This window comes from Zwartia vadi, assembly GCF_030410375.1.
Taxonomy (GTDB): domain Bacteria; phylum Pseudomonadota; class Gammaproteobacteria; order Burkholderiales; family Burkholderiaceae_B; genus Zwartia; species Zwartia vadi.
Map to the genome: position 1 here is coordinate 1 of NZ_JAUHHE010000007.1, position 55,531 is coordinate 55,531.

Annotated in this window: 60 protein-coding genes (1 of these 60 cut by a window edge); 44 read left to right on the forward strand and 16 right to left on the reverse strand. The window is 52.3% G+C overall.

From position 1 onward, the window contains the following. Positions 1-151: 151 nt before the first annotated feature. The 18 genes from rfbA (at position 152) to QWY27_RS07445 (ending at position 18,624) form a co-directional block, all read left to right on the forward strand. A complete protein-coding gene (gene rfbA, locus QWY27_RS07360; RefSeq protein ID WP_290196245.1) occupies positions 152-1,045 on the forward strand; it encodes a glucose-1-phosphate thymidylyltransferase RfbA in 894 nt (297 codons plus the stop codon). Between the two features lie 79 nt (positions 1,046-1,124). Further along, positions 1,125-1,862: an ABC transporter permease gene (locus QWY27_RS07365; RefSeq protein ID WP_290196247.1), complete on the forward strand. Its 738-nt coding sequence runs from the start codon at positions 1,125-1,127 to the stop codon at positions 1,860-1,862. A gap of 2 nt (positions 1,863-1,864) precedes the next feature. Further along, positions 1,865-2,590 (forward strand): ABC transporter ATP-binding protein, encoded by a 726-nt coding sequence (locus tag QWY27_RS07370; protein WP_290196249.1) that lies wholly within the window; start codon positions 1,865-1,867, stop codon positions 2,588-2,590. Between the two features lie 12 nt (positions 2,591-2,602). Next, positions 2,603-4,096: a glycosyltransferase family 61 protein gene (locus QWY27_RS07375; protein WP_290196251.1), complete on the forward strand. Its 1,494-nt coding sequence runs from the start codon at positions 2,603-2,605 to the stop codon at positions 4,094-4,096. Beyond that, entirely contained in the window at positions 4,093-4,842 is a 750-nt protein-coding gene (locus QWY27_RS07380) for a class I SAM-dependent methyltransferase (RefSeq protein WP_290196253.1), read from the forward strand. Before QWY27_RS07375 ends, QWY27_RS07380 begins: the two co-directional genes overlap by 4 nt. Before the next feature lie 49 nt (positions 4,843-4,891). Beyond that, positions 4,892-5,824, forward strand: a complete 933-nt coding sequence (locus QWY27_RS07385) for a hypothetical protein (RefSeq protein ID WP_290196255.1) — start codon at positions 4,892-4,894, stop codon at positions 5,822-5,824. Between the two features lie 15 nt (positions 5,825-5,839). Continuing rightward, positions 5,840-6,910, forward strand: a complete 1,071-nt coding sequence (locus QWY27_RS07390) for an ATP-grasp domain-containing protein (RefSeq protein WP_290196257.1) — start codon at positions 5,840-5,842, stop codon at positions 6,908-6,910. Positions 6,911-6,943: 33 nt separating this feature from the next. Further along, positions 6,944-8,620, forward strand: a complete 1,677-nt coding sequence (locus QWY27_RS07395; RefSeq protein WP_290196259.1) for a thiamine pyrophosphate-binding protein — start codon at positions 6,944-6,946, stop codon at positions 8,618-8,620. Continuing rightward, on the forward strand, positions 8,613-9,242 hold the full coding sequence (locus tag QWY27_RS07400) for an HAD family hydrolase (protein WP_290196260.1): 630 nt from the start codon (positions 8,613-8,615) through the stop codon (positions 9,240-9,242). The genes QWY27_RS07395 and QWY27_RS07400 overlap by 8 nt, the downstream gene beginning before the upstream one ends. A gap of 1 nt (position 9,243) precedes the next feature. Beyond that, positions 9,244-10,206, forward strand: a complete 963-nt coding sequence (locus QWY27_RS07405) for a GNAT family N-acetyltransferase (RefSeq protein ID WP_290196262.1) — start codon at positions 9,244-9,246, stop codon at positions 10,204-10,206. Beyond that, complete coding sequence (locus QWY27_RS07410; protein WP_290196264.1) at positions 10,206-10,622, forward strand: sugar 3,4-ketoisomerase; 417 nt, start codon at positions 10,206-10,208, stop codon at positions 10,620-10,622. The genes QWY27_RS07405 and QWY27_RS07410 overlap by 1 nt, the downstream gene beginning before the upstream one ends. Then, entirely contained in the window at positions 10,619-11,710 is a 1,092-nt protein-coding gene (locus QWY27_RS07415; RefSeq protein WP_290196266.1) for a DegT/DnrJ/EryC1/StrS family aminotransferase, read from the forward strand. Before QWY27_RS07410 ends, QWY27_RS07415 begins: the two co-directional genes overlap by 4 nt. A 92-nt stretch (positions 11,711-11,802) precedes the next feature. Beyond that, positions 11,803-13,179, forward strand: coding sequence for a hypothetical protein (locus QWY27_RS07420; RefSeq protein ID WP_290196267.1), 1,377 nt, complete (start codon positions 11,803-11,805; stop codon positions 13,177-13,179). 208 nt (positions 13,180-13,387) lie between these two features. Continuing rightward, a complete protein-coding gene (locus QWY27_RS07425; protein ID WP_290196269.1) occupies positions 13,388-13,546 on the forward strand; it encodes a hypothetical protein in 159 nt (52 codons plus the stop codon). Between the two features lie 80 nt (positions 13,547-13,626). Beyond that, a complete protein-coding gene (locus tag QWY27_RS07430) occupies positions 13,627-14,511 on the forward strand; it encodes a glycosyltransferase family 2 protein (protein ID WP_290196272.1) in 885 nt (294 codons plus the stop codon). Position 14,512: 1 nt separating this feature from the next. Then, positions 14,513-15,370 carry an NAD-dependent epimerase/dehydratase family protein gene (locus QWY27_RS07435; protein WP_290196274.1) on the forward strand — a complete coding sequence of 286 codons (858 nt, stop codon included), beginning with the start codon at positions 14,513-14,515 and terminating at the stop codon, positions 15,368-15,370. Further along, positions 15,367-16,413 carry an MraY family glycosyltransferase gene (locus QWY27_RS07440; protein ID WP_290196276.1) on the forward strand — a complete coding sequence of 349 codons (1,047 nt, stop codon included), beginning with the start codon at positions 15,367-15,369 and terminating at the stop codon, positions 16,411-16,413. Before QWY27_RS07435 ends, QWY27_RS07440 begins: the two co-directional genes overlap by 4 nt. Positions 16,414-16,755: 342 nt before the next feature. Next, complete coding sequence (locus tag QWY27_RS07445) at positions 16,756-18,624, forward strand: polysaccharide biosynthesis protein (protein ID WP_290196278.1); 1,869 nt, start codon at positions 16,756-16,758, stop codon at positions 18,622-18,624. A 42-nt stretch (positions 18,625-18,666) separates the two neighbouring features. Here the strand turns inward: QWY27_RS07445 and QWY27_RS07450 are convergent, their stop codons facing one another. Genes QWY27_RS07450 through rfbB form a run of 3 tightly spaced genes read right to left on the reverse strand, consistent with a single transcriptional unit; the run spans position 18,667 to position 22,112 of the window. Continuing rightward, positions 18,667-19,704, reverse strand: coding sequence for an NAD-dependent epimerase/dehydratase family protein (locus QWY27_RS07450; RefSeq protein WP_290196280.1), 1,038 nt, complete (start codon positions 19,702-19,704; stop codon positions 18,667-18,669). Positions 19,705-19,708: 4 nt separating this feature from the next. After that, complete coding sequence (gene tviB / locus QWY27_RS07455; protein ID WP_435433458.1) at positions 19,709-20,986, reverse strand: Vi polysaccharide biosynthesis UDP-N-acetylglucosamine C-6 dehydrogenase TviB; 1,278 nt, start codon at positions 20,984-20,986, stop codon at positions 19,709-19,711. A gap of 46 nt (positions 20,987-21,032) precedes the next feature. Next, positions 21,033-22,112, reverse strand: coding sequence for a dTDP-glucose 4,6-dehydratase (gene rfbB, locus QWY27_RS07460; RefSeq protein ID WP_290196282.1), 1,080 nt, complete (start codon positions 22,110-22,112; stop codon positions 21,033-21,035). Positions 22,113-22,265: 153 nt separating this feature from the next. On the opposite strand from rfbB, the gene QWY27_RS07465 reads away from it, so the two are divergent. From QWY27_RS07465 to QWY27_RS07495, 7 genes are all read left to right on the forward strand, one after another. Then, positions 22,266-23,633 carry a leucine-rich repeat-containing protein kinase family protein gene (locus tag QWY27_RS07465; protein WP_290196542.1) on the forward strand — a complete coding sequence of 456 codons (1,368 nt, stop codon included), beginning with the start codon at positions 22,266-22,268 and terminating at the stop codon, positions 23,631-23,633. Positions 23,634-23,676: 43 nt separating this feature from the next. Further along, positions 23,677-24,855, forward strand: a complete 1,179-nt coding sequence (locus QWY27_RS07470) for a CaiB/BaiF CoA transferase family protein (protein ID WP_290196284.1) — start codon at positions 23,677-23,679, stop codon at positions 24,853-24,855. A gap of 1 nt (position 24,856) precedes the next feature. After that, on the forward strand, positions 24,857-25,678 hold the full coding sequence (locus QWY27_RS07475) for a FadR/GntR family transcriptional regulator (protein WP_290196285.1): 822 nt from the start codon (positions 24,857-24,859) through the stop codon (positions 25,676-25,678). 2 nt (positions 25,679-25,680) lie between these two features. Continuing rightward, positions 25,681-26,496 (forward strand): enoyl-CoA hydratase, encoded by an 816-nt coding sequence (locus QWY27_RS07480; RefSeq protein WP_290196288.1) that lies wholly within the window; start codon positions 25,681-25,683, stop codon positions 26,494-26,496. A 100-nt stretch (positions 26,497-26,596) separates the two neighbouring features. Beyond that, entirely contained in the window at positions 26,597-27,526 is a 930-nt protein-coding gene (gene rfbD / locus QWY27_RS07485) for a dTDP-4-dehydrorhamnose reductase (protein ID WP_290196290.1), read from the forward strand. Between the two features lie 5 nt (positions 27,527-27,531). Beyond that, positions 27,532-28,497 carry a lipopolysaccharide heptosyltransferase I gene (waaC, locus tag QWY27_RS07490; protein ID WP_290196292.1) on the forward strand — a complete coding sequence of 322 codons (966 nt, stop codon included), beginning with the start codon at positions 27,532-27,534 and terminating at the stop codon, positions 28,495-28,497. A 9-nt stretch (positions 28,498-28,506) separates the two neighbouring features. After that, positions 28,507-29,985: a 3-deoxy-D-manno-octulosonic acid transferase gene (locus QWY27_RS07495; RefSeq protein ID WP_290196294.1), complete on the forward strand. Its 1,479-nt coding sequence runs from the start codon at positions 28,507-28,509 to the stop codon at positions 29,983-29,985. On the opposite strand, the gene QWY27_RS07500 is transcribed toward QWY27_RS07495, so the two are convergent. Genes QWY27_RS07500 through QWY27_RS07510 form a run of 3 tightly spaced genes read right to left on the reverse strand, consistent with a single transcriptional unit; the run spans position 29,936 to position 31,861 of the window. Next, the gene (locus QWY27_RS07500) at positions 29,936-30,109 is read right to left on the reverse strand and encodes a hypothetical protein (protein WP_290196296.1); all 174 of its coding nucleotides are present in this window, start codon (positions 30,107-30,109) and stop codon (positions 29,936-29,938) included. The two genes, QWY27_RS07495 and QWY27_RS07500, sit on opposite strands and share 50 nt — an antisense overlap. A gap of 31 nt (positions 30,110-30,140) precedes the next feature. Continuing rightward, positions 30,141-30,914 carry a type III pantothenate kinase gene (locus QWY27_RS07505; RefSeq protein ID WP_290196297.1) on the reverse strand — a complete coding sequence of 258 codons (774 nt, stop codon included), beginning with the start codon at positions 30,912-30,914 and terminating at the stop codon, positions 30,141-30,143. Continuing rightward, positions 30,911-31,861, reverse strand: a complete 951-nt coding sequence (locus QWY27_RS07510) for a biotin--[acetyl-CoA-carboxylase] ligase (RefSeq protein ID WP_290196299.1) — start codon at positions 31,859-31,861, stop codon at positions 30,911-30,913. The genes QWY27_RS07505 and QWY27_RS07510 overlap by 4 nt, the downstream gene beginning before the upstream one ends. 80 nt (positions 31,862-31,941) lie before the next feature. Here QWY27_RS07510 and QWY27_RS07515 point away from each other — a divergent pair, with 80 nt between their 5' ends. The 16 genes from QWY27_RS07515 to QWY27_RS07590 all read left to right on the forward strand — a co-directional run bounded on the left by QWY27_RS07515 (position 31,942) and on the right by QWY27_RS07590 (position 44,421). Next, positions 31,942-33,108, forward strand: a complete 1,167-nt coding sequence (locus QWY27_RS07515) for an MlaE family ABC transporter permease (RefSeq protein WP_290196544.1) — start codon at positions 31,942-31,944, stop codon at positions 33,106-33,108. Positions 33,109-33,110: 2 nt separating this feature from the next. Next, entirely contained in the window at positions 33,111-33,911 is an 801-nt protein-coding gene (locus QWY27_RS07520; RefSeq protein ID WP_290196301.1) for an ABC transporter ATP-binding protein, read from the forward strand. Beyond that, on the forward strand, positions 33,898-34,854 hold the full coding sequence (locus tag QWY27_RS07525; RefSeq protein ID WP_290196303.1) for an MlaD family protein: 957 nt from the start codon (positions 33,898-33,900) through the stop codon (positions 34,852-34,854). Before QWY27_RS07520 ends, QWY27_RS07525 begins: the two co-directional genes overlap by 14 nt. Positions 34,855-34,864: 10 nt before the next feature. Next, entirely contained in the window at positions 34,865-35,578 is a 714-nt protein-coding gene (locus tag QWY27_RS07530; protein ID WP_290196304.1) for an ABC-type transport auxiliary lipoprotein family protein, read from the forward strand. A 40-nt stretch (positions 35,579-35,618) separates the two neighbouring features. After that, positions 35,619-36,266, forward strand: a complete 648-nt coding sequence (locus QWY27_RS07535) for an alpha/beta hydrolase (RefSeq protein WP_290196306.1) — start codon at positions 35,619-35,621, stop codon at positions 36,264-36,266. A 151-nt stretch (positions 36,267-36,417) separates the two neighbouring features. Then, entirely contained in the window at positions 36,418-37,743 is a 1,326-nt protein-coding gene (locus tag QWY27_RS07540; RefSeq protein ID WP_290196307.1) for a D-alanyl-D-alanine carboxypeptidase family protein, read from the forward strand. Positions 37,744-37,831: 88 nt separating this feature from the next. Beyond that, a complete protein-coding gene (locus QWY27_RS07545) occupies positions 37,832-38,704 on the forward strand; it encodes a D-amino acid aminotransferase (protein WP_290196309.1) in 873 nt (290 codons plus the stop codon). Positions 38,705-38,728: 24 nt separating this feature from the next. Further along, complete coding sequence (locus QWY27_RS07550; RefSeq protein WP_435433459.1) at positions 38,729-39,001, forward strand: DUF493 family protein; 273 nt, start codon at positions 38,729-38,731, stop codon at positions 38,999-39,001. A 1-nt stretch (position 39,002) separates the two neighbouring features. Further along, on the forward strand, positions 39,003-39,662 hold the full coding sequence (lipB, locus tag QWY27_RS07555; RefSeq protein WP_290196311.1) for a lipoyl(octanoyl) transferase LipB: 660 nt from the start codon (positions 39,003-39,005) through the stop codon (positions 39,660-39,662). A 54-nt stretch (positions 39,663-39,716) separates the two neighbouring features. Further along, positions 39,717-40,730 carry a lipoyl synthase gene (gene lipA, locus QWY27_RS07560; protein ID WP_290196313.1) on the forward strand — a complete coding sequence of 338 codons (1,014 nt, stop codon included), beginning with the start codon at positions 39,717-39,719 and terminating at the stop codon, positions 40,728-40,730. Between the two features lie 101 nt (positions 40,731-40,831). Then, the gene (locus QWY27_RS07565) at positions 40,832-41,299 is read left to right on the forward strand and encodes a helix-turn-helix domain-containing protein (RefSeq protein ID WP_290196314.1); all 468 of its coding nucleotides are present in this window, start codon (positions 40,832-40,834) and stop codon (positions 41,297-41,299) included. Between the two features lie 129 nt (positions 41,300-41,428). Further along, complete coding sequence (locus tag QWY27_RS07570; protein ID WP_290196316.1) at positions 41,429-41,617, forward strand: hypothetical protein; 189 nt, start codon at positions 41,429-41,431, stop codon at positions 41,615-41,617. Between the two features lie 17 nt (positions 41,618-41,634). Beyond that, a complete protein-coding gene (locus QWY27_RS07575; RefSeq protein WP_290196318.1) occupies positions 41,635-41,859 on the forward strand; it encodes a ParD-like family protein in 225 nt (74 codons plus the stop codon). Next, positions 41,859-42,140 (forward strand): type II toxin-antitoxin system RelE/ParE family toxin, encoded by a 282-nt coding sequence (locus tag QWY27_RS07580; RefSeq protein WP_290196320.1) that lies wholly within the window; start codon positions 41,859-41,861, stop codon positions 42,138-42,140. Before QWY27_RS07575 ends, QWY27_RS07580 begins: the two co-directional genes overlap by 1 nt. Before the next feature lie 34 nt (positions 42,141-42,174). Then, entirely contained in the window at positions 42,175-43,353 is a 1,179-nt protein-coding gene (locus QWY27_RS07585; RefSeq protein ID WP_290196323.1) for a CaiB/BaiF CoA transferase family protein, read from the forward strand. Between the two features lie 123 nt (positions 43,354-43,476). Beyond that, a complete protein-coding gene (locus QWY27_RS07590) occupies positions 43,477-44,421 on the forward strand; it encodes a hydroxymethylglutaryl-CoA lyase (protein WP_290196325.1) in 945 nt (314 codons plus the stop codon). A gap of 34 nt (positions 44,422-44,455) precedes the next feature. Here QWY27_RS07590 and QWY27_RS07595 read toward each other — a convergent pair whose 3' ends face one another. Next, the gene (locus QWY27_RS07595; protein ID WP_290196327.1) at positions 44,456-45,937 is read right to left on the reverse strand and encodes an aldehyde dehydrogenase; all 1,482 of its coding nucleotides are present in this window, start codon (positions 45,935-45,937) and stop codon (positions 44,456-44,458) included. A gap of 175 nt (positions 45,938-46,112) precedes the next feature. On the opposite strand from QWY27_RS07595, the gene QWY27_RS07600 reads away from it, so the two are divergent. After that, positions 46,113-46,661, forward strand: coding sequence for a zinc ribbon domain-containing protein (locus QWY27_RS07600; protein ID WP_290196329.1), 549 nt, complete (start codon positions 46,113-46,115; stop codon positions 46,659-46,661). On the opposite strand, the gene QWY27_RS07605 is transcribed toward QWY27_RS07600, so the two are convergent. After that, positions 46,662-47,264: a LysE family translocator gene (locus tag QWY27_RS07605; protein ID WP_290196331.1), complete on the reverse strand. Its 603-nt coding sequence runs from the start codon at positions 47,262-47,264 to the stop codon at positions 46,662-46,664. Continuing rightward, complete coding sequence (locus tag QWY27_RS07610) at positions 47,261-48,286, reverse strand: 4-hydroxythreonine-4-phosphate dehydrogenase PdxA (RefSeq protein WP_290196332.1); 1,026 nt, start codon at positions 48,284-48,286, stop codon at positions 47,261-47,263. The genes QWY27_RS07605 and QWY27_RS07610 overlap by 4 nt, the downstream gene beginning before the upstream one ends. A 121-nt stretch (positions 48,287-48,407) precedes the next feature. Here QWY27_RS07610 and QWY27_RS07615 point away from each other — a divergent pair, with 121 nt between their 5' ends. Next, complete coding sequence (locus QWY27_RS07615; RefSeq protein WP_290196334.1) at positions 48,408-49,340, forward strand: LysR family transcriptional regulator; 933 nt, start codon at positions 48,408-48,410, stop codon at positions 49,338-49,340. 15 nt (positions 49,341-49,355) lie between these two features. Here QWY27_RS07615 and QWY27_RS07620 read toward each other — a convergent pair whose 3' ends face one another. The 3 genes from QWY27_RS07620 to QWY27_RS07630 are packed head-to-tail and all read right to left on the reverse strand — an operon-like array spanning position 49,356 to position 52,432. Next, positions 49,356-50,291, reverse strand: coding sequence for a dihydrodipicolinate synthase family protein (locus tag QWY27_RS07620; RefSeq protein WP_290196336.1), 936 nt, complete (start codon positions 50,289-50,291; stop codon positions 49,356-49,358). Positions 50,292-50,294: 3 nt separating this feature from the next. Then, positions 50,295-51,467 carry an L-rhamnonate dehydratase gene (locus tag QWY27_RS07625; RefSeq protein WP_290196337.1) on the reverse strand — a complete coding sequence of 391 codons (1,173 nt, stop codon included), beginning with the start codon at positions 51,465-51,467 and terminating at the stop codon, positions 50,295-50,297. Positions 51,468-51,496: 29 nt separating this feature from the next. Further along, positions 51,497-52,432: a Bug family tripartite tricarboxylate transporter substrate binding protein gene (locus tag QWY27_RS07630; protein ID WP_290196548.1), complete on the reverse strand. Its 936-nt coding sequence runs from the start codon at positions 52,430-52,432 to the stop codon at positions 51,497-51,499. A 133-nt stretch (positions 52,433-52,565) separates the two neighbouring features. On the opposite strand from QWY27_RS07630, the gene QWY27_RS07635 reads away from it, so the two are divergent. After that, positions 52,566-52,772 (forward strand): type II toxin-antitoxin system PrlF family antitoxin, encoded by a 207-nt coding sequence (locus QWY27_RS07635; protein WP_290196339.1) that lies wholly within the window; start codon positions 52,566-52,568, stop codon positions 52,770-52,772. 57 nt (positions 52,773-52,829) lie between these two features. Here QWY27_RS07635 and QWY27_RS07640 read toward each other — a convergent pair whose 3' ends face one another. The 4 genes from QWY27_RS07640 to dksA all read right to left on the reverse strand — a co-directional run. Beyond that, positions 52,830-53,372: a cob(I)yrinic acid a,c-diamide adenosyltransferase gene (locus QWY27_RS07640; RefSeq protein ID WP_290196341.1), complete on the reverse strand. Its 543-nt coding sequence runs from the start codon at positions 53,370-53,372 to the stop codon at positions 52,830-52,832. A 45-nt stretch (positions 53,373-53,417) separates the two neighbouring features. Beyond that, positions 53,418-54,749, reverse strand: a complete 1,332-nt coding sequence (gene hslU, locus QWY27_RS07645; RefSeq protein ID WP_290196344.1) for an ATP-dependent protease ATPase subunit HslU — start codon at positions 54,747-54,749, stop codon at positions 53,418-53,420. 2 nt (positions 54,750-54,751) lie between these two features. Further along, on the reverse strand, positions 54,752-55,288 hold the full coding sequence (gene hslV, locus QWY27_RS07650) for an ATP-dependent protease subunit HslV (RefSeq protein ID WP_290196346.1): 537 nt from the start codon (positions 55,286-55,288) through the stop codon (positions 54,752-54,754). A 140-nt stretch (positions 55,289-55,428) separates the two neighbouring features. After that, positions 55,429-55,531 carry the 3' portion of an RNA polymerase-binding protein DksA gene (dksA, locus tag QWY27_RS07655; RefSeq protein WP_290196550.1) on the reverse strand. Its footprint extends 317 nt past the window's final position, so the window shows 103 of its 420 coding nt (coding positions 318-420); the start codon falls outside the window, past its right edge — the gene reads right to left on this strand; its stop codon occupies positions 55,429-55,431.

The window sequence follows — 55,531 nt, forward strand, 5'->3', positions numbered from 1 at the left end:
GCAGCATTCAACTCTCGGATATTTATCGCCAAACAATTACCTGCACCGTTGGCTTAGTCAGCAACCAAAAGAAAAGCTGGTAGCATGAACCTATCCCTTTGGTAGACGAAACACAGAGGGAACCTCACTCACAAACCCTTGAAGACAAAAAATGACTCAGCGTAAAGGCATCATCCTCGCGGGCGGATCCGGCACACGGCTCTACCCCGTTACCAAAGCAGTCTCCAAGCAACTGCTGCCGATTTACGACAAGCCGATGATCTACTACCCGCTTAGCACCCTGATGCTGGCGGGAATTCGCGACATACTTATCATTTCCACGCCGCAAGACACCCCGCGTTTTGAGCAACTGCTGGGCGACGGTAGTAACTGGGGCCTCAATCTGCAATACGCCATACAGCCCAGTCCAGATGGTTTGGCGCAAGCCTTTGTTATCGGCAAAGATTTCATCGGTAACTCCCCCAGCACTCTAGTGCTTGGGGACAACATTTTTTATGGCCACGATATCCACGCTTTACTTGGAAAAGCCATGATGCGCAATCAAGGCGCAACCGTTTTTGCCTACCACGTGCAAGATCCCGAGCGTTATGGCGTTGTGGCTTTCGATGCCCAAGGCCGCGCTACAAGCCTGGAAGAAAAACCTGCGAGCCCCAAGAGTCGTTTTGCAGTCACTGGCCTGTACTTCTACGACAACCAGGTCGTAAATCTAGCCAAATCTCTCAAACCTTCTGTGCGCGGTGAGCTTGAGATTACCGATCTCAATCGGCTTTATCTCGACCAAGGCCAGCTCGGCGTGGAAATCATGGGCCGTGGCTACGCTTGGCTGGATACTGGTACCCATGAATCTTTGCTTGATGCCAGTCAGTTCATTGCGACGCTGGAAAAGCGGCAAGGATTGAAAGTTGCATGTCCTGAGGAGATTGCTTATCGACAAGGCTGGATTGATTCGGCACAAATGACCCAGCTCGCGCAACCTTTAATAAAAAATGGTTATGGCCGCTATCTGCTAAGCGTGTTGTCTGATGTTTCACGCGGCAAAGAGTGAGAGCATTTTTAAATAACTATTTATTATTTTTTGCGAGGATATGTTGAAATATATTAATGAAATTAAACGGCACCGGTATATGCTGGAACAGCTTGTGCGTCAGCAAATCACATTAAGGTATCGCCGAACCTTTTTTGGGTATCTTTGGACGCTATTCAATCCCTTGCTAATGATGTCGGTTACCGCCGTCGTGTTTGCGGCGATATTTAAGATGGATTTGAAAACTTATGCAGTATTTTTATTTTCGGGAGTAATCGCGTTCAATCTTTTTGGTACGATTGTGACCCAATGCGGAAAATCGTTGGTTGACAATGAGCAGCTGATCAAGAAAATCTATGTGCCTAAAATTTTTTTCCCTTTGTCTGTATCGATAACGTTGTTGATTGATAGCTTATTAATGTTTATATCGCTATTTTTTATCATTCTCATTATTGGTGGAAATTATTCCATTTCTATCATCGGATTAATTCCTGCTTTTATCCTGCTTTATCTCTTCGCATTTGGCATAGGTTTGATTACCTCAGTAGTTTCTGTTTACTTCAGAGACTTATTACAAATTATCACTATACTGATGCAGGCGCTGGTTTTCCTTAGCCCGGTTTACTATAAGCCTGATAACTTAGGTGCCAAAGTGCAATGGCTGATGGAGCTCAATCCACTCACCCAGTTTATCGAGCTATTTAGAAGTCCGATTTTTAGCGCTACTTTTCCAGCAATTGGGTTTTATATTCAGACTGCCATATATGCGGCGCTATCAATTTCCGCCGGAATCTGGTTTTTTAACAAGCACGAAAATCGCATCGCGTTCAGGATGTAATTATGAAAAAGATTATAGTTGATAATGTTTCGCTTCAATTTCGGATGTACCACGATGGAGCTTCATCAATCAAAGAGTATTTTGCTAACATCTTCGGCAAGAAGAAAAAGAAGTACACCGATTTTCTCGCGTTGCAAGGAGTCTCTTTTTCGGTGAATGATGGCGAACGGTTAGGCATTGTCGGTCGTAATGGAGCTGGGAAAAGCACGCTTTTGCGCACAATTTCCCGAATTTACGAACCTACGTTGGGGCACATTGAGGCCCATGGCAGAGTGGCTCCATTGCTGGATATTGGTGCCGGGTTTCATCCAGAGTTCACTGGGCGAGAAAATATCTATTACAACGGCGCCTTTCTTGGATATCGAAAAGAGCAGCTGCGTGAGATTGAGAATGAAGTAATTGAGTTTGCTGAATTAGAAGAGTTCATCGATACTCCCGTTAAGTACTACTCAACGGGGATGTATATGAGGCTTGCTTTTTCTCTGGCAACCACAGTGCATCCGGATATTTTGATTCTTGATGAGCTGTTTGTTGGCGGAGATGCCTCGTTTGTTCAACGAGGCAAGGAGCGCATGAATAAGATGATTGATAGATCGAGTGTCATGATTCTTGTATCTCATGACCCGAACTTGTTGCGCTCGGTCTGTGACCGGTACATTTGGCTCGACCATGGCAAGATAATCGCAGATGGGGATGTTAGTGTACTTGATAAATATTGCGCCTCGTAATCGATTTACGCCATGAGTCAGCTGCACGATATTCACTATATTAGGCGATTTTATAGATCGTATCTTGCACGCTATAAATTGGCGGTATGGCTTAAAATCTTGTATCTAGATTTAAGATCATTCTTTATTTCGCTGAGGAATATTTTTATTTGGCAAGTGATCTGCGTCCGTAACGCGATGATTTGGCACAGCAGAAACTTCGCTCGCCGGAAATTAGAGTTAGCCAGTTATGGCCTCACCCAACGGCGTAACGCGGTGATTAGGCATAGCGGAAACATCTTTTTCTGGCTTGGGGGGGCAGTGGCGAATCGCCTTTACCTAGGCTGCCAGCGTTTGCTTGGTAACAATGTTAACGTTTACTTAATGACTGGATTTTCCGAATATTCTGGTGCTTCAGATACCAATCGTCAGGAATTGGTTCCCCGGCGCGAACTTCCACTAAAGATGCCAGACGTTTATCCAGAGGAGTTCAGGAAATTCTTCTATGATGGTTCATGGTCGTTAAGGGTGCCGGCAATCTACGCATTTGAGGTTTCCAAAGCGCAAGTCATGGGAAAAAGCGATTTATTGTTCCTTAAAGATCAATGCCTGCATCACGAGCTATATCGCTTTGACCAAGACCTTATGTTTGAGGAAGTGCATGACATTGTCAGCATCTTTGCTGCAAACCAAACATTGGTTCGCTTTAAAGGTCAGCAAGTTGGCTCGATCCCTTCCGGTATTTCCCTGGTGGGCAGTGCTACAGCCAATTATGTTCATTGGCTTACTGAAACGCTTCCTAAGCTCGCTCTGATTGATGGCGTCGAAGCCTATCGGGACTTGCCCTACATCATCGACGCAGAATTGCATCCAAATATTCTGATGTCATTGCACCATCTCAATTCAAATGGTCGTAACGTAATTCAGCTCGGGCGAGGCGAAATGCTTGCCGTCGAAAAGCTGGTAGCAATTTCCCCGGTAGCTTATGTCCCATTTGATTTCAAGCCAAGCATTAAGCCTAATGAGCTTGATATCAATCCTGGCTCCACTTTGTATTCGCCCGACGGGTTGCAACAGGTGCGCCAATCGATGGTGACCTTCCTAGGTGAAACTGAAGGCGCACCTAAACGGCGGCTTTTTTTACGTCGCACCGGGAAGTCGCGGCCCATGAATAACTCGATCGAAGTCGAGGTGATATTACGGGAGCATGGTTTTGAAGTTATCGAACCGGAAACGCTTAGTTTCACTGATCAGGTGCGTTTATTCAGTAGTGCTGAGTTGATCGTTAGCCAGGGTGGTGCCGCGCTTGGCAACATTATCTTCGCGCCATCTGGCTGCCATGTAATTGTGCTTACAACCTGGTCCCCGTACACAATTCACTACTACTTCGCAAACTTGGCTGCGCTCTTGGGGCAACGCTGTACTTTGATCATGTGCGAGCCTGTTCAAAGTGACCTTGGTTCGCACCGTGCGCATATGGGTGTAAATGTTTCGATATCAACATTAATAAAGGCCATCCAACAATGACAAGCAAAGTTAACTTTGACGATCTAACTTTTGAAAAATTTCGTGAGCTGGCGTTGACCGATGGGTTGAGTCATCACGAAAAAGTTGGATTCCCCAATGAATATCGAGAAGGCAAGGAGAGTGACATCTTTGCCGACATGTTACTGAAAGTGCGTTCGCTCGACCGCAATAATTTAGTCGCACTTGAAATTGGTCCAGGGTGCAGTCAACTACCAGTCATGCTGGCCGATCTGTGCGCCAATAAGCAGGGCGCAGTTCATTTCGTTGATAGCCAGGAAATGCTGCAGCAGCTTCCTGATGCGCCGCACATTCACAAATGGCCAGGTCGTTATCCTGAGACGCCTGCCTTGTTCGAGGCGTTAACCGGCAAGGTGGATTCCATAATTGCCTATAGCGTCATCCAGTATGTATTCGCGGAAGGGAACCTGTGGGACTTTATTGATCGTTGTCTTATGCTACTGAAGGATGGCGGTGAAGTTTTCATTGGGGATATCCCGAATATTACGATGCGTAAGCGTTTCTTCTCGGGTAACGAAGGGGTAAAGCTGCACAAGCAATTTATAGGTCGGGATGAGTTGCCAAATGTCCAATTCAATCAGCTGGAAACTGGACGGATAGACGATTCGGTGGTACTTGCGATCCTGGCAAGAGCTAGATCAGAGGGCTACCATGCCTGGGTAATCCCGCAAGGATCTGAATTGCCGATGGCCAATCGCCGCGAAGACATTCTGATTCGCAAGCCCTGAGTTACCGAGCACTCTGTCACCCACTCCATCATTAAATGAGCATCCAAACATGAAATGGCAGAAGAAGGGTTTTATTTGCAGCAGCGAAACATTAGACTTGCCTTGGTACAAAAAAAACACCATGGTTCCGCTGCCATATCTGAAAGATACGGAACGCTTGCGAATATTCGTCACAATGTGCGATGCGAAAAATGTAGGGCGTATTGGCTATATTGATGTCGACCCCAATAATCCTTCATCTATTATTGACTATAGCAAACAGCCGATATTAGACATTGGAGAACCTGGAAGTTTTTCTGATAATGGAGTTCTCACATCGTCTTTATTGGAGTTGGATGAAAAACTTTATCTTTACTATTCAGCCTACCAATCCTGCGAGAAAATCCCCTACCTGATTTTCTCAGGCGTAGCCATCAGCGAAGATAGAGGAAATACTTTTACTAATTTGTCGAGGGCGCCAATTCTCGACAGAGTAAATGGCGAGATTTTCGTTCGTAGCTCTCCGTCGGTACTAAAGGCGCCCGATGGTTTTAAAGTGTGGTATTCCTCTGATAGTGGGCAAGGCTGGTTCGACGGCGGGTCAAATGCTCGACCATGTTATGACATGAAGCACATCGTCACTTCGTCGCCTACTGATTGGCCTCGAGTACGAGGAACCATATCCATCGCGTTGCAAAACGAAGACGAATATGGCATTACCAAGGCCACGTTCTGGAGAGAAAATGGCCTATATAAGACAATCTATGCGATACGTTCGTTATCTAAAGGTTATCGCTTGGGTTATGCTGAATCGTTCGATGGTGTTCAGTTTGAGCGTAAAGACGACCAGATTGGAATAGATGTTTCCGATGCAGGCTGGGATAGTGAAATGATCACTTTTCCCGAGCGTTATTCATATCAGGGGCGGACATTTCTGTTTTATTGCGGAAACCACTACGGAATGGCGGGCATGGGCTATGCCGAACTAATCAAAAAAGACTAAAGTATAGAGATAAAAATGAAAATCGTGATAACAGGTGCCGGCAGTGCACAGTCCAATGCAACCATCAATTGCTTACTGATGGCCAATGACGGTGAAGAAATCATCGGCCCGGGAGCCGACCCAGTCGACCTGATGTTTTGCCACGCTCACAAGCGCTATCTGGTACCGCATGCCAAGCAGGATGGACACAAGGAAGCACTCCTGAAACTGCTTGAAATCGAAAAGCCAGACATGATCCATTTTCAGCATGACCTGGAAGTATGGAAAGCGCTGCAGTTCCGCGATGAAATCGAATCGCTCGGTGTCAAGATGTTAGTCCCAGATTTCGACACTGTAGATACCTGCGTACACAAATACAAGTCGTGGCTCAAGTTCAAGGAAGCCGGTGTTACCGTGCCGGAAAACATCGTCATCAATGACCGCAGTGACCTGCGCCGCGCCTTGAGCGAACTCGGTGATGAAAACGGTAAAGTGTGGCTACGCGCAAAATCAATAGGGAATGGTGGCAAAGGCTCCCTTCCTGTAAGCGACTATGAAGAAGCTGAAAAATGGATTGATCGCAATGACGGCTGGGGCGAGTTTGTTGCAGCAGAATTACTTACTGAACGCACTATCACCTGGCTGTCAATCTGGGTAAATGGGAAACTAATTGTTGCTCAGGGGCGTCGTCGCCATTCATGGGCATACAGTGCGATGAGTCCCTCCGGTGTAACCGGGATCACCAAAGTTTGCGAGACAGTCAGTGACCCTGTGGTGGATGACATCGCAATCAAATCCATTAAGGCAATTACGTCAGTTCCCAACGGCATTTTTGGTGTGGATATGACTTACGATCGCAATGGAATTCCGAACCCGACAGAAATCAATATATCTCGGTTTTTCACCACTATTCAATTCTTCGCCGAAGCGGGTTTGAATATGCCAAAGATCGTCAAGGATATTGTGCTGTACAACAAATTCCCCAATCTTGACAAACCACTAAATCCTCTGCCAGATGGATTGCTCTGGTTGCGTGCATTGGATGCGCTTCCGATTCTGACCACTCAACGTGAGATGGATGCTGCGTTGCTCAAGATTAAGATTTAACAGGACTTACATCCACCAATTGGGAAGAACTTTATGAATGTTGCTCAGTATGTTGCCAATTTCTTGATCGAAAAGGGAGTTAGGCACGTTTTTGGATACCAAGGAGGTGCAATCCTTAAATTGGTAGATGAGTTTGTAGCAACTGGAAAAATTGAATTTATTCAGAACTACCACGAGCAAGGATCCGCTTTTTGCGCCGATGCTTATTCGCGTGTTACGGGAAACCTCGGAGTTGCCTTGGCGACATCTGGACCTGGCGCTACTAACCTCATAACCGGGATTGTAAATGCCAATCTGGACTCGATTCCGACGCTATTTATTACAGGCCAAGACTACAAGGTAAATATAACAAACAGTAGCGGCGCTCGACAGAACGGATTCCAAGATTTAGACATTGTCAGTATCGTAAAGCCCGCCACTAAATATGCATCGTTAGTCATCGATCCCGCAAGGATCCGCTATGAACTGGAGCAGGCCTATTTCTGTGCCACGCAGGGACGACCGGGTGCCGTTCTGTTGGATATTCCGATTGATATTCAGTTCGCCGAAATCGATCCGCAGACGCTGGAAGGATTTGTTTCGCCAGCTGCTCCCACTGCTTTAGTCACTAATATCAGTGAAGTGATTCGTACTATAAAGGCTGCAAAACGGCCCCTAATCCTAGTCGGTGGCGGAATTCGTTTGGGTGGAGCACATGAGATACTTTGCGAATTTGTGCAGGCGACAAATATCCCAGTCATTTCAACTCTCAATGGTCTGGATGTGTACGAGGGGAATTATGGTTTTGCCGGTTTGTATGGTAATACTGCGGCCAACCTCGCTGCTCAGAATGCTGACTTGATGATTGTTCTCGGCGCGCGCCTAGGACAACGACAAGTTGGTAAGACGCCGGAGAGCTATACAAAGGCACGGATCATCCACGTCGACATTGATGACATAGAACTTAAGCGTGTCTTTGCAGATGAATTGGCTATCAACACGCACATAGCGACATTCTTGGCGCAAATGCTTCCCGTCTTGCGCGAAGTTGACTTGCCTGATTACTCCTCTTGGCATCAGACGATCTGCAATTGGCAAAAAAAATATCACATAAATACGTTACTCAATGATCGCGGGCTTGATCCGGTTCGAGTGGTCGAGGAAATGTTGCAGCTACTATCGACAGATGCCATTTTGACCAACGATGTTGGACAAAACCAGATGTGGGTGGCTCAGGCTTTTAACGTGAAAAAAGGGCAAAGGTTACTTAACTCAGTCGGTCTGGGTAGCATGGGCTTCTCTCTGCCAGCTGCGATAGGTGCAAAATTTGCTGCGAATGACCGTCAAGTGGTGTCGTTTATGGGGGACGGTGGTCTTCAGATCAATATTCAGGAATTGATGTTGGTTGGTATGCGCCAGTTGAGTCTTAAGTGCGTGGTGTTCAACAATAAAACTCTGGGCATGATCCGTGAAGTTCAGATTCGCTATTATAAGGCCAACTATCATGGAGCCAATCCGCAAGAGTTCGGGTGTGTCGATCTAAAAATGCTGGCGCAGACCTATGGTCTCGGTTATCGCTTGATTGAGAGTATGGAAGACATCGCTACGCTGGGCCATGTGTTTTCGGACGATCTGCCGTACATCATTGAGGTGCCGCTTGACTTGGATACCAAGCTGACGAATCGCTACGACGAAGGTCACTGTTTCGAAGCGGAGCGTATTCATGATTAGGCGTCTGTTTATCGATTTTGACGGCACACTTGTCGACTCCAGGCTGCGTCAATATGAGCTCTTTGTCGAACTAGTCGGCAAGACAACGATCAGTTTCACCGAATATTGGAGCGCCAAGCGTGCCGGGATAAATCAAAGTAACATGCTCGCAAAATATGCCATTTGCACGCAAGATCAGACGCTTGCCTTTAAAGGCAAATGGATGGAAGCGATAGAGGATCCACAACGCTTGCAAACGGATGTCTTGATTGCAGGTGTGACAGCGTTTCTTGGTGAAGCTGCAAAGCACTTCCAACTCTATTTGGTGACGGGGCGACAGCACCGTGAGCGGCTGATCGATCAGATGCAGCAACTGTGCATCGAGAGCTATTTCACTAGCATACTTAATACGGCACAACGCATACCTAAAGCACATCTTGTACAAGCTAATGTCGAGGTAGGTGCTGGTGACGTATTCATTGGTGATAGCGGAGAGGACATCTTGGCTGGAAAGGAACTCGGCATATTCACCGTTGGAGTAACCTCTGGCGCAAGTGTCGACGAAAGGCTTGAGAAATATGCGCCAAATTTAATTGTAGGTTCTGTCGCAGAGCTGGTGCCTCATACCTTGGGATTGAGTTGATATGTCGCTTAGCGTTCGACCTTATCTAGAAGAAAATTCGCAAGAGTGGGACGATTTTTGTACCCGAGCAGACCAGGCGACGTTTTTGCATACACGCCGCTTTTTGAGTTACCACGGCAAACGCTTTGTTGATCGCTCACTGCTTATTGAAGAAGATGGACGTCTTCTCGGTCTGTTCCCGGCTGCAGAGCATCCGAAGCAGCACGATCATATCGTCAGTCATCCTGGTATCACTTATGGTGGAGTGCTACATGCTGGCTTTCTCCGTGGCACTCGCATGATTGATGCAATGGTTGCCATTAGTCGGCACTTCAGTAAGCTAAAGTATCAACAGTTAGTTTACAAGGCAGTTCCAACATTTTATCAGCGTCGTCCGGCCCAGGATGACTTGTATGCTTTGTTTCGCTTGGGCGCATTGCGTACGCGCTGTGATCTGAGCAGCACGATTGATCTGGGCAATCGTGCTGCATTGAGCGAACGCCGCCGTCGCAGCCTCAAGAAAGCGCTAAAGGCTGGCGTGACCATGACCTCAGGAGTCGAATGTCTGGCTGCAATATGGGAGGTGCTTACAGAAAACCTTGCCCGCAAGCACGGTGTTACACCGGTGCATACTCTGACTGAAATTACTTTTTTGATGGAGCAATTTCCAGATAATATCGGCTGTTATTGTTGTATGTTGGATGGTGATGTTATAGCCGGCGCGATCGTGTTCAGCACTCCTATGGCCGACCATGCTCAATACATTGCGTCGAGTGAAAAAGGCCACGAAGTCTCGGCACTAGATGCTGTTTTTGAGCATTGCATTACGAAGTCAAGCCAGACAGGCAAACGCTGGTTTGACTTCGGTATCAGTACAGAGGCGAGTGGCAAAAAGCTTAACGACAGTCTTTATAGATTCAAAACGGAATTTGGTTCCGGTGGTTTTGTACACGAATTCTATGAAATAAAGCTGGAGAATTTTTAATGTCTATTCATGACAGCAGATTAATTGAGCTTCCCAAAATCCACGATCAACGAGGTAACTTGACGTTTATCGAGAACTCTCGGCATATCCCATTTGATATTAAGAGGGTTTATTACTTATACGATGTACCTGGAGGAGCGGCACGTGCTGCACACGGTCACAAAGCTTTGCATCAACTAATGATCGCAATGTCTGGAAGCTTCGATGTCATCCTGGACGATGGTGCTGAAAAGAAAAAGTATCACCTCAATCGCTCGTATTATGGTGTCTATATCCCTCCCATGGTGTGGCGAGATCTAGATAACTTTTCGTCGGGTGCCGTTTGTATGGTTTTGGCGTCGGACTATTTTGAAGAATCAGATTACTATCGCAATTACGATGATTTCGTTAAAGCCGTCGGAGTTAGAGCCAAATGAAAGTCCCGTTTCTTGACCTGAGTCATTCTCACCTTGAAGTAGGGACCGAACTGAACGATGCCTTCAAGAGGGTCTTGGGGTCAGGCTCCTTCATCATGGGTAGTGAGCTTGAATGTTTTGAATCCGAGTTCGCTCAGTACTGTGAAGTACCTTACTGCATCGGCGTAGGAAATGGTTTAGATGCACTACACCTGACTTTGCGGGCGTATGGTGTGGGCCCGGGCTGTGAGGTGATCGTTCCAGCAAACACATTCATAGCTACTTGGCTAGCAGTAACCCAGACGGGGGCGACTCCAGTTCCTGTGGAGCCAATTATTGGCACACATAATATCGATCCACAGCGGTTAGAAGCAGCAATTTCCAAGAGTACGAGCGCAATCATCCCGGTTCATCTATATGGGCAACCCGCTGACATGGATTCAATCAACGAAATCGCTAAAAAAAATGGTTTGGTGGTAATCGAAGATGCGGCGCAGGCTCAGGGAGCTCGATACAAGGGAAAGCGTGTGGGCTCGCTTGGGCACGCAGCAGCAACGAGTTTTTATCCAGGAAAAAATTTGGGTTGCTTGGGTGATGGCGGTGCGGTCCTAACGTCCGACCCTGCCATCGCTCATAAAGTGCGCCAGCTTCGAAATTATGGCTCAAGCATTAAGTACCACCACGAAGTTTTGGGCTACAACTCTCGGCTTGATGAACTTCAGGCTGCAATGCTGAGGGTAAAGCTGAAGCGACTGGACGATTGGAATGAGGCCCGTCGCTCGATAGCGCAGTCTTATTCGGAGAGGCTTCGAAACTTAGACTTAATACTTCCAGAGGTTCCCGACTTCACAGAACCTGTCTGGCACCTTTACGTCGTTCGCACAATTCAGAGAGCCCAGAAACAAGCGTTTCTTTCGAGCAAAGGAATTGGAACTATCGTGCATTATCCCATCCCCCCGCATCGTCAGCTTTGTTACGCCGATCAAAAATGGGGTGATCTGCCGATCAGTGAGATGCTCGCCAATGAGGTGCTCAGCCTCCCTGTTTATCCGGGCATGAATGAAGAAGCAGTGGACTCCGTTGTGCACGCACTGAATACTTTAACCTAATCACGGAGAACGTTATTCTTCCTCCAGCGATTGACAGCTTGCAGTGCGCCGACCAAGACGCAGGTCGGTGTCTGGAGCAGATAGAAGTGTTCGTGGATTATCTGCTGTGCGAACCTTTGACTGTCGGACGTGTCTTCGGTTCGCACGAGCTTGATGATTTGTGCCAGCGAATAGGGCGCCGGAACCTCGACGCTCTAGGAATTGATGCGCCGTCCCAAGCCACTTCTGATGTAGCAGTTTATATCGCCAGCAAGCTACAGTCGTCAGGTGGACACACAGCTGCATTGCTGGATGTGATACGACTGTCTCCAAAACGCCGGTCAATTATTATAATCACTGGTGTCTGCGGAGAGTCAGATTACATGGCTGTACATCGACGTCTTAGCAAAGCTCCGAATGTCGAATTGGTCAATGTGCCACCAGGTGGACATTTGCAGAGGCTGTCCTGGATTCAAACATTTTTGCATGAGCAAGCTCCTTCGATTGTTTGGCTATTTAACCATCATCAGGATAGTGTAGCTGTTGCAGCAGTCCAGCCCGATCGTGGATACGACCTCAATTTTTATCATCATGGGGATGACAGGTTATGTTTAGGCGTTTGCCTGAGCTTTGGTACTCATTTTGATATTTCTCCCGTCCTTTTCCATAAGTGTAGAAATGAGGTTGGGGTGAAAGGTAATAAGTACTTGCCACTTACCGCTAACGATTTGCTTAGTGGCAGCCTAAAAAATAAACATGCATCTGCAGGTCTGGTGACCTGCACTGCTGCTGGTTTCAATAAGGTTGAGGTAAGCTACTTTATCCAGTATGTAGACGTTATACCGCGTCTTTTGCATGTTACTGGCGGGTACCATATACACATAGGTCGCCTCTCGAAATTCGCGCGCTGGCGCATACTTAGGCAGATGAAGCACCTTGGAGTGCCCAGAGAGTCGTTCGTATACATACCTTTCGTAGACAGTGTTTGGCAGGCATTACATGAATATAAAGTTGATCTTTATATCGCGTCTTTTCCGTATGGTGGCGGAAAGACAATGGTCGAGGTTATGGGTGCCAGCGTACCTATAATAATCCACAGAAACGTTGCAGACAGGATGATAGGTGGACTAGACATGGTTTATGACGGTGCATGTAGTTGGAGGGAACCTAAAGAGCTTTATCAACTTTTAGAAGTTTGTAACCGAGATTTTCTTCGCGAACAAGGTACGTTGGCGCGTGATTGGTATGAAAAGTACCACTCAGCTCATGTAATAAGCAAGATTCTGACGAATCCGAACTTTTCAATCGAGGTTCCGCAGCTTAAACCTGGTTACGCAACAGATGCACTATTGCATGCTTGGCAGATTGCCAGGGAGGTCACATTCCTCGGTGTAATTAAACGTCAACTTTGGAGGTATTATCGTAGATTCAAATCTATTTTGGGTCGCCATTCGTTTGCGGATTTTTTAAAAGGCAGTGACGATGTTTAAATCAAAAGGCCACGGATCTTCCGAGGACTCTTTTTGTTACGTGGAGGATTTAGATCTGGGTTTCCGTTCGCGGCTAGCGGGACACCATTGCTTTATTTTCCGCAATCCGTCGTGCATCATGTCGGCCCAGGCGCAACCGGTGGGTTACCTACATTAATTTCTCCACATATCAAAGGCATCGAATCTGGTGTGGATGTTAGTGAAAAACATGCCCGGCCTTTTGTTTTGGCTGTTGCTGCCCTTGCTTGTGATGCTGAATCTGGTGAGCATCGTCAGGTTTGCGTTTCGCGGTCAGGGCGGGGTAGTTTTGCGAGTCAAGCGCGATGCCACGTTGGGTTTGCCGACGATGTGGCGTAAACGACAATAGATCTAAAAAAGCCGCATTGCCTCAATTAGCGATATTTGGCGCGTGCTAAACAAAAATTTGATTCTAAAAATTAGAAAATCATGAGTCACACCCTTTCCACCATCATCGTCAATTACAACGCTGGTTCACTATTGCGCAAGTGTGTCGATTCCTTGCTGGCCTGCCCGCTGGATATCGAGATCATCGTTGTCGATAACGCGTCAAGCGACGCAAGCTTGGATGGGCTTAAAGATTTGTTACAAGTCCGCGTCATCCGCAACCTCGCCAATGTGGGCTTTGCCGCGGCGTGCAATATCGGAGTGCAGTCTTCTTCTGCGCCCTATGTACTGTTTCTGAATCCCGATTGTTTTTTTCAGCCCGACGCCATCGACCCACTGTTGACCAGCTTGCAGTCTAGCGACCGCGTGGGCATGGTGGGTGCACTGCTGGTAAATGAGGATGGCACAGAGCAGGAGGGCGGACGACGGGCCATGCCGACGCTGTGGCGATCTTTTGTGCGAGCCTTTGGGTTGCAACGGTATGCTGATCGCTGGCCAAAGCTGTTTTACGATTTTCATCTGCATAAGCAGCCCTTACCTGACCATCCTATCGAGGTAGAGGCTATCTCTGGTGCGTGTATGTTGGTTAAATGTACCGCGATAGATGAAGTAGGCCTCTGGGACGAGGGATATTTTTTACACTGTGAGGATTTGGACTGGTGTATGCGGTTTCGGCAAAAGGGTTGGAAAATACTGTTTGTGCCTGCCGCACGCATTAGTCATGCATTAGGTGCTTGCAGTAAATCTCGCAAAGTGTTCGTCGAGTGGCACAAACATAAAGGGATGGTTCGTTTTTACCGCAAATTTTTTAGTGAGCAATATCCTGCTGTTTTGATGTGGTTGGTCACCGCGGGTGTATGGTTGCGATTTGGTTTGGTGACTGCTTATATAAATATACGTCGCATATTCTCTCGGGGTGACGCTTGACATGAGTGAGCAAAGAGTCGGAGTGCTTGGCGCAAGTAGTATGGTTGGCGAGTGCCTGCTGAGTCAGTTAAGCAACAGTGGATGTCATGTCACGGCTTTTTCCAGGCGTGTAATTGCGAACTCCTCGAATGTAGATTGGCAACTCCTGCCTGTTATTGAAACTAGTTTTCAAATCAGAGATTGGATTTGTGTAGCCCCAATCTGGGTATTGCCTGAATATTTCGATATGTTCGAGGCATATGGTGCACGGCGTGTGGTGGCAGTTTCTTCTACCAGCCGTTTTACAAAAGTTAACTCTGGCGATGTGGCTGAGCATGAGACGGTAGCGAAGCTCGTTAGTGGCGAGGAACAGCTTCAGGCGTGGGCACAAAGCCGAGGTATTGAATGGACTGTTTTACGACCTACCCTGATTTATGGTTTAGGACGCGATAAAAATATTAGCGAAATTGTTCGGGTGATCCGGCGGTTTGGTTGCTTCCCTTTATTTGGTCAAGCAAAGGGATTAAGACAACCTATTCATGCGACAGATGTTGCTGCGGCATGTCTGGCAGCGCTTAATTCTCCCTTGTCATCAAACCGGTCATACAATATTTCTGGTGGTGAGACGTTGACGTATCGCGACATGGTAGAACGCGTGTTTGATGCACTGGATCGTCGCCCGCGTGTATTAAGTGTGCCACTGTGGGCTTTTCGTTTTGCATTGGCCGTATTTCGTTATTTGCCCCGCTATCGGCATTGGTCTGCTGCGATGGCAGAGCGGATGAATCAGGATTTGATTTTTGACCAAACAGACACTTTGCGCGACTTGGGTTTAACTCCACGGGTATTTAAATTAATGCCTGAGGACTTACCGAAATGATGGCGCAGGCAGTGTTAATGGTTCTCAGTGGTTTCTTGGCTTGGTACGTGGCTCGCTGGGTCAATCGCAATGCTGAAAGGCTTCACCTCGTGCAGGCACCGAATCATCGCTCGTCTCATATTCGTCCCACGCCTTCTGGCGGCGGTTTGGGGATCTTAGTCGCAGCTAGTTTGGCTGGCTTTGCTTGGGTAATGATATCGGACTGGTGGGTAGGTTTATTTGCACTCGGTTTGGCTTTAATACTGTCGATTGCCGGTTTATGTGACGATGTTCGACCTTTATCTGCACGTTTGCGTTTCAGCGTTCAGTTGGGTGTTTGTATCGCGATGTTGCTTGTGATCGGAGATTTTCCTAGCATTTCATTGTTTCCTGTGATCAATGTTGAGCTCAGAGGTTGGTTCCTTTTGAGTTTATTAACGCTTGTCGGCGTGTGGTGGATAAATCTGTTTAATTTTATGGATGGCATTGACGGTCTAGCAGCATCCCAAGCCATATGTATGCTGCTAGCTGCGGCTGCTTTGAGCTTATACACTTACCCAGAATCATTGTTAACCCCAGTTTGGGGTTTTATTTTGTGCGTGGCAGCGGCAACCTGTGGTTTTCTATTACTCAATTGGGCACCAGCTAAAATATTTATGGGGGATGCAGGGAGTACCTGGCTAGCATTTATGGTTTTTGTTTTGGCCTTGTTGTCCGTTCAGGCAGGCTGGTTGAACTATGCCTGTTGGTTGGTCCTTGCGGCAGTGTTTGTGACAGACGCTACCATGACATTGGTCACACGTATGCTACGTGGGGAGCGTTGGCATGAGGCGCATCGCAGCCATGCCTATCAGCGCTTGTCGCGCAAATGGACGCTTGACACAAAGTCTGGGCATCGATCTGTGACATTGTTGGTCATAGGGGTAAATATGCTGTGGCTGCTTCCCTTGGCTGCGGCAACCTTAGCGTTATCTTCATATAATTGGTTATGGATAACGCTGGCGTATACACCACTCATAATATCTACATGGCGTTTAGGCGCAGGAAAACCAGATAATGCCTAAGTTGATATCAAGTAACCAGGCTAAAAAACTGGTGGACTTGGCCTGACCGGCGGAGTCTTCAGCTAACGCGGAATACTATTCTGTTATGCGCAGAAATTAAGATCATTAGTTAAATATATGTAATGCAAGATATTTATATAGATAAGACAATAAGTAGACTTAAGATATTGACAATCATCTAAAGAATCACAGATCTCAGCCTATATATGCTTTCATGTTTTGACTAGCTTCTTAACTCGCTGCTTTACTCGTTTAGCCGAATCCACATTGTCTCTGTCGCGACCCATCAAACGTGGGGTTGTGCTTGGTGTCGATGCGTCGCTTTGCGTCCTAACAGTATGGATGGCATTTTATTTACGATTAGACGTTTTTGTTCCGATTTCTGGCGCCATTCTCTGGCCGATGCTGGGGGCAGTTGTAGTTGCCCTACCTATTTTTATTACCTCGGGTCTGTACAGAGCTATCTTTCGTTACAGCGGCCTACCTGCCATGGTGGCAGTGGTGCGCGCAATGCTCTTATATGGCGTTGTTTTTGCCGCTGTTTTTACTTTTTACGGTGTTCCGGGAGTGCCTCGCACAGTAGGTCTAATTCAGCCTTTGCTATTGCTAATTTTTGTAGGCGCCTCTAGGGCGCTAGCTCGCATTTGGCTTGGTAGTCTCTATCACCAGAAAATCCAAAAAATGTCCTTGCCACAGGTGATCATTTATGGCGCCGGCGGTGCGGGGCGCCAGTTGGCCTCGGCAATGGCCAATAGCTTTGAAATGCGCGTGGTCGGCTTTTTAGACGATGACGATAGGCTACACGGCAATGTCCTCAATGGCCTGCCAATTTATAATCCCGCTGATTTGTCAGAAGTGTTGGCGAACGTGCCCGTCACAGATGTATTGCTGGCGCTTCCGTCCATTTCTCGGCGGCGGCGCAACGATATTTTAGAGGAGCTTAGTCGTCACAAATTAGCGGTGCGTACTTTACCTGTGTTGAGCGATATCGCAACGGGTAAAGTCAGTGTGTCAGACTTGCGCGAGCTCGATATCGACGATCTCCTAGGGCGTGAGCCAGTGCAGCCCAATCACCTCTTGATGATAAAGAACCTGCAAGATAAGGTTGTGCTGGTGACAGGGGCAGGTGGCTCGATTGGCAGTGAGTTATGCCGGCAAATTTTAAAAGTTGGCCCAGCGAAGTTATTACTTATTGAGCAAAGTGAGTTTGCCCTCTATGCAATTCACCAAGAGTTAGGGGAGAAGGCTGCAGCGCTTAGTGCTGTAACAAGTGCAGAAACGACCGTTTCTGGCGCAACTGTTTTAGTTCCGCTTTTAGCTTCAACGCAAGACGAAGTGCGCATGCGTGACATTATGTCAACATGGCGACCAGACACTGTTTATCATTCAGCCGCTTACAAGCATGTGCCCTTAGTCGAGCACAACCCTGCTGAAGGGATAAAGAATAATGTGTTTGGTACCTTGCGGACTGCGCAGGCTGCGGCAGAAATGGGAGTGACTGATTTTGTACTGATCAGTACCGATAAAGCAGTACGTCCCACTAATATGATGGGGGCCAGTAAACGGCTAGCGGAAATGGCCCTGCAGGCGTTGGCTGCAAAAGGCGCTGTGACTCAATCGACCACTAAGTTCTCGATTGTGCGCTTTGGTAATGTGCTGGGTTCTTCGGGATCGGTTGTGCCAAGGTTTCGTCAGCAGATACGTGATGGCGGCCCAGTGACCTTGACCCATGCCGATATCACCCGCTATTTCATGACGATTCCAGAGGCCGCACAACTAGTGATTCAAGCAGGCGCGATGGCTAAAGGTGGGGACGTGTTCGTACTGGATATGGGCGAGCCGGTAAAAATTATTGATCTCGCAAAGCGCTTGATTGAGCTTTCAGGGCTCACCTTGAGAAATGAGCAAAAGCCAGATGGTGATATAGCCATTGAGACGGTCGGATTGCGTCCAGGAGAAAAGCTCTACGAGGAACTTTTGATTGGAGAAAATCCCGAGTCGACATCTCACCCTAGGATTATTAAGGCTCGTGAGGATTTCTTGTCTTGGGCTGAGCTAGAACCAAAGTTAGAAGCACTCAACTTGGCGCTAAGGACTGATGATGTTGGGGCGATGCGTTCGATGATGGAACAACTGGTGAGAGGTTACGCGCCAGGGAGTGAGATTATCGATTGGGTGTTCATGGAAAACAGATCGAAGCAGATCGTTTGAAGTATTGCTGAGATGGATAGTATTGATACTACTAATTTTTAGTTAGTGCTTAGCTAAATATTGAATATACCAAGACATCGCCTCTGCAAGTCCTTTTTCTATCCGATAAGTCGGTTGATAGCCCAATAGTTTTTTAGCTTTACTGATATCGGCCAGAGAATGGCGTACGTCTCCTGATCTAAACTCTCTGTAGACCGGTGACGTGATTTTTAGACCTGGTATCTGGTCTAACAAATTCTTCTTGATGTATTGGTGAAGCTGATTGAGTGTTGTACGGTCGCCAACAGCAACGTTATAGATTTGATTGATGGCTTGTGTGTCAACGGCCGTTGCGGCGAGAAGATTGGCCTGAATGACATTTTGAACATAGCAAAAGTCTCTGCTTGTTTCTCCGTCACCATTGATAAAGACTTGCTTTTCTTTGAGCATGGCGGCAATCCATTTTGGGATGACGGCCGCATATGCGCCATTTGGGTCTTGTCGCTTGCCAAACACATTAAAGTAACGCAGACCAATCGAACTCAAACCATAAGCACGGGCAAATACATCGGCATAGAGTTCATTGACGTATTTGGTGACGGCATAGGGTGAGAGGGGCTTGCCGATTGCATCCTCTACTTTGGGTAATCCTGGATGGTCACCATAGGTCGAGCTCGAGGCTGCATAGATAAAGCTTTTGACCTTGGCATCACGGGCAGCGACGAGCATATTTAGAAAACCGTCAATGTTGGCGCTGTTTGTTGTGATGGGGTCTTCGAGCGAGCGAGGCACGGATCCCAAGGCGGCTTGGTGCAAAACAAAATCAACTCCTTTACAGGCGGTTCGGCATGCGTCGAGAGCGCGAATATCACCTTCGATAAACATAAAGTGAGACCATTGCGCGGCAGACACTGCATTTTTGACTTCATCAAGATTGCGGGTGTGGCCAGTGGCGAAATTATCTAAACCTACCACTTTTTGATTGAGGGTTAGGAGAGTTTCGAGCAGGTTGCTGCCAATAAAGCCTGCGGCACCTGTGATGAGCCAGGTTTTGGGAGCTTGCACAAGCTCTTGTTTGAGTGTTTTATAAGTGCTGGTCATCTATCTATAGCCTCATATCTGATTCTTGTGCGCTGAGGACGTACTTGAGGTCATACAAGATGTGCTCTTTCTTGCCGAACACTCGGATCTTATCCGCACCGAGCTGTTTGAATTGTTGATGCCCCACGGCGATGATGATGGCATCGTAAGCATCAGCGCCTGGTTGTTTTATTGGCGTGATCCCATATTCTTTTTCAGCTTCAGCAGGATCAATCCACGGATCGGTCACATCAACGTCGATATTGTATTCTAGAAGCTCACGAATAATATCGATCACCTTGGTATTGCGCAGATCAGGACAGTTTTCTTTAAAGGTCAGACCCAAAATAAGTACGCGCGCACCGTCCACCTGAATATGGCGCTGGGTCATAGCTTTTAATAGCTGTGACGCAACGTACGCGCCCATACTGTCATTGAGTCTGCGTCCTGCAAGAATGACTTCGGGGTGATAGCCAATGGACTGCGCCTTGTGTGTCAGGTAATAGGGGTCCACGCCAATGCAGTGTCCACCCACGAGTCCCGGTCGAAAAGGTAAAAAGTTCCATTTAGTCCCTGCAGCGTTGAGTACCGCCTCAGTATCAATCCCCATCTTATTAAAGATAATGGCAAGTTCATTAATCAGTGCAATATTGACATCGCGCTGGGTGTTTTCGATGACTTTGGCGGCTTCAGCGACCTTGATGCTCGCTGCTTTAAAGGTACCTGCTGTGATGATTTCCCCATAGAGTGCATTGACGATGTCAGCAGTCTCTGGCGTCGACCCAGAGGTCACTTTCATAATCGTGGTGACGCGATGTCCTTTGTCGCCGGGATTGATGCGCTCGGGGCTATAGCCTAAGTAAAAGCTTTCATTGAGTTTGAGGCCGGAGAGTTTCTCGAGAATGGGGGCACAGTCTTCTTCAGTGGCGCCTGGATAAACCGTCGACTCGTAGATCACGATATCGCCAGGTTTGAGTACCTTGCCGATGGTTTCTGAAGCCTTGATGAGCGGCGTGAGATCTGGTTTGTTGTACTGATCAACTGGCGTGGGTACGGTCACAATAAAGGTATTGCAAGCCCGTAACTGTTCAGGATCGGCGGTAAATGTCAGTAATTGAGCCTCTTGCAGCTCTTCGGGGGAGACCTCTAGCGTATGGTCGCGACCGGACTGCAACTCAGTGACGCGGTCTTTGTTGATATCGAAAGCAGTGACAGGGCGCTTTTTTCCGAACTCGACAGCGAGAGGCAAACCAACATAGCCTAGACCGAGGATGGCGAGTTTTATTTTTTCTGGAGTCAGCATTTCTGCATTGTAAACATGAATGATGCTTAATGATCTAGGAAGGCTCTTATCCAGCCGTGTACTGCTGAACAATCCATTTTCGATACTCTCCGCTTGTCACACCTTCGACCCATTTCGGGTTGGCGAGATACCACTGCACGGTTTTTTCTATACCGCTTTCAAAGGATTCTTTGGGTTTCCAACCTAATTCGCGTTCGATTTTGTGCGCATCGATGGCATAACGCCTGTCATGACCAGGGCGATCTTTAACATAGGTAATCTGCTCAGCGTATTTTTTACCATCCGCGCGAGGGCGCAAAGCATCCAGGCGGCTGCAGATTGTTTTGACAACATCGATATTGGCCATTTCGTTCCAGCCGCCAATGTTATAGGTTTCACCAATCCGACCGGCTTCAAGGACCCGTATGATTGCGCGGCAATGATCTTGCACAAATAACCAGTCACGAATTTGTTGGCCATCGCCATAAATTGGCAGTGGCTTGCCGTTCAGTGCATTCAGAATCACGAGCGGAATCAGCTTTTCGGGGAAGTGATAAGGCCCATAGTTGTTACTGCAGTTTGTCGTCAGAACAGGGAGCCCATAGGTATGATGCCAGGCGCGAACGAGATGGTCTGATGAGGCCTTACTAGCTGCATAGGGGCTATTAGGCTCGAATGGGTTAGTTTCGGCAAAGGGTGGATCTTGAGGCCCTAAAGTGCCATAGACCTCATCGGTCGATACATGCAGAAAACGAAAGCTCGCTTGGTTCAGGTCCTCACCGCTGCCCTCTGCGGGTAAGGCCGACCAGTAGGCGCGCGCACACTCTAACAAGTTAAACGTTCCGATCACATTGGTCTGGATAAACTCACCAGGACCTAAAATTGAACGGTCAACATGGGACTCCGCGGCAAAATTAAGTACGGCACGGGGCTTATATTTTGAGAGTAGTTCGGAGACGAGTTGTTGATCGCCGATATCGCCTTGCACAAAGATATGACGATGGTCCTGTGCCAGCGAAGACAGGTTGTCGAGATTGCCGGCATAGGTCAGCTTGTCCAGGTTGACGATAGGCTCATCATGGCTTGAAAGCCAAGTATGGACAAAATTACTACCAATAAAGCCTGCGCAGCCAGTAACAAGAATCATGTCATGTACTCAAAGGGTCAATTGATTGCCAAATTGTAGGACATTAAGATAAGAAGCGACTGGGTTCTGGGTCGCCACGTGAGGATAAGGGTAGAAGGGGGGATAAGGGGAAGGAGGGGAGGTTTGGCATGGGATTTGTTACTCTTTGAAGCTATGCATGCACCGATCCAAACACTTGAGCAGTTTAAAGAGGAATCCAAAGCGGGTCGCTTGGCGGGCAGTACACAACTGCGGTTGTCCTGCAACCTAAAAGACTTCCCTACCGAGATTTTTGATCTGGCTGACACCCTAGAAATCCTGGATCTGTCAGGTAACGCCTTATCCAGTCTGCCCGATCGCCTTCCCGAACTGCACAAATTAAAAATTTTGTTCTGCTCTGACAACCAGTTTACCGAGCTGCCTCGCGTACTGGGTCAATGCAAAGCCTTGAGCATGGTTGGATTTAGAAACAACAATATCCGCCATGTTTTGACTGAAGCTTTACCCCCTCTGCTACGCTGGTTGATCCTGACCGGTAACCAGCTGACTGAATTGCCGTTAGAGCTTGGTGATCGTCCGCATCTGCAAAAACTGATGGTGGCGGGTAATCGCCTGCAGACGCTACCTGAAGCACTGGGGAACTGCAAAAGTCTGGAACTCATCCGAATCGCGGCAAACAGGTTTGAAGCCTTGCCAAGTGTGTTGCTGAAACTACCGCGCTTGTCTTGGTTAAGCTATTCAGGTAATCCCTTTTGTTCAATGGATGAGCAAACCGCCTTACAAGATACGCCGGTCAAACCCATCCCGTGGTCCTCTTTGGGTTTGCATCAAAAGCTTGGCGAAGGCGCTTCGGGCGTCATTTACCATGCGTCTTGGCAAGCTAACAAGACGATTCCAGTAGCCGTTAAAGTTTTTAAAGGTGGGCTCACAAGCGATGGCCTACCGATGAGCGAAATGTCAGCATGCATGCGGGTTGGCAGCCATCTAAACTTGATCCCTGTGCTCGGCAAGATTGAAGGACATCCCGAAAACGCGAATGGTTTGGTGATGTCATTAGTCGATGCAAGTTATCGCAATCTGGCCGGCCCGCCAAGTTTTGCTTCGTGTACGCGCGATGTGTACGCGGACGATATGCGCTTGAGTCTATTTGAAGTGCTGAGCATCGCCACCGGCATCGCCAGCGTCGCTCAGCAAGTGCATGCAAAGGGCATCATGCACGGAGATTTGTACGCGCACAATATCCTGTTGGGGCGCGATGGTCATGCTTTACTGGGTGATTTTGGTGCGGCGTGTTTTAAGCCTACCGATGCAGCACAAAGGCTGGCGCTTGAAAAAATCGAAGTGCGTGCCTTTGGTTATTTGCTCGAAGAGTTGCTTGAGCGCTGCAAAGGTGAGGCATCAAACTTTGCGACCCTGAATAACTTACGCGCTTTGCGCGATGCTTGCCTGAACACAGATTCAACTCAACGACCCGTTTTTACAGAGGTCGTGGCAAGCGTCCAGACAGCATGGTCGTTTTCTTGTAAGATGTCCAACATCTAAAAATCGCGGTCAAAATTACATACAGATTACCCCGGAGACCTCAATGTCCAAGCTGCCCCTCAGTCGATTCACCGTGCTGGACTTAACTCGAGTCCGCTCAGGCCCAGCAGCGGTCCGTCAATTCGCAGATTGGGGTGCAAACGTCATCAAAATCGAAGAACCAGGCGACATGCCGGACGATAAGCCAGGCGGTTCGGCGCAGTTCGCGGACTATCAAAACACCCATCGCAACAAGCGCAGCATCACCATCAACTTAAAGCACCCCAAGGGCAAGGCTTTATTGATGGAGCTGGTCAAGCAGGCCGATGTAGTGGTGGAAAACTATCGCCCCAACGTTAAATTTAAGCTCGGCATCGACTACGAGTCACTGCGCAAGGTCAATCCGCGCATCATTCTCGCGAGTGTTTCTGGCTTTGGTCAGGACGGTCCGTACAAGGATCGCCCTGGTCTGGATCAGATTGCGCAGGGGATCGGCGGCATCATGTCGGTGACGGGCGAGCCTGGTCGCGGACCGATGCGTGCCGGCATCCCGGTGGCCGACCTGACCTCGGGTTTGTTTTGCGCGATTGGTACCTTGGTCGCCTTGCTCGAGCGCGAGGAATCGGGCGAGGGCCAGTGGGTGCAGTCTTCGCTGTTGCAGGCGCAGGTCTGGATGATGGATTTCCAGATCATGCGTTGGCTGATGAACAAGGAAATCCCTGGTCAGAGCGGCAACGATCATCCGACGAGCTCACCGACCGGTGTCTATGCGACCTCTGATGGCTATATCAACATCGCGGCGATGGGTACGGAAATGTACGTGCGTCTGGCCAATGTCTTGGGTTTGCCCGAGTTGGTAAATGACGAGCGTTTCAAATCCATGCAGTTGCGCGCTAAAAATCGCTCTGAGCTCAATGCGGCGATCAATGCGCGCACCAAGCAGGAAAACACCGCTTTTTGGATCGAATTGCTCAACAAGGAAGGCGTGCCTTGCGGCCCGATCAAGAACGTCCAGCAGACGATGGAGGACCCGCAGGTTGTCCATCTGGGCATGGCTAAAAAGCTCAATCATCCCAAGCTCGGTGAAATCAGTGTGGTCGGTCAGCCGGTCATCATGAGCCGCTCCAAGCGGGAAGTTTTTGTCGCGGCGCCTGACCGTGGGGAACACAACAAAGAGGTCTACGCCGAGTTTGGCATCAGTGCTGCTCAGCTCGAAGAACTCGCTCGCGAAGGTGCGATTTAAGTTGGACAAGCCCGGCATCACCACCACCGTTTACACTGCACGTAGACAACAGACGACAGGACGCCGTGGGGCAAGCGCAAAGCTTGGATCGGTTTCGTCCTCTTCAACAGTTTCTGCTTTTGACAGTCTCGGCCGTCCGGAAAATCTCCCGGATGAGATCGCGCAGCAGCTGCGCACGCGGATTCTGAATGAAAGTCTTGCCCCGGGTCAGCGTTTACCAACAGAGCAGGAGCTTGGCGCGCAATTTGGTGTGAGCCGAAACGTGGTTCGCGAAGCAATCGCGCGGCTCAAGCTCACGGGATTGGTCGAGACGCGTCATGGTGTTGGCACATTTGTCTGTGCGGATATCGCGCTGAGACCGTTTGAGGTCTCGCATGACGATTTGCTGGATCTGTCTCAGCTCATCCATGTGCATCAGCTCAGGATCGAGATCGAGTCGGGCGCGGCGGCGCTCGCTGCGACGCACCGCACGGCGGTCCAGCTTGAATCGCTTCGCCAGTCGCTCAAGCGGCTGGAGCAACACGCCTCGGATTGGGAGGCGGCCTCGCACACGTCGGTGGATTTTCATCTGGCGGTCGCGCATTGCGCCAACAATCCTTACTTTGTTCGCATCATGGGTCACCTGAGTCATGTGATCCATCATGCTGTTCGCACGTTTAGATTTAGAACGATTGGCACGACCCGCGTGGAAGAAATTGAGAACGAGCACGAGATCATCGTCGAGGCAATCGCCCGGCGCGACTCGGCAGGCGCTCGTCTCGCCATGAGGACGCATTTAGAAACCGCTATGGCACGTTATCGAACATTACTTGGAGACCTTTGAAAATGACGACCACCAGATTGTTGCAGGGCGAAATCACAGACAACTTGATCATCGAGAAAAGGGGTGCTGTGGGCTGGATTACGTTTAACGACCCAGCCAAACACAATGCCATGTCCTATGACATGTGGGCTGCTTTGCCTGGCATCATCAAAATGTTTGAAAACGATGACGAGATCCGCGCGGTCGTCTTAACCGGTGCAGGCGGCAAATCCTTTGTCAGCGGCGCCAACATCTCCCAGTTTGAAAAACTCCGCACGGCTGCGGATGCTGTTGCCGAGTACGAGCGTGTAGGTGAAGAAGCCCAAGGTTCAATCTACAACTGTTCCAAACCTGTGATTGGCCGTATTGATGGCTATTGCATCGGTGGCGGCTTGAACCTATCCCTATGCTGCGACATCCGTATCGCGTCTGACGTCAGTACGTTTGCGATCCCCGCCGGTCGTCTGGGTCTGGGCTATCGTCTGACCGCGATTCGAAACCTGGTCAGCACGGTCGGTGCGCCACAGGCACTCGACATCATGTTGTCGGCTCAGCGTTTTACCGCGCAGCAAGCCAAGGAAAAAGGCCTGATACAACACTTGGTGCCTGCAGCCGAGCTCGACAAGGCTGTGGATGAGTATTTGGCTAAAGTTGTGGCCAATGCTCCAATTACGCTGCGCGCCGGTAAAAAAGCCATCCGCGAGTTTCAGAAAGTGCCTCCACACGTGGATGTCGAAGGCATCAAGCAGATGGTCTTGGCATGCTTCGCAAGCGATGACTATCAGGAAGGCAAGCGCGCCTTTGCCGAGAAGCGTGCACCGGTGTTCCGCGGCAAGTAAGCTGTTTGCTGTTTTACATGCAGGCGGAGGCATGTAAGTTAGCTGCATGAGCATGGCTGAATGCGCATCTAGAGCCTCCGAGATGATGCATAATTCAGCCATGAAACACAAAATCCTTCTAATTGGCGGGAATGGCCAAGTTGGTCATGCCCTGAAATCCACCCTCCAGACTTTGGGCGAGGTGGTTGTTTGTACGCGTGCCGAACTAGACTTGAGCGTGCTTGGTACGAATGCCGGTGCCGGCACGGAATGTCCAATTGCAGCCCTCGTTTCTCGCATCCAGCCAAGCATTGTCGTGAATGCGACTGCCTACACAGCGGTTGATCGTGCCGAAACTGAGACGGAGCTTGCGCACACGATTAATGCGGTCGCACCGGGTTTGCTGGCCAAAGCTGCTCATGCTGTCGGCGCGTGCATCGTGCATTACTCGACGGACTATGTGTACCCAGGTACTAAAAAGTCGCCCTACATCGAGACTGATGAGACACAGCCTTTGTCGGCGTATGGTCGCAGTAAGCTCGCAGGTGAGCGGGCCGTCGCAGAGGCTTGTCCCAGGCATTTGATTTTTCGGACAAGCTGGGTCGTCGGTGCGCATGGCGGAAATTTTTTAAAAACCATGCTCAAGCTCGCGCATGAGCGAGATGCGTTGAGGGTGGTGGCTGATCAGATTGGCGCGCCGACCTCGGCGGCGTTGATTGCTGAAACCACGACGAAAATTTTGGGTCAGATGGCGGGACAACCGGCGGAAGATCCGCGTTGGGGTGTCTATCATTTGACGGCTGGTGGCGTGACCAACTGGCATGCATATGCGAGTTACGTGATTGCTCAGGCGCGTGCGGCTGGCTGGCCGATCAAGGTCGCCGACGATGCGATTACGGCAATTCGCACGGAGGACTATCCGGTGGCTGCGACACGGCCGATGAACTCTTGTCTGGATACGAGCAAGATCCGTCAGGCGTTTGGGGTGAGTTTGCCGGACTGGAAAGTGGGGGTGGATGAGGTATTGGTGGCGATTAAACAAGTCAGTTGACGAAGATGGTCACCAGAATCCTCATCGTTCGCACGTCCTCGCTAGGGGACTTGGTGCATATGTTGCCTGCGATATCTGACATCGCACGCCATGTGCCGGATGCGCAGATCGACTGGCTGGTAGAGGATAGTTTTGCGCAGATTCCTGCCTGGCATCCTGCTGTGCATGAAGTGATTCGTGTGGCGCACCGTCGTTGGCGCAAGGCTTGGTGGTCGTCGGAGGTCCGCGCGGCGCGTCGTGCGCTGGAACTGAATTTGCGCGCGCGTCGCTACGACATCGTGCTCGATATGCAAGCCCTGCTGAAATCAGTTTGGTTCACGCGCATGGCGTCTGGTGTCAAGCATGGCTTGGGTTTCACCTCTGCGCGAGAGCCGCTTGCCTCGTTTTTTTATGACGTGCGCCATCGTGTGAAATTTTGGCAACCCGCCGTGACTCGACAGCGTGAGTTGGCTGCGGCGACGTTTGGGTATACCTATGAGGGGGTGCCTGATTTTGGTTTGCAGGCATTCGAAGATGAGGCGCGTGTTTTACGTACGCATGAAGATGCGTATGCCGTGATCATGCCGTCTGCGAGTCGTGATGACAAGCTTTGGCCTGTTGAGGACTGGCATGCGGTGTTTGATCGTCTCGCTGATGAGGGTTTGCAACTTAAGTTGTTGGCTGGAAATGAGGCGGAAATGCAACGAGCCAAGGCTTTAGTGGCAGGGCGGTCGGGCGCAATGGTGCTGCCGCGGATGGATTTGACTGAGGCTGCACGCTGTTTAGCGGCAGCGAGAGTTATGGTTGGCTTGGATAGTGGGTTGACGCATCTCTCGGCTGCGCTTGGTCGTCCGACAATCGGTATTTATAAAGCGTCAACACCGGTTAGAACCCCGTTAATAGGCGCAGGCTTTACCGCTAGTTTGGGTGATCGGGGCCAATCACCCTCGCGAGAGACAGTTTTAGGTGCATTGAACGACGCTCTGCGCTAGTATCTCGCCATGGCACAACAGGCGTATACCCTCCTTTTGAGATTGCTGTCCCCCCTGATCTGGGGTTGGATGTATTGGCGTGCGCGTCGGGCGGGTGGCGACTGGCAGATATTTTCCTCCGATCGCTTTGGTTCCTATGCCTTGCCTTGGGATGGCGAAGCGCCGGTCTGGGTCCATGCTGTCAGTCTGGGTGAGACGCGCGCGGCGCAATCTTTGATTGTCTCTTTGCTGTCTCGAGGTGATCGCGTGTTGTTGACGCACACGACTCCCACAGGCCGTGCCGAGGGCGCAAAGCTTTTTGCGGCGGAAATCGCAACGGGTCAGTTGCGTCAGCAATGGCTGCCCTATGATTTTCCGGGTGCGACGCGCCGATTTTTTAAGCACTATCGGCCCAGATTGGGCATCTTGATTGAGCGCGAGGTGTGGCCCAATCTGCTGGATCAGGCCCAAATTGCGGATGTGCCGATCATTTTGGCGAGCGCGCGGTTTTCTGAGCGAGCACAGGGTCATGTGCGGCGGATTGATCAGCTTTTCTTGAGCCTCATGCGTGATGCCTACGCCAGTATCGATCTGGTGCTTGCGCAAACCGAAGATGATGCGCGCAGGTTGTTTGAGGTGGGCGCATCGAATGTGCAAATCGTTGGTAATCTAAAATTTGATGTGGTCTTGCCGATCGTCGCGGTCGACGCGGGGCGAGCTTGGCGACAGCGTTTGACGCGTCCGGTCATCTCGATCGCAAGCACGCGCGAGGGCGAGGATGCGATGTTTGTCTCGGCGATCAAGCATCAGCTGACGCACCCTGAAGTCATGCCGGAGGATTACTCTGCGCATTCGGTTCATTTTGATCCGATATTGACGCCGATGCCGGTTGCCCCCGTTCCGCCTTCAGGCGATGCTGGCCCAGTCGCGCCTTCGGTCCCGCTTTCTGCCGCACCACCGCCTTTGTTTTTCTTGATTCCACGTCATCCGCAGCGGTTTGACGAGGCGGCGGCCTTATTGGAGCAGTCGGGCCTGCGCTTTGTACGGTGGTCCGATATTCGTCACAACACGCATGCCGATCGAGAGTTGTCTGATGTGCGTGTGGTGTTGGGTGATACCTTGGGTGAGATGCCCTTCTTTTATGCGGCAAGTGATGTGGCGATTGTGGCGGGGAGTTTTGCGCCGCATGGTGGTCAGAATCTGATTGAAGCCTGCGCGATGGGAACGCCTGTGATTGTGGGTCCGTTTGCGCGTAATTTTGCCGATGCGGTGCAGGGTGCTGTCGCGGCGGGTGCGGCGATTCAGATCCAGCGCTCCGAGCTGGTCGATCCTGCTTTGCGTGCGGTGGCGACTGCGTTGAACTGGCTCAAAGAGCCCGAGGCGCTGGCTGAGCGTGGTCGTTCAGGTCGGGATTGGGTTGCGCTGCATACCGGGGCGACTGCCCGTATTTTGCAAAATATCAACGAGTTTGAAATTGCGCGGGACCAAGCTTTAAAGCGTCTGCGTTAAGCGGGACGGGGAGCTTGTCTGCGGCAGTGCGACCGGCCTCTGCGCGCGGCGTGCCGAACCAGCCTTGGCCCACACCAAACACGGCAAGGTTGATCAACATCAAAATAATAAAAATAGCTCTCATGGGCGAACTGTAATTTGCTCAGGCCTTTGAGTCAAACCTGATGCTGCAAAATCCGGGCGAGTCCATCGAGTACCGGGTGCGCGATCATTTTGATGTCGAGCGAGGCGAGCATGCGTCGGATCTCTTGTTCCACCTCGGGCCAGCCGCCACCGCTCACACACAGGATAGGCGAAACACCAAAGCGTTGTCGCGTGATTTCACACTGGCGCCAGACGGCGCCTGTTTGTGCGGCGACGACGCCAGTGGAGATGGCTTGGAGGGTGTGAGTGGGATAGTCTGAGCCCGCGCCGCTTGCCAGGGGCAGATTCGCCGTGCCTTGGGCAAGGGACTGGCGCATCAAGGCCGGGCCGGGCAGGATCAGACCGCCTTCAAAACGCTTGCTTGGGCTTAGGGTATCGATCGTCGTTGCGGTCCCAAAGGTCGCCAGCACAAGCGGTGGGTGCTGTTTGGGAAAATGGCCCGCAAGGCCGAGCAGAGCGGCCCAGCGATCAGCACCGAGCTGATCGGGTTTGTCGTAGCCGTTTTCCACCTCGAGTTGCTTGGCGCAAGGGGTGTTCCACGTCAGGGCGCAGCTTGCTGTCTGAAAGACCTCGGTGAGCATCTCTGCGACCACGCTGCCCGCGACATTGACTCCAAGTGCTGCGCGAGGCTGCATCGGAAGGGTCGCCATCCATTTGCGCAGTCGTTCAGGCAGCTGGGCCAGGGGGTTGAGTGCGATCGCATGGACGGCGGCTTCGCGCCCCAAACTTGGGTGATACCAGCCGAGCTTCAGGCGGCTGTTGCCAACGTCCAGCAAGACGATCATGGTGTCCCTTTGAATGGGTGTACGGGTCGAATGGAAACATCGCCGAACAGCACGGGTATTTCGCCGGCGTCGGTCATTACACGCAATCGGCCCATCGAATCGGTGCCTTGCGCAGGACCTTGGTACAGGATTTTGCCCTGATCCATCACCTGTACTGCTTGACCGGTCAGCGCATCGACTATAGCAAAGGAATGTGTAAAGGCTTCGTATCCATTTGTTGCGAAGGTTTGCAAAGCGGTTTGCCAGGCCTGCGCAAAAATGGCGACGAGCGAGGTGAGCGCGAAGGGGGTAACGAGCTTAATGGGATCCAGTGTTGCGGGTGCGTCGTCGAGGGATCGACCCTGCAAGGCTTGTTCAACCTGACTGAGATCGGCAATCTCGCGTTCAAGCTGGGCGCTCAGTGTCGCGGCACCCCGGAGATTGATCCCCATGCCAATGACGATCGTCGAGGAGGGGGCGGTTTCAATCAGCAGTCCGGCAAGCTTGGCGCCCCGCCACAGCAGATCATTAGGCCATTTCAGGCGTAGATGATCCAACAGGTCTTGCAATGCGGACTTAGACATGGTCCCGGCGCATTGTTGCTTGATGAATGACCGCAGAGCCAAGCAAGTTGAGACACCTATTGCGGGCGCCAGGCCGGGTAAGAGTGCCAGGGGGATCTTGTGGCTAAACGCGCAGGAGAACATCAGTGTCCCGCCAGCTTCGTTTGCCCAGGGGCGGCCGGCCCGGCCTTTGCCGGCGGTTTGAAGATGGGCGCCTAGCAGCCAAGGCTTGGGCGGGGCGTCTGCACGGTCTTTGGCACGCAGGCTTAAATCGGCGTTGGTGGACCCTGTGTGGCTGACCCACTCGACCGAGCCGAAGTCCGGGAGGGACTTTTTAAGGGCCTCGATAAAGGTTTCGGGACCCGGAAAGTCAAGGTTTGGCTGGGAGGGGGCTGACAGGCGCATGACTGGATTTTACGGGGTGAATTATGATGGAGGGAATCAGTCTGAATGAATATGCGTTTTTTGACGGATTAAAGTCCTTTATGGCGTCACCCTCACCCACTGCATCACTCAAAGCCTCCCGCGAAGCTGGCGCATCGGCTGCGTCGAGCGTGGCGTGCGTATCGAGCGAGGGCGGGCGTTGCCTGCTTGCGGGCAACTGGAACGTGCAGGCGCTGGCGGTTAAGGGCGAGGTGCGCAGACGCCGTCAGGCGCTGTCCGCCGCGGCTCAAGCGAGCGCCTGGGATCTTTCTGGTATCGGTCAGCTTGACGCGGTCGGTGCCCAGCTGTTGTGGCAGTCCTGGGGACAGAAGATCCCCGATGGCACGCAGCTGACGCCTGGTCAGCAAGCCTTGTTTGAGATCCTGGCCGATCACCCGATCGATGACGCCGCACCCAAGGTGCCGACCGATTGGCTGGCCTGGGTGCGAGCCATCGGCATGGGCCTGTTTGTCCTGGTCGAGCATGGCAGCAAGCTGCTGCAGCTGCTCGGGGGCTTCATACTGGATTTCGCAAAATTCATACGGCATCCAATACGCGGACCCTGGCGTGAGATTTCTGCGCAGATTTATCGTGTGGGCACGCAGGCCTTGGGGATCACGGCTCTGGTTGGATTTTTGATTGGTGTGGTGCTGTCCTATCTCTCCGCGCAACAACTCGCGATGTTTGGAGCGGGTCAATTTATCGTTAAGCTGTTGGGCATCGCGACGGTGCGGGAGCTGGGGCCGGTGTTGGCCGCGATTTTGGTGGCGGGTCGTTCGGGTTCGTCGATCACGGCGCAAATCGGTGTGATGCGTGTGACGCAGGAGCTTGATGCCATGCAAGTGATGGGGATCTCGCACGGTCAGCGCTTGATTTTGCCGCGTGTGATTGCCCTGGCCATCGCGATGCCTTTGCTAGTGTTGTGGACCGACGCGATCGCGTTGTTTGGTGGCATGATCGCCGCGAAACTGGAGCTCGGTCTGTCGATTCAATGGTTTTTTACTGAGTTGCCCGATGCAGTGGGTTTGACGAATTACAAAATCAGTTTGATTAAGGGCGTGACCTTTGGCATCTGGATCGCGCTGATCGCCTGTCATTTTGGTTTGCGGATTGAACCGAACACGGAGAGCCTGGGACGCGGCACGACGGCCTCGGTGGTGACGGCGATTACCGGTGTGATTTTGATCGACGCGCTGTATGCGGTCATCTTTAACGAGATGGGGATCTAGAGATGGAAACCCCTGCACCCATTATCGATGTGGACAATCTAACGACGGCCTTTGGGACGCATGTGGTGCACAAAGATTTGAATTTAAAAATCTATCCCAAGGAAATTCTCGCGCTTGTGGGGGGCTCGGGCTCGGGCAAGACCACATTGTTGCGGCAGATTTTGGGCCTGGATCGTCCTCGGGCGGGTGTGGTCAGTGTCTTTGGTCGTCCGGTGCACGACTATGTGGGTGCGGAGCGCATTGCTTTGACGCGTCGCTGGGGCATGTTGTTTCAGGCGGGCGCGTTGTTTTCCGCATTGCCTGTGTTTGACAATATCGCGCTGCCGTTGCGCGAGGCGCGTAATTTGCCGGAAGATTTGATCCGCGATGTCGTGCTCATGCGCTTGAGCTGGATGGGAATGACAGCGCGTGATGCGGCTTTGATGCCGTCGGATTTGTCGGGCGGTATGATCAAGCGCGTGGCGTTGGCGCGCGCCCTGGCGCTGGACCCGGAGTTGTTGTTTCTCGACGAGCCGACGGCCGGACTCGATCCGCAGCGCTCGGACGAGTTTGTGGAGTTGATCCGTGCGTTGCATCGTGAGCTGGGTTTCACGGTGGTGATGGTGACGCACGATCTCGATACGATTGCCGCCTTGTCTACACGCGTGGCGGTCTTGGCGGAAAAGAAAGTGTTAGCAGAAGGTACGCTCGAAGAAGTGATGAAGGTCAAACACCCTTTTCTCGATGCCTTCTTTCATGGCGAGCGCGCAGTGCGTGCGTTTGGTATGCCGAATCCAAAGGAAGCAAAAAATGGAAAATCGTAGTCATGCCTTGCTGGCGGGACTCTTTACGCTGCTGCTCTTACTGGCGGCGGGCGTAGTCGCGATTTGGGTGAGCAAACAAAATTTGCCCCGCGTGCCGTATGAGTTGATCGCGACCTCGCCTGTGACGGGTTTGTCGGTGCAGTCCGAGGTGCGTTATCAAGGCGTGCCTGTGGGCAATGTGGAGTCCTTGCGTTTTGTGCCTGAAAAACCCGGCAAGGTCTTGATCCTGATCGGCATTGATCCGAGAACACCGATCACGCGTGCGACGTGGGCGGAGATCGTGATCGCGGGTGTGACGGGGATTTCGAATGTGGAGTTGCGCGATGATGGCACCTCGACGACGCGTCTGGAGTCGAGCGCAGCCAAGATTCAGCAGATTCCGATTCGTCCCAACTTTCTTGATCGCTTGATCGCGCAGGCCTCCGGCATGGCACCTGCGGTTGAAGGCTTGCTCGTGCACATTCAAAAAATCGCCTCCGATGAAAACATCGAGGCTTTGAGCTCAACGCTCAAAAATGTCGCATCCTTGTCCGATCAGCTCAGGCGCTCGGTGGTCTTGCTCGAGCCTGGGATCGCAAAGGTGCCGGCCTTGATTGATAACCTCTCCGTCACTGGCAAGCGGGTCGATGAGGCGATGACCGATATCCGCAAGCTTGCCTTGTCCGCGCAAAAAACTCTCGATGTGTTGAATGCCCCGGGTGGCACGATGGTGCAGATGACACAGAGTTTGAAGGACATCCGAGAGGCGGTGGCGCAGCTGCGCGTATCGACCTTGCCGGATGTGTCGATGTTGACACTGAGCGCGACAGATGCCTCGCGGGCGCTCACGCAGACGGCGCGTCAATTGGGACAAGCACCCCAGTCGCTGATCTTTGGACCGCCACGCGCGGTGCCCGGTCCGGGTGAACCAGGTTTTGCAGGTTTTGGCGCCACTGGGCGCTGAGGATATTGAGATGATGATTGTGCAGATGTTCAAGCGAGTATCCGGGGATTGTTCAGTGGTCATGTCACGCGGGCGGACTGCCTTGCGCGTGGGCGTGCTGTGCGGCTTGGCGAGCGTACTGACTGCGTGTGCCGTGGGTGAGCGTGCGACGGCACCCAAGCAACTGGATCTGGGGGCGGGCGCTTTTTCTCAAGCTTCGGGTGCAGCGGCTGCCTCGGGTGGATCTAGTGCTGCCAGTGCGATGACTTCTCTGCCCCCCATGCCGCCGATCGCGGTGCCGCCCGCAAATTCGGCCGCGCTCTTGACCGAGACCATGGTGGTCTGGCGTGTCGGGGATCAGGGGCAGCCTCAGGCCTATACAACCTATCAATGGGTGGCCCCGCCGGCTCGTCTTGTCACGCAACGGATTGTGGACCGCCTGTCATTGCAAGGCGCGGTCTTGCAGCAAACGATGGGTGGCGATGTGCCGCAATTACGCCTTAATTTGCAGCGCTTTGAGCAAACGTTTTCCCCAGATGGCGCCTCCAGTCAGGCGCAGCTGACCTTGCAGGCGGTGTTGATGCGCGGCTCGGAGGTGCTGGGGCAGCGTCTGATCAATATCCGTGTGCCCGCGGCCACACAAGATGCACCCGGTGGCGCGCTGGCGTTACGCACGGCAACTGATCAGGCCGCCGAACAAGTGGCACAATGGCTGACCAGTGTGCGCACCACCGCAAAGCGTTGATGGCCTTTGATACATTTTTCTAATTTTTGACGATTGATTTATGCCTGCTCATACTGAAAATACGAGTTTTGATGGTCTCGCCGGTATCATCGATTGTGCGATGGACTGGCCCGAGGGGGTGCCGACTGGTTGGGCGCTGATCCTGCATCCCAATCCTTCCCAGGGTGGTACCCGCGACAACAAGGTGGTGACAACTTTGTCGCGCGCCTGTGTGCAGCAGGGCTTGGTGGCGTTACGCCCCAACTTCCGTGGCATCGGTGCGTCGGGCGGCAGCTTTGATCACGGTAAGGGCGAACTGCAAGATATGGCAGCGTTGGTCGAACAGTTTCGCGTGCGTTATCCGGAGATCGCCGCTAAACCCTGGGTGTTGGGTGGTTTCTCTTTTGGAACCTCGATCGGCGTCCAGCTGTATGCCCAATGGGAAAAGCTCAGCAAAAATTTGCCAAACATTGTCATTTTGACGGGCTCTGCGGCCTTGCGGTTTCGGCATAGCGATGCCAAGGCCCCTGAGGATGCCTTGGTGATCCATGGCGAGCTTGATGAGGTGGTGCCGCTCTCTGAGGTCATGGAGTGGGCGCGTCCCATCGGCATGCCTGTTGTCGTGATCCCCGAGGCCGGGCATTTCTTCCACGGCAAACTGCTCGTCTTGCGTCAGCTGGTTCAAACGCGACTGAAAGCCTTGAACTGAAGGCGTTGAGCTGAAAGCGTTGAACTGAGGGCTTTGAACTGAACGCTCAGACATGAGAGCTTGAAAGGGTGTTTGTAAAATTCTTTTGAGTCCCATTTTCTGCGGGACGGTCGTGCCTATAATAGATTGTTTACGACTGTGAGTGCCTTTTATGCTTAACCACCTTTTTTGCGCCGTCCGACGCAGCATCCACTCGGTCGCGATTGCATCAGTGGTGACGCTCGCCGCCATGACAGCGACCGGTCTGACACCGGTCTGGGCGCAGAAATCACCAACAGACAAGACCCAGACAGACAAAGCTGCCGCGGATAAAGCGGCGGCCAAGCCCGCGCCCTCGGCCGCCGCCACCACCGCGACGATGCCCTCACCCTTGGTACCGGTTCAGGTCGGTGACTTGTCTCCGGTCCCGGCCCCCGCGATTGCGGCCAAGGCCTGGATTACCGTAGATGTGACAAGCGGTCAGGTTGTGGCTTCGTCCAATCCGGACATGAAAATCGAACCGGCATCGCTCACCAAGATCATGACGGCCTATGTCGCGTTTACCGCCCTCAAGGAAAAACGGATTTCTCTCGACCAACAGGCCAACGTGTCCCAGACTGCCTGGAAAACACGCGGCTCGCGCATGTTCATCGAGCCGCGCAAGCCCGTTACCGTTGACGAGCTCATCAAGGGTGTGATCATCCAGTCCGGCAATGACGCCTCCGTGGCTCTGGCCGAGGCGGTCTCGGGCAGCGAGTCCGCGTTTGTTTCTGTCATGAACGAAGAAGCCCGCCGCATGGGCATGACCAACACAGTGTTTGTCAATACGACCGGTTTGCCTGATCCCCAGCACATGACCACGGTGCGTGACCTGGCAATCATCGCGCGCCGCATGATCACGGATCATCCAGATTATTTTCCGTACTACGCGATGCGTGAGTTCACGTACAACAAGATCAAGCAATCTAACCGCAATCGTCTGCTTTGGGCCGATCCCTCCGTTGATGGTATGAAGACCGGACATACGGAGGCCGCGGGCTATTGCCTCGTCGCAACGGCCAAACGCGGAGACCGTCGTGTCATTACTGTGATCGTGGGCTCCGACAGCATGGCCACGCGTGCCGAAGAAAGCCTCAAGTTGCTGAACTGGACTTTCCAGAACTTTGAGACGGTCAAACTATTTGATCAAACGCACGCCGCGGTCGAAGCACAAGTCTGGCAGGGCAAGGTCGACTCCACCAAGCTTGGCGTGGCCGAGCCGCTGTGGGTGACGGTCCCGCGTGGCAAGGCCTCCGAGGTCAAGCCGATCGCCAAGCGTCCTGATCCTTTGTTTGCGCCTCTGGCTAAGGACGAGCGCGTGGGCACGCTGACGCTCATGCTCGAGGACAAGATGCTGTTGACTCGCCCCTTGCTGGTGCTGGACCCTGTCGAGCGCGCCGGTTTTGTGGGTCGTACAGTGGACTCGGTAAGATTGTGGTTCCGTAAAAAGCCGGATTAAGACGCGCAGCGTCCTGGTCCGCGATGTGTGTGTTCATCAGTTTCAATCATAACGATCAAGCAGAGAGAGATAAAAGATGGTTCAGAACATGTTGATTCAAGGTGTGTCGGGAGATCCGATTGTTTATCTGAATGGTGTGTTTGGACCGTTGTCCGAAGCCAAAATTTCAGTCCTTGATCGTGGCTTTATTTTTGGTGACGGGATCTACGAGGTGGTGCCGATTTATCACGGCAAACCTTTCCGCATGGAACAGCATTTGGCGCGCCTCGAGCGCAGCCTCGCCAAGATCCACATCGCCCAGCCGATGACCAAGGCGCAGTGGATCGAGCTGGTCAAGGATCTGGTTTCCAAGACCACAGAACAAACATGCATGGTGTATATCCAGATCACGCGAGGTGTGGCCAAGCGCGATCATGCTTATCCCGTTCCTGCCGTGAAGCCAACGGTGTTCGCCATGGTGGCACCGATGTCGCCTCCGAGCGCCGCCGTGCGTGAAAAGGGTGTACGTCTGGTCAGCATTCCGGATGAGCGTTGGTTGCATTGCGATATCAAATCCGTCTCTTTGCTCGGTAACGTGCTGGCCAAACAGGCGGCGGTTGATGCGGGTGTGGACGAGGTTGTCCAGTTTCGCAACGGCAATTTGACCGAAGGCGCCTCGTGCAACATTTGGGTTGTGAAAAATGGCAAGGTCATCGCGCCCTTGAAAAACAATCTGGTGCTCGAGGGTATTCGTTACGGTTTGTTTGAAGAGCTGTGCAAAGAAGTCAGCATCCCCTTTGAGCTGCGTGTGGTGACCGAGGCGGAAACTCGTGCGGCCGATGAAATGATGATGTCGTCCGCGACGCGCGAGGTCTTGCCTGTGGTTGAGCTTGATGGCAAACCCGTTGGCTCGGGCAAGCCTGGTCCGGTTTATCAAAAACTGCGTGCGGCGTATGACGCGCGTATCGCGGCCTTAGCGTAAATAACGCGAGTCGAGGTAGCTGAAGTGTCTATTCCTGAAAACGAATCGCTGATCAAATATCCGTGCCAATTTCCCATCAAGGTGATGGGAAAGCAAACGCCCGAGCTAGCACAGGTATTGACGGCGGTCGTACTCGAGCATGACCCCGCCTTTGATGCGGCGACGGTTGAAATGCGTCCGAGCAAGGGGGGCAACTATATGGGGCTGACCTTTACTATCAACGCAACCTCGCGTGAGCAACTCGACGCACTGTATCGCGCTCTGCACGGACACCCCATGGTGTCGGTGGTGTTGTAACTTGAGTCGTACCTGGCCGCGCCCGACGCCCTACGAACCGGTTTGGCGAGCCATGCAAGCCTTTACCGAGGCCCGTACGCCCGACACCCCCGATGAAATCTGGCTGGTGGAACACGAGCCTGTATACACGCTGGGTCAGGCAAGCAAGCCTGAGCACCTGCTCAACCCTGGCAACATCCCTGTGATTCAAACCGACCGGGGCGGGCAGGTGACCTATCACGGCCCCGGTCAGGTGATGGCCTATATTCTTGCGGATCTCAGGCGCTCCGGACGCTTTATCAAGGCGATGGTGCATCAGATCGAAGAGGCGACGATCGAGACACTCAGGCTCTACGGAATCGAAAATGCCTGTCGTAAAGAGGGCGCGCCAGGTGTCTATGTGCCTCTGGGATCTGTGATCTCAGCCGGTGAGGGGGCAGCGGAGCTCGCCAAAATCGCCGCCTTGGGCATCAAGGTCCGCAATGGTTGCACCTATCACGGCATGGCGCTCAATGTGGACATGGATTTGACCCCGTTCAACGGGATTAACCCCTGTGGTTACGCTGGGTTGCAGACGGTGTGCATGGCGCAATATGGCGTCCAGGCGAGCTGGGTTGATGTTGCGCAAACATTGTCCCAACAAATAACAAGGTACTGCGGTTTGTCCCTCTCCAACGGGTAAAATGGATACTTACAGTCACTGAACGGTCGGGCGTGTAAAACGCCCACGGATCCTATGTCTACACAACCTGAACACACCTCGACAGCTGCTGCGCCCGCAGTCGCTGCCTCAGCCGCCCCCTACGATGCGACGCAAAAGCAGAAATCGCAGGCCAAGACCTCTCGGATTCCAATCAAGGTCGTCGCCGCTGAGCGCTTGAAAAAACCGGACTGGATCCGGGTCAAGGCGGCGCCTGCGGGCTCCAGGTTTTACGACATCAAACGTATTTTGCGCGAGCACAATCTGCACACGGTGTGTGAGGAAGCCTCCTGCCCCAATATTGGCGAGTGCTTCGGCAAAGGCACCGCGACGTTCATGATCATGGGTGACAAGTGCACCCGTCGATGCCCGTTTTGTGATGTCGGACATGGCCGTCCGGATCCTCTGGATGTCAACGAGCCGGTCAATCTGGCGCGTACCATCGCTGCGCTCAAATTAAGCTACGTCGTGATTACTTCGGTCGATCGCGATGATCTGCGTGATGGTGGCGCGGGCCATTTTGTGGAATGCATTCAAAAAGTCCGCGAGCTGTCTCCTGAGACACGCATCGAGGTATTGGTACCCGACTTCCGTGGCCGCCTTGATCGCGCCTTGGAGATTTTGGATGGCGGTCCGCCGGACGTGATGAACCACAACCTCGAGACCGTGCCACGCTTGTACAAGCAAGCGCGCCCGGGCTCGGACTACATGCATTCGCTCAAGTTGCTCCAAGAATTTAAAAAGCGTCATCCCAACACGCCCACCAAATCAGGTTTGATGCTTGGACTTGGCGAAACCGACGAAGAAATCCTCCAGGTGATGCGCGACATGCGCGCGCATGATGTCGAGATGCTGACGATCGGTCAGTATCTGCAGCCTTCGGAGCATCACTTGCCCGTACTGCGTTACGTGCATCCCGATACGTTCAAGATGTTCGAGCGCGAAGCCTATGCGATGGGTTTCCATCATGCGGCAGTAGGCGCGATGGTGCGTTCGTCATATCACGCGGATGAGCAAGCACATGCGGCGAGCTTGAGTGCAGCAGGGTAGTTTCAAAATTCGAATATTTCGATTGTTTCGTTTAATTCGAATGATGTCATAATAGAGGTAAGTGAATCTCCTTGAGGCTCAACTTATTTTAGGATTTAAATATGACTCAAGAAACGCTGCTGGAGTCCGTCGAAAATGATCATGATGCAGAGATGGCAAAGATCGCTCAGCGCTGCATCATGGCTGCTCTGGATCATTCTAGGGCTACAAAACTCGTCCTCGTTCAGGAAGGTGGTCCATCAACGAACGGTCCAATCATAGAGTTGCCACCACAAGCGCTTCGCGCCGTAGCGAATTTGCTCGGTCTGATGGCGCAGCAACAGCCGATCGTTTTGATTCCCCAAAAGCATGAGCTCTCCACTCAAGAGGTGGCAAACTTATTGAATGTATCTCGACCATTCGTCATCAAGCTAATTGAGTCAGGTATGTTGAAGTGCCGCAAAGTAGGAAGACATCGGCGCGTGGAGTTTTCCGAGCTGATGAGATATCAAAAGGACTCGCAACTGAAAAGAGATGCCGCTCTCGACGAGTTGGCGGCGATAGGGCAAGAGTTAGGGCTCGATGATTAATGGCGGGCTCTGCAAAATACACCGCAATCTTAGATGCAAACGTTCTATACCCGAATACGCTCAGAAACCTGTTGCTTAGTTTAGCGAGCGACGGTCTTTACCACGCAAAGTGGACGACGGAGATTACTCATGAATGGTCGAGAAATCTTATTGCTGATCGTCCAGAGTTACGTGCATCGCGACACGTTCAAGATGTTCGAGCGCGAAGCCTATGCGATGGGTTTCCATCACGCGGATGAGCAAGCGCATGCGGCGAGCTTGAGTGCAGCAGGGGAGTTCTATCAAAGAGTAAATGATTCTTTTTTGCTACAATTGTAGTATCAGGAGAGGATGCCATGGGAATGCCAGTCCGCATTGACGATTATCTTTATGAGCAAGCGAAAGCGCACGCTCACGCTGAACGTCGTACTATTGCAGGCCAAGTTGAATTTTGGGCGCTAGTTGGAAAAGCAGCTTTGGATAATCCAGATTTACCAATTGATTTTGTTCGAGATTTGCTCATAGCAAGAGCTGAAGGAAGGTCCCTTGCAACACCTTTCATTCCAAAAGGAAATGATTGATGCCGGGTTGGACAGTAGAAGTATTTCAATCCGCAATATTTGCTAGAAGTTATAAAAAACTTCATAAAAAACAAAAAATCGATGTTGACGCTGGAATCGAAGAGATCATAAAAGACCCTCAAATCGGCACCCAAAAACGCGGTGACTTGAGTGGTGTTTATGTATATAAATTCAAAAGTCAAAAACAAGAGATACTTTTGGCGTATGAGTTTGATCCAAAGACAAGATATCTATTGTTACTAGGTACCCATGAAAATTTTTATCGCGATCTAAAGCGGTAAAGCTTTAACAGTTGAAAAAGGCCTCACGCACACCATGCAGCTTCAAGGTATCCGGGTCGTAGACCTCACGCGGATTTTGTCCGGTCCGTTTTGTACGATGTTTTTGGCCGACATGGGTGCCGAGGTCATCAAGATCGAGGACCCCAAGGGCGGCGATCCGGTGCGCCATCAAGGTGAGGCGCCTAACGGATACTCTTTCTATTTTGCGTCTTTCAACCGCAACAAGCGTTCGATCACGCTTGATCTTCGTGCGCCGGAAGGCAAGGATATTTTGCGCGAGTTGCTCAAGACCGCGGATGTGGTGGTCAACAACTATCGTCCGGGCATCATGGACAAGATGGGTTTTGGGCGTGAAGCCTTGTCACAGATCAAACCCGATTTGGTGAGTTGCAACGTGACCGGTTTTGGTCTGGATGGTCCCTACGCGGATCGGCCTTCGTTTGATTTCATCGCGCAGGCGATGAGTGGTTTCATGAGCGTGAATGGCGCAGCCAATGAGCCGCCGATGCGGGCGGCGCCTCCGATCTCGGATTTGATCGCAGGGTCTTATGCTGCAATGGGTATTTTGGCGGCGCTGGTGAGGCGCACGCGTACGGGTCAGGGCGAGGAGGTCACGACTTCTTTGACCGATGGTCTGACGAGTATGTTGGCTTTTTTGGCGACGAATTATTTTGCAACCGGTAAGCTGCCTTTGCGCACGGGCAATGACCATGCGCTGGCATCTCCCTACGGACTGTTTGAGGCTTCGGATGGTCAGGTTGCGATTGCGCCGAGTAACGATACGTTTTATTTCAAACTGCTGGCCGCGCTCGATCTTGAGCATCTGAGGGAACGCCCTGAGTTTGCAAATAACTCTTTACGCTTTGCTAATCGCGAGGCCATCAATGCTGCGTTGAATGAAAAGGTTCGCCAAAAACCGATCGCGCACTGGATTGAAAAGCTCAACGAAGCCGGCGTGCCGTGTGGACGCGTGCTGAATATCGGCGAGGTGTTTGATGATCCGCAGACCCAGCATCAGCAAATGCGGTTGACGATTGAGCATCCCGAGCATGGTCGTCTGGATGTGCTGGGTTTTCCGATTAAGTTTTCGGATGATCCTTGTCAGATCCATCGTCCACCGCCGACTTTAGGGGTGGATAACGATGTGGTGCTCGGTGAGCTCGGGCTAACCGCAGAGGCGATCGCTTCACTTAAAAGCCGCGGAATTGTGTAATCAATTGTTCAATAGATTGTGTAATATTGAATGCAAATTGAACGCAAATTGAACACAATATTCAATCTCATTATTCGATCAAATATTCGACCTTATTATTAGACTTAACCTACGAGAATCATCATGTCAGAACAATCTAAAAAATTTGTGACGGTCACCGAAGTCGGGACCCGTGACGGTTTTCAAGCAGAGCCAGAGTTCATCGCGACTGCCGATAAGGTCGCTGTCATCAATGCGCTGATCGATGCGGGTGTACGGAGTATCGAAGCGACCTCATTCGTGTCGCCCCGTGCACTGCCACAGCTGGCCGATGCGGCCGAGGTCCTGGCCCAGGTGCATCGCAATCCCAATGTACGTCTGGCAGTCCTCGTGCCAAACGCACGTGGTGCGGAGCGTGCCGCAGCGGCCAAGGCAGACATGATGGTGGGCTTTATTTCCGCGAGCGAAAGCCATTGCAAAACCAATCTCAATAAATCGATCGATCAGGCGATCGCCGACTTTGCCGAGGTGGTACCCATCGCGCGCCAATGGGACATCAAGTTGCGCGGTGCTGTCGCGACAGCGTTCGGTTGCCCCTTTGAGGGCGAAGTGTCCATCGACAATATTTTGAAGATCGTCGGCTCCTATGATGCTCACGGTATTCGCAATATTACGTTTGGCGATACGACCGGGATGGCGACGCCTCCTGTGGTGACGCGCGTGGTCGAGGCGGTACGCAATAAGTATCCAGAGATGGAAATCGCGCTCCATTTCCACAACACCCGTGGTGTGGGTCTTGCCAACGTGATGAATGGTTTGCAGCTCGGTATTCGCGAGTTTGAGTCGTCCATCGCGGGTCTCGGCGGCTGTCCGTTTGCGCCGGGTGCGACTGGCAATATTTGCACCGAGGACTTGGTCTATCTGCTCGAAGAGTGTGGGTATGAAACCGGGATTGATCTGGAAAAGTTGATCGGTGTGGCCAAGCAGGTTGAGCAGATGATGGGGCGTCAATTGCCCGGTCAGATGATGAAAGCCGGTCCGCGTTTGAAATTGATGTCCCTGGACTCGGTACGACGCGCGGTCGGTTAACCACGCGCCGTGTTTGATCGAACGCTTTGATCGATCAATATTTGCGAATAAACGGATCGGGCATGTCCAGATCGCTGGACATCCAGACGCTCTTGGTCTCGAGGTATTCTTTGACTGCCTCGATGCCGCCCTCGCGCCCCATGCCGCTATCCTTGTAACCACCAAACGGCGTGGTGTAGCTGGTGGAGCGGTAATTGTTGACCCATACTGTGCCGGCCTTGACGCGCTCTGACATCATCAGGGCGCGATGCAAGCTCTTGGTCCAGATGCCTGCAGCCAGTCCAAAGCGGATGTCGTTGGCGATACGCACGGCGTCTTCCTCGTCTTTGAATTTGATCACCGAGAGTACCGGTCCAAAGACCTCTTCTTGCGCGATGCGCATATCGTTGGTCACATCGACAAAAATGGTGGGTTCGACGAATTGGCCGCAACCGTATTCGGGACCTTTGGGAGCGTTGCCACCAAACACGCAGCGTGCGCCTTCGGCTTTGGCGATGTTGATGTAGCTGACGACTTTGTCGTACTGGGGTTTGGTCGCCACGGGACCCATTTGGATGTCCGTGCGCGCGGGGTCGCCAAGCTTGGCCTTGCTCGCGATGGCGATCAGGCGTTCGATCATTTCGTCATGGATGCTCTCTTGCAGCAGCAGACGTGAGCCGGCCATGCAGGTTTGGCCGCCTGCCGAGAAAATCCCGGTGATGATGCCGTTTGCGGCGCGCGTCAGGTCTGCATCATCGAAGACGATATTGGGGGACTTGCCACCGAGCTCAAGCGATACGCGTTTGAAATGTTGCGCAGCCAGCATGTTGACCTTGCGGCCACCCTCGTCCCCACCGGTAAAGGCGATACGGGCGACGTCCGGATGCACCACGAGCGGTTCGCCGACTTCGTTGCCAAAGCCTGTGACGACGTTAAAGACGCCGGGTGGAAAGCCGGCCTCGCGGAACAGGTCGGCCAACAAAAACAGAGAGACCGAAGTGTGTTCGGAGGGTTTTGCAACGATCGTGTTACCGGCACACAGCGCAGGTCCGAGTTTCCAGGCTGTCAGCAGCAGCGAGGAGTTCCAGGGGGTGATGGTGCCAACCACGCCAATCGGTTCGTAGCGGATGTAGTTGAAGACTTTGGGCTTGTCCATCGGGACGACAGCACCTTGGATTTTGTCGCACAGTCCGCCGTAGTAGTAGAAGTATTTGGCGACGTAGCGAACCTGTCCGCCCACTTCGCTGCGTAACTTGCCGTTGTCCCGGCTTTCGGCTTCGGTGAGCGCGTCGGCATGCTTTTCAATCAGCGCGCCGAGCTTGAACATCAGCATGCCGCGATCGCTGGCGGACATTTTCCCCCAGGGGCCTGACATCGCTTCTGAGGCGGCTTTGACAGCACGATCCACGTCGGCTTTGCCTGCGCGCGGGATCAGCGCCCAGGCTTCGCCTGAGAACGGATCGAGAGACTCAAACCATTGACCAGTCAGTGGGTCGACCCACTCGTTATTAATGAACAATTGATGCTTTTGTTGCATGTTGATCTCTTAGACGGAGGTTTTAAGGCAGGCGACAGTATAGGCAAAGTTCATGAAAATTTGAGGGTTTAATGTCTGAATCAGGTTCTTACTGGGGTTGAGGGTCTGAATGCTTTAAAGTGTCACTTGCTGAATGATTTGTTTAATGATCGATTGATTTGTGAAGAGGTGAGCGATGTCGTTTTGCACTGCGTGCGGGACTAAAAATCCGGCGGATGCCCGTTTCTGTAGCGCGTGTGGACACCCGATCGAGACGTCTGCGTCCATGCCTGGTGCGCCGGCCATGACGCCTGCGCCGACTCCTGTCACGCCGCTCGCGACCCCTGTCAAACTCAAGGCGTTCGACAATCCGGCCGAGCTGTGGAAAATGTATTTCTACGTCACGTTTTTCAACATCGGGGCGTATTTCCTGACGAGCTCGGCTGCAGACTTCCTGGAGCAGAGTGGCGGGTTCTTGTCCATTCCGATGGGGATTTTTGTGTTGTTTATGGTGGTGTTTCTCGGCCTGTCCTATTGGTTGATTAAGAAACAAGCCGTGGATAAAAACCGCACACTCTGGTTATTGCCCCTCATCGCCTGGCATGTTTACTCTTATCTGGATGGTTTGTCGGGGTTTGAGCCGAGCTATGCCGAGACGAGCTTTGATTTTTATGACGCGTATCTTTCGGGAATCCCCGAGACGCTTATTTTGATCCGACTGTTTCTGGCGTTGCGTGAACGCTGATTACATCACCAATACCGGCACCATCGAGAGCACCAGCAACAGTGCCATGCCTTTGTTAAAAAGTTGTCTCTGTCTGGGTTTGGACAGGAAGCGTTCGAGTTGGGTCCCAAGCAATACCCACAAACTCAGGCAAGGCCAGTTGATCACGGTAAACATCAGGCACGTGAAAAAGATGAAGGTATTGGATGCATCGATCGGCATGTAGTTGCTGAAATACGTAATCGCCATCAGTAAGGCCTTGGGGTTGACCCACTGAAACAAGGCGGCGCCAATAAACCCGAGCGGTTTGCCTGTGGTCTCTCCGCGCTTGAGCGGGGTCTGGTTAAAAGCGATGCGCCAGGCAAGATAAAGCAGGTAGCAAAACCCCACCACCTTCATGATCTGATAGCCAAGCGGAAAGGCTTGAAACAGTCGGTCGAGCCCCGCGCCAATGGCGAGCAGCATCACCAAATGACCCAGCGAAATCCCCAGCATGTGGGGAATCGTGCGCGCAAAGCCGAAATTCACGCCCGAACTCAACAGCATCATGTTGTTCGGACCCGGGGTGATCGAGGAGGCGAACGCGAACATCGCCATCGCGATCACAATTTGCCAATCAATCATTGTCGCCAGGCTTTACCCATGCGAGCGGCGATCTGAAAGGCCTGCCAAGTGGCTTCTACGCTTGCCCGACCTTTGCCCGCGATGTCGTAGGCCGTGCCGTGTGCAGGCGTGGCGATGGGAATGGGCAGGCCGCCTTGAACCGTGACGCCTTTCGAAAAGCCCAGTAGTTTGATGGCGATTTGTCCTTGGTCGTGATACATGGTGACGATTGCCTGGTACTCGCCTGCCTGCGCTTTCAGGAAAATCGTGTCGGCTGGAAAGGGACCGTGAAAAGGCGCCTCGGTGGGCCATTTTTTTGCCTGGAGGGCTGCCACCGCAGGGGCGATGATGTCAATTTCTTCGCGGCCGCAGGAGCCACCGTCACCGCCGTGTGGATTGAAGGCCGCGATGGCGATCTTGGGTGTTTCAAAACCACTGGCCAGGAGCGCTTTGTAGATCAGTTCCGAGGCTTGTTCGATCCGTTCTTTGCTGAGGTACTTGGCCACATCCTTGAGCGGAACGTGTGAGGAGATGCGAGAGGTCCAGAGGTTACCCAGCGTGTTGAACTCGCAGAAATATCCTGTGACACCCAAGTATTCGGCAAAATGATGCAGCTCGTCCTCGTGTTGCATGCCCCCCATTTTGAGGGCTTGTTTATTGAGCGGCGCAAAACAGATGGCGTCGACATGGCCAGCCAGGGTGGCATCCATGCAGGCATTGAGAATTTTCAAAGTGGAGGAGCCGTTGCGTGCGCTGACCTGGCCGATCTGGACATCGCCGGGATCAATGGAGTGCAGTGACAGAAAGGCTGGCAGCTCTTGATTGGGGCGCGTGCGAACCGCCTCAAAAGAGTCCACTGGGGCGGTCGGCACGCGAACCTGTGCGATCTGCTGACCTTGTTCCCATAACCACTGATCGCCGATGAGGACGACGTTGGCCAGGGTGCAAACAGGATGCTGGGCCAGCAGGCGTGCGATGAGTTCTGGGCCGATACCGGCAGGGTCGCCTAAGGTCAGCACGACGACGGGACGGGCGTTTTGCATGCGTGTCTCTTTATTGATCAGTGTATGTTGCCCTATTCTAGGTAGATAATCAATTCCAGTAAAATGAAACTTCATCATTGATTGATATCTTGAAGTTATCATTAAAAATGAACATCCTCGCATGAATCACTACGCGCACACCTTGCTCAATCGGCTGAGAATGCGACAGGTATCGTTGCTGCTGAGTATTCAGGAGCATCGCACCTTGCGTGCGGCGGCCCAGGTGATGGGCATGACGCAGCCCGCCGCCACCAAAATGCTGCATGAGCTTGAGGATGCGCTCGGGACGAAGATTTTCGATCGCACCGGTAGAACGTTGACGCTGAACGCGGCGGGCAAGACTGTGCTCGGTTTTTTTCAGGGCATGCGAGGCAGTCTCGAGTCTCTGGCCCGTGAACTCGATGCGATGCAAACAGGTATTCACGGAACTTTGTCGGTGGGCAGCATCATGGCCGCTTCGCCTGCGATTTTGACAGATGCCTTGATCGCGATGCGTCGATCCTATCCGATGCTATCGATCAATATTTCGACGGGCACAAGTGATGTGCTGATCGAAGCGCTCAACCAGGGCGACCTGGACTTGGTCATTGGGCGGATCGTCAGCGTTAAGCACGAGGATTATGAGTTTCGACCGATCGCCAACGAGTCTTTGTCGATCGTGGGGGCTGTTGATCATCCTCTGGCTGGCAAGACAAAGGTGACACTCGAGGCTTTGCACAAGTTTCCCTGGATTCTTCAGGGGCCCGGCAGTCCGATGCGCGCGGTGATTGAACGGGAGTTTCGGGATCAGCATCTGGTGCTGCCTGCAAACTTGATCGAGACCTCCTCGATCCTGACCACTGCGGATATCGTCACACGCACCGATATGATTGCAGTCATCCCCGAGTCTGTCGCGGCGATTTTTGCCGATAGCGGACGCATCAAGGTGCTGCGCTACCGGATCAAAAATAAGCTCGATCCTTATGGCAGCCTCATTAAAAAGGATCGTCCCGTATCGCCCGCGACCCAGGCGTTTTTAACGATGCTTCATTCATCAGAATCAAGCATCGGTTAAAGGTTAGAAATCGGTTTAAAGCCCGAATGATTGACCCCAGCGAAACACCAGCGGGTCGAGTCGTTTGGCTGTGTCGATTAAACCACTGCGCACGGCGGGATGCATGGCGGGAAAGGGGTGGCGAGAAACCTCGGAGTCGATGATGCCGCCCGCTTTCATGAGTGCTTTGGCGGACAAAATCCCGCCTTGGCGATTTTCATAATTGATCAAGGGTAGCCAGCGTGTGTAGGCCGCAATGGCCTGCTCACGTTGACCTGCAAACCAGGGATCCATGATTTGACGAATGCCATCCGGGTAACCGCCACCGGTCATGGCGCCCGTGCAACCCGCTTCAAGGTCGGGCAGTAAGGTGATGGCCTCTTCGCCATCCCAGGGGCCTTCGATGGCTTCTCCGCCAAGTTTGATGAGTTCGCGCAACTTGCTGGCCGCGCCCGGTGTTTCAATTTTGAAGTACGAGACGTTGGCGATCTCGGTGGCCATCTTTGCAAGAAAGGCCGCAGACAGTGTGGTCCCGCTCACGGGGGCATCCTGAATCATGATGGGGATGTTGATCGCGTCCGAGACTTTGGCGAAAAATTCGTAAATGTAAGGCTCTGGTACGCGGATGGTGGCGCCATGGTAGGGTGGCATGATCATCACCATCGAGGCGCCCAAGTCTTGGGCGCGCTTGCTGCGTTGGGCGCAAATCAAGGATCCGTAATGTGTCGTCGTGACGATGACAGGCACCCTGCCTGCAACATGCTCCAGGATTTCGCGGGTCAGGCGATCTCGCTCGTCATCCGAGATTGAAAACTGTTCTGAGAAGTTCGCGAGAATGCACAGGCCGTGCGAGCCGGCATCAATCATGAAATCGACACAGCGCTTCTGGCTAGGGAGATCCAGCTCTCCGGACTCTTTGAAAATGGTCGGGACAACGGGAAATACGCCTTGATATCTGGGTTGTGTGGCCATTGTTTACTCGATGATGTTGAAGTCTTTCAGATACTCGGTCTTAAGTGTGAGGCCGAGTCCGGGTGTGTGGTCGTCGAGCTGGATAAAACCATCTTTGGCGACAGGTTCGCCATCAAAGATGTAATAAAACAGTTCGTTGCCGACTTCCACATCAAACATCGGAAAATACTCACTCATCGGGGAGGCGAGTGTGCTCATCGTCAAGTGATAGTTATGCATTTGACCGGCATGCGGAATCACAGGCACGCTATAGGCTTCGCATAGCGCGTTGATTTTGTGCGCAGCGGTAATGCCGCCGACTCGATTCGTGTCGTACTGCACGACGGAGACGGCTTTGCGATCAAGGAGTTGCTTAAAGCCGTAAAGAGAGAACTCATGTTCCCCGCCAGAAATCGGAATGCTGGTGAGCTGATTGAGTTCGGCATAGCCATCGATGTCGTCGGCGATCACTGGCTCTTCGAGCCAGCGCGGTGCGTATTTTTCCAGCTTGGGCAGTATGCGTTTTGCATACTCGAGGTTCCAGCCCATGTAGCATTCGAGCATGAGATCAGTATCGTCACCGATCACTTCACGAACTGCGGCTACCGACTTGAGGTTTTCGACGACGCCTTGTTGCAAGTGAGCGGGGCCGTAGCCAAAGCGCATTTTGAAAGCCTTGAATCCTTGATCAAGAAACGTCTGCGCCTCCTTTTGCATTTCATTCAAGTCGGTGCGATAGAGCTTGGAGTAGTAGCAAGGAATTTTTTCTTTGGTGCGTCCGCCGAGTAATTTAAAGACGGGCTTGTTGACGCTTTTGCCCAGGATGTCCCAGATGGCCAAATCGATGGCGGAGATCGCAGCCATGGTGACACCTTTGCGTCCCCAGGCGTGCGTACCGCGATACATTTTTTGCCAAAGGTATTCGTAATCCCAGGGGTCTTCGCTAATGACCATGGCAGCGAGATATTCGTCGATGATGGCTTTGGCGATCTTAGGTGCGAGAGCGACGTTACCGAGACCGACTATGCCGGTGTCAGTCTCGATTTCGACGACCGTCCACGAATGGAAACGAAAGGTACTCATGGTTTCATTTTTTGAGTACACCAAGTCCATGGCGTTTGAACAAAAGTTACCCTGGGGCGGAACGGTTTTTCCTTTCCATTCAAACACACGGGCGCGGACGGCTTTGATCTTCATAAATACACTTCCTGTGCAGCGGGGTCGAATTAATTGACTTGAATGTTGTTCTTTTTAATCACATCGGCATAGCGCTTGTTTTCAGCATCGTGAAACGCTTTGAATTGCGCGGGTGACATGGGTTGAATCGTCGCGCCGATGGTCTCCAGACGTTTGACCGTGTCAGGCATCGCCAGCGTCTTGTTCACATCCGCGTTGACTTTGTTGATCACTGCGGCGGGTGTTTTGGCGGGCATATACACACCGTACCAGGCGCTCATCACCAAAGGCACACCAGCTTCTTTCATGGTGGGCGTATCGGGGAGTTGCGGGTTGCGTGCGTCGCTCGCGACACCGAGTGCTTTGAGTTTTCCAGCGCGGATCTGTGGCAATGCCGAGGACATGGTTTCGAAGGCGTACTGCACTTGTCCCGCGATCAGGTCGATCATGGCAGGGCCGCTTCCTTTGTAGGGAACATGTACGGCATTGACGCCAGCCAGATCTTTAAAAAGTTCGGCGGCAATGTGTTGTGTGCTGCCTGCTCCGCTCGAGGCGAAGTTGAGCTGACCGGGTTTGCTCTTGAGCAACTTGACGAGGTCTTGCACGCTATTGACAGGACTGTTGGCGGCGACGACAAGAACGTTAGGCACGGACCCTGTGAACGCGACAGGGACGAGGTCCGTCTCGTTGTTGTAGTTGAGCTTGAGCAGATGGGGGGCGATGGCTTGCGCGGTGGATACGCCCATCAACATGGTCTGGCCGTCGGTCGACTTGGCGGTGAGGTCAGCGGCGAGTGTGTTGGAGGCGCCGGGCTTGTTTTCGACCACCACGGTTTGGCCCCACATCGGGGTGAGTTTGTCGGCGACGGCGCGTGCCATGGCGTCTGTGCCACCACCTGGCGAGGAACCGACGAGTAATTTAACGGGTTTGGTTGGCCACTCTTGCGCGAGCGCGGGGGCGCTGAGCGACACGGCCAGGCCAAGCATCAAGGCATTGACTAGTTTGTTTTTCACGGGGGTCTCCTGATTCCGTTGTTGGACTAACCCCCACATACTAGAAGCTGAATTGATTCACGTAAAATGAAACTTAATGATGAATTGATAACTGGAGGATATCAAATTGAGCGCTGAAACTAAGTATTTTAAGCATGCAGAAACTACGGAAGTCTCTGTGCCTGATTCGTTCATGAGTTTTCTGACTCGCGATATAGAAATACACCCTGAGCGTTTAAAAGCGATCGATGCTGCTTTTATTCAACAAGTGCAATTTCTTGTCGAGAACATCGACGTTGATTTAGATGTGCTGTTACAGGAAGAAGGTGAATGATATGAGTCGAATGAGAGACTTGTCATGACTAGTTAGTAAGTCAATGACATGAAAGTATTAATCCCGTCGCCACAGCGAGTCGGGATGATTTGCCGCTTGATTCAAGCAGCGTGCCAGGATAAACAGCAAGTCTGACAGGCGGTTGAGGTACTGTTGCGGCAATGGACCCAACGGTGTCTCGTGGTGCAGGGCGACGACCGAGCGCTCGGCGCGACGGCACACGCTGCGGGCAACGTGCGCAAGCGACGCGGCGCGCGTACCACCGGGCAGGATAAATTCTTTGAGAGGTGTGAGCCGTGCGTTGAAGGTGCTGATTTGTTGATCCAGATAGGCGACTTGTTCGGCTTTCATCAAAAAATAACCGGGCACAGCGAGCTCGCTGCCCAGATCGAACAAGACGTGCTGCGCAGGTGCGATCGCCTCTGCGATGTCAGCCGGCAAATCATCGGCTAACAGTAGACCGAGACAGCTGTTGAGCTCGTCCACATCGCCCATGGCCTGAACGCGCGCGCTGTCTTTGGGCACGCGCGTGCCATCCCCCAGGCCCGTTGAGCCATCGTCTCCGGTGCGTGTGGCAATGATGGAGAGGCGAGTGCTCATAGGGGTCCTTGGTGGCGCTTGGCGAAAGGGGGGCGAGTAGGAGGGTTACAGAACGTATCGAGCAAGGTCTTGGCTGGCTGCGGCTTCTGCGAGCTTGTCATTGACGTACTGCGCATCGATCACGATTGTCTGGCCGCTGCTGCTCGTTGCGTCAAAGGATAGATCCTCTAACAACTTTTCCATGACGGTGTAGAGTCTGCGCGCGCCAATGTTTTCTGTGCGCTCGTTGACCTCAAACGCAAGCTCTGCCAATCGGGCAATCCCTTCGTCCGTGAAGTTCAGGTGCACGTCTTCAGTGGCGAGCAGGGCGGTGTATTGCTTGGTCAGTGAGGCATTGGTGTCGCACAGGATCTGCACAAAATCCTTGGCAGTCAGGGAGTCAAGTTCAACTCTGATCGGAAAGCGGCCTTGCAACTCAGGAATGAGATCGGAAGGGCGTGAGAGGTGAAAGGCGCCCGATGCGATAAACAAAATGTGATCGGTGCGGATCATGCCGTATTTGGTCGTGACTGTTGTGCCTTCGACCAAGGGCAGCAGGTCGCGCTGCACGCCCTGACGGGAAACATCAGCGCCACCGGACTCCTGGCGCGCGGCGATCTTGTCGATCTCGTCGAGAAAGACGATGCCGTGTTGCTCAACTTTCTGGATCGCGACGGTGCGCAGGTCTTCTTCGTTCACGCGTTTCGCGGCCTCTTCATCGACGAGAAGTTTGAAGGCCTCTTTGACAGTCATTTTGCGCTTCTTGGTTTTGTCGCGCGACAGTCCGGCGAACATGCCTTTGAGTTGCTCGGCCATATCCTCCATGCCGGGGGGCGTCATGATGTCCATTTGCGGCGTGGGCTGGGCAACCTCGATATCGATCTCGGTGTTGTCGAGCTGACCCTCGCGCAGGCGTTTACGAAACGTTTGACGTGTGGCATTTTCTTCGCGAATCGGTGAGCCGTCCGCCGCACGCGGCGGCGTGAGCAAAACATCGAGGATGCGGTCCTCTGCCGAGTCTTCAGCGAGGGTGCGCACACGCTTCATTTCTTGTTCGCGCGTTTGTTTGATTGCGATTTCGGCGAGGTCGCGGATGATGGTGTCGACATCGCGACCCACATAGCCGACTTCAGTGAACTTAGTCGCTTCGATTTTGATGAAGGGCGCATCGACAAGTTTGGCGAGTCTGCGGGCGATTTCAGTTTTGCCCACACCGGTTGGACCGATCATCAGAATATTTTTGGGATGAATTTCGTGGCGTAGTGGTTCGGCGACCTGTTGGCGGCGCCAGCGGTTGCGCAGGGCGACGGCCACGGAACGCTTGGCGCGGTTTTGGCCAACGATGAACTTGTCCAGTTCGGACACAATCTCACTAGGCGTCATTGTTGAGGCTGACATGATTATTCCAGTGTTTCAATCAGATGCTGTTGGTTGGTATAGATGCACAGATCGCCCGCAATTTCGAGCGACTGTTTGACGATGACTTCTGGCGAGAGTTCGGTGTGACGCAACAAGGCCATCGCGGCGGATTGCGCATACGCACCGCCGGAGCCAATCGCGGCGAGGCCATTTTCAGGCTCGAGCACATCACCGTTGCCGGTGAGCACGAGGGTGTGTTCACGATCGGCTACGATCAGCATGGCTTCGAGGCGACGCAATACGCGATCTGTGCGCCAGTCCCGTGTGAGCTCGACGGCTGCGCGCATGAGGTTGCCCTGGTGTTTTTCAAGCTTGCCTTCGAAGCGTTCCTGGAGCGTAAACGCATCAGCGGTCGCACCGGCGAAGCCCGCGAGAATTTTGTCGTGATAGAGCCGACGGATTTTCCGTGCCGTGCCTTTGATGATGATGTTGCCGAGTGTGACCTGGCCGTCGCCGCCGAGTGCGACGCGGTTGCCGCGTCGGACGCAAACAATAGTAGTCCCGTGAAACTGTTCCATGTGCTTAGCCTTTGTGCTGCTAAAAAAGGTATGTCGAACTCTGATGTTCACTATAAATTGAAAGGGCACACTAGTGTTGAATCGAGTGTGCCCTCTTGGGGAAATGCGCGCAGAGTTAACGCAAGTGTGCGTCGACGGTGTTAGTCACCAAACATTTTCTGTCGCATTTCACGTCGCTCCTGCGCTTCGAGGGAAAGCGTCGCAGTCGGGCGCGCGAGCAAACGACGCAAGCCGATCGGCTCG

Excerpts from the sequence above, each read along its gene's own strand:
- rfbA (WP_290196245.1), top strand. The coding sequence starts at position 152 with ATGACTCAGCGTAAAGGCATCATCCTCGCGGGCGGATCCGGCACACGG.
- QWY27_RS07365 (WP_290196247.1), top strand. The coding sequence starts at position 1,125 with ATGCTGGAACAGCTTGTGCGTCAGCAAATCACATTAAGGTATCGCCGA.
- QWY27_RS07370 (WP_290196249.1), top strand. The coding sequence starts at position 1,865 with ATGAAAAAGATTATAGTTGATAATGTTTCGCTTCAATTTCGGATGTAC.
- QWY27_RS07375 (WP_290196251.1), top strand. The coding sequence starts at position 2,603 with ATGAGTCAGCTGCACGATATTCACTATATTAGGCGATTTTATAGATCG.
- QWY27_RS07380 (WP_290196253.1), top strand. The coding sequence starts at position 4,093 with ATGACAAGCAAAGTTAACTTTGACGATCTAACTTTTGAAAAATTTCGT.
- QWY27_RS07385 (WP_290196255.1), top strand. The coding sequence starts at position 4,892 with ATGAAATGGCAGAAGAAGGGTTTTATTTGCAGCAGCGAAACATTAGAC.
- QWY27_RS07390 (WP_290196257.1), top strand. The coding sequence starts at position 5,840 with ATGAAAATCGTGATAACAGGTGCCGGCAGTGCACAGTCCAATGCAACC.
- QWY27_RS07395 (WP_290196259.1), top strand. The coding sequence starts at position 6,944 with ATGAATGTTGCTCAGTATGTTGCCAATTTCTTGATCGAAAAGGGAGTT.
- QWY27_RS07400 (WP_290196260.1), top strand. The coding sequence starts at position 8,613 with ATGATTAGGCGTCTGTTTATCGATTTTGACGGCACACTTGTCGACTCC.
- QWY27_RS07405 (WP_290196262.1), top strand. The coding sequence starts at position 9,244 with ATGTCGCTTAGCGTTCGACCTTATCTAGAAGAAAATTCGCAAGAGTGG.
- QWY27_RS07410 (WP_290196264.1), top strand. The coding sequence starts at position 10,206 with ATGTCTATTCATGACAGCAGATTAATTGAGCTTCCCAAAATCCACGAT.
- QWY27_RS07415 (WP_290196266.1), top strand. The coding sequence starts at position 10,619 with ATGAAAGTCCCGTTTCTTGACCTGAGTCATTCTCACCTTGAAGTAGGG.
- QWY27_RS07425 (WP_290196269.1), top strand. The coding sequence starts at position 13,388 with ATGCCCGGCCTTTTGTTTTGGCTGTTGCTGCCCTTGCTTGTGATGCTG.
- QWY27_RS07430 (WP_290196272.1), top strand. The coding sequence starts at position 13,627 with ATGAGTCACACCCTTTCCACCATCATCGTCAATTACAACGCTGGTTCA.
- QWY27_RS07435 (WP_290196274.1), top strand. The coding sequence starts at position 14,513 with ATGAGTGAGCAAAGAGTCGGAGTGCTTGGCGCAAGTAGTATGGTTGGC.
- QWY27_RS07440 (WP_290196276.1), top strand. The coding sequence starts at position 15,367 with ATGATGGCGCAGGCAGTGTTAATGGTTCTCAGTGGTTTCTTGGCTTGG.
- QWY27_RS07445 (WP_290196278.1), top strand. The coding sequence starts at position 16,756 with ATGGCATTTTATTTACGATTAGACGTTTTTGTTCCGATTTCTGGCGCC.
- QWY27_RS07450 (WP_290196280.1), bottom strand. The coding sequence starts at position 19,704 with ATGACCAGCACTTATAAAACACTCAAACAAGAGCTTGTGCAAGCTCCC.
- tviB (WP_435433458.1), bottom strand. The coding sequence starts at position 20,986 with ATGCTGACTCCAGAAAAAATAAAACTCGCCATCCTCGGTCTAGGCTAT.
- rfbB (WP_290196282.1), bottom strand. The coding sequence starts at position 22,112 with ATGATTCTTGTTACTGGCTGCGCAGGCTTTATTGGTAGTAATTTTGTC.
- QWY27_RS07465 (WP_290196542.1), top strand. The coding sequence starts at position 22,266 with ATGCATGCACCGATCCAAACACTTGAGCAGTTTAAAGAGGAATCCAAA.
- QWY27_RS07470 (WP_290196284.1), top strand. The coding sequence starts at position 23,677 with ATGTCCAAGCTGCCCCTCAGTCGATTCACCGTGCTGGACTTAACTCGA.
- QWY27_RS07480 (WP_290196288.1), top strand. The coding sequence starts at position 25,681 with ATGACGACCACCAGATTGTTGCAGGGCGAAATCACAGACAACTTGATC.
- rfbD (WP_290196290.1), top strand. The coding sequence starts at position 26,597 with ATGAAACACAAAATCCTTCTAATTGGCGGGAATGGCCAAGTTGGTCAT.
- waaC (WP_290196292.1), top strand. The coding sequence starts at position 27,532 with ATGGTCACCAGAATCCTCATCGTTCGCACGTCCTCGCTAGGGGACTTG.
- QWY27_RS07495 (WP_290196294.1), top strand. The coding sequence starts at position 28,507 with ATGGCACAACAGGCGTATACCCTCCTTTTGAGATTGCTGTCCCCCCTG.
- QWY27_RS07500 (WP_290196296.1), bottom strand. The coding sequence starts at position 30,109 with ATGAGAGCTATTTTTATTATTTTGATGTTGATCAACCTTGCCGTGTTT.
- QWY27_RS07505 (WP_290196297.1), bottom strand. The coding sequence starts at position 30,914 with ATGATCGTCTTGCTGGACGTTGGCAACAGCCGCCTGAAGCTCGGCTGG.
- QWY27_RS07510 (WP_290196299.1), bottom strand. The coding sequence starts at position 31,861 with ATGCGCCTGTCAGCCCCCTCCCAGCCAAACCTTGACTTTCCGGGTCCC.
- QWY27_RS07515 (WP_290196544.1), top strand. The coding sequence starts at position 31,942 with ATGGCGTCACCCTCACCCACTGCATCACTCAAAGCCTCCCGCGAAGCT.
- QWY27_RS07520 (WP_290196301.1), top strand. The coding sequence starts at position 33,111 with ATGGAAACCCCTGCACCCATTATCGATGTGGACAATCTAACGACGGCC.
- QWY27_RS07525 (WP_290196303.1), top strand. The coding sequence starts at position 33,898 with ATGGAAAATCGTAGTCATGCCTTGCTGGCGGGACTCTTTACGCTGCTG.
- QWY27_RS07530 (WP_290196304.1), top strand. The coding sequence starts at position 34,865 with ATGATGATTGTGCAGATGTTCAAGCGAGTATCCGGGGATTGTTCAGTG.
- QWY27_RS07535 (WP_290196306.1), top strand. The coding sequence starts at position 35,619 with ATGCCTGCTCATACTGAAAATACGAGTTTTGATGGTCTCGCCGGTATC.
- QWY27_RS07540 (WP_290196307.1), top strand. The coding sequence starts at position 36,418 with ATGCTTAACCACCTTTTTTGCGCCGTCCGACGCAGCATCCACTCGGTC.
- QWY27_RS07545 (WP_290196309.1), top strand. The coding sequence starts at position 37,832 with ATGTTGATTCAAGGTGTGTCGGGAGATCCGATTGTTTATCTGAATGGT.
- lipA (WP_290196313.1), top strand. The coding sequence starts at position 39,717 with ATGTCTACACAACCTGAACACACCTCGACAGCTGCTGCGCCCGCAGTC.
- QWY27_RS07565 (WP_290196314.1), top strand. The coding sequence starts at position 40,832 with ATGACTCAAGAAACGCTGCTGGAGTCCGTCGAAAATGATCATGATGCA.
- QWY27_RS07570 (WP_290196316.1), top strand. The coding sequence starts at position 41,429 with ATGAATGGTCGAGAAATCTTATTGCTGATCGTCCAGAGTTACGTGCAT.
- QWY27_RS07575 (WP_290196318.1), top strand. The coding sequence starts at position 41,635 with ATGGGAATGCCAGTCCGCATTGACGATTATCTTTATGAGCAAGCGAAA.
- QWY27_RS07580 (WP_290196320.1), top strand. The coding sequence starts at position 41,859 with ATGCCGGGTTGGACAGTAGAAGTATTTCAATCCGCAATATTTGCTAGA.
- QWY27_RS07585 (WP_290196323.1), top strand. The coding sequence starts at position 42,175 with ATGCAGCTTCAAGGTATCCGGGTCGTAGACCTCACGCGGATTTTGTCC.
- QWY27_RS07590 (WP_290196325.1), top strand. The coding sequence starts at position 43,477 with ATGTCAGAACAATCTAAAAAATTTGTGACGGTCACCGAAGTCGGGACC.
- QWY27_RS07595 (WP_290196327.1), bottom strand. The coding sequence starts at position 45,937 with ATGCAACAAAAGCATCAATTGTTCATTAATAACGAGTGGGTCGACCCA.
- QWY27_RS07600 (WP_290196329.1), top strand. The coding sequence starts at position 46,113 with ATGTCGTTTTGCACTGCGTGCGGGACTAAAAATCCGGCGGATGCCCGT.
- QWY27_RS07605 (WP_290196331.1), bottom strand. The coding sequence starts at position 47,264 with ATGATTGATTGGCAAATTGTGATCGCGATGGCGATGTTCGCGTTCGCC.
- QWY27_RS07610 (WP_290196332.1), bottom strand. The coding sequence starts at position 48,286 with ATGCAAAACGCCCGTCCCGTCGTCGTGCTGACCTTAGGCGACCCTGCC.
- QWY27_RS07615 (WP_290196334.1), top strand. The coding sequence starts at position 48,408 with ATGAATCACTACGCGCACACCTTGCTCAATCGGCTGAGAATGCGACAG.
- QWY27_RS07620 (WP_290196336.1), bottom strand. The coding sequence starts at position 50,291 with ATGGCCACACAACCCAGATATCAAGGCGTATTTCCCGTTGTCCCGACC.
- QWY27_RS07625 (WP_290196337.1), bottom strand. The coding sequence starts at position 51,467 with ATGAAGATCAAAGCCGTCCGCGCCCGTGTGTTTGAATGGAAAGGAAAA.
- QWY27_RS07630 (WP_290196548.1), bottom strand. The coding sequence starts at position 52,432 with ATGCTTGGCCTGGCCGTGTCGCTCAGCGCCCCCGCGCTCGCGCAAGAG.
- QWY27_RS07640 (WP_290196341.1), bottom strand. The coding sequence starts at position 53,372 with ATGAGCACTCGCCTCTCCATCATTGCCACACGCACCGGAGACGATGGC.
- hslU (WP_290196344.1), bottom strand. The coding sequence starts at position 54,749 with ATGTCAGCCTCAACAATGACGCCTAGTGAGATTGTGTCCGAACTGGAC.
- hslV (WP_290196346.1), bottom strand. The coding sequence starts at position 55,288 with ATGGAACAGTTTCACGGGACTACTATTGTTTGCGTCCGACGCGGCAAC.